The following is a 56,241-nucleotide window of genomic DNA, read 5'->3' on the forward strand; positions in this document are numbered from 1 at the left end:
GGGCGGAGACGGCGCGCGAGCGGCCGACAACGGCCTTGGCATCCGGCTTGACCGAGCCCTCGAGAACGAGACCGAAATCCTTGAAATGATTGGCGTGATCGAGCACCTCGGCCGAGCGCAGCAGCGCCTTTGTGGGTATGCAGCCCCAGTTCAGGCAGATGCCGCCCATATGCTCACGCTCGACGATCGCCGTCTTAAGGCCGAGCTGGCTGGCGCGGATGGCGGCGACATAGCCGCCCGGGCCCGAGCCGATGATGATGACGTCGTAGGATTCAGCCATGTGTGTCCTGCCCTTTGTTACGCTGCGCTGCGGGTCATGAGCACCCACGCGTGGCTCTTGCTGTTTTCGAAGAGCGGCACGGCATCGGCGCGCGCAGCCTCCAGGAATCCGTTTCTTCCATAAAGCGACAGAGCCGCCTCGTTATCACTTGCGGTAATGAGACTGACGGGGCGGCGATCGGCCCTGTCGATCTGATCCTCCAGCAGTCTGCGTCCGATGCCGATGCCGCGCAGGTGGCGATAGACGCCGAGACTGCCGATGAACCAGCTTCCCACAACCGTTTTCTGCAAGGAGAGCATCGGCGCGGTCGCCGGGATCGTCGCCTCGATATTACCTATGCCGTCTTCCAGCGCATGGCCGATCGCCACACCTGCAACCTCGCCATAAGCCTCGGCGATGACGGCATCCCGCCAGCCGCCAACGGCCTCCTCCTCGCCCATCTTCAGCCGCCCCCGCTCCAAGGGCGTGTCACTCACCCCATGCGCGACATCGGCGAACCAGAGCCAGGAGGCAAAACCGTGCGAGGCAATATCCGCCAGGATCGCCAGCTCCGAGGCATCCCGCCGTGAGGCCTGCCGCAGGGCGATGAAGGCGGTCATACTCCTCAAATCCCCAGCATCATCCGCACGATCGATTCCAGCCCGCGCCCGAGCGAGCGCGTATTCTCCGCATCGAGGTGAATGCCGTCGATCGGTGTGGTCCTGGCGACGGAATTGCCGTCGAAGAAACCGCAGCCGAGTTCGTCGGCAAGATCACGATAAAGCGTTGCAAGCTTTGCCGATTCCTCGATGCCGCCCGGAAAGGATGCGGCGAAGGGCACATTGCCGGTCGCGCAGATCGCCGGCGGCGCTACGATCAGGATCTCCGGCCCGTCGAATTCGAAGGGCCAGGCATGGTTGCGGATCAGCCGCACGAGGCGGCTGATGCCCTGGCAGGCGGCAAAGGCCGAACCGGCCACGACCGGCTTCATGTCGTTGGTGCCGAGCAGGAGGATGACGAGATCGAGCGGCGCATGCGTCTGCAGGATCGTCGGCAGGATGCGCGCACCGTTGCGGTCGCAATCGGCGAGATGGTCGTCGAAAGCGGTCGTGCGGCCGTTGAGGCCTTCGGCGATGACACGCGCTTCGCTGCCGAGCGCGGCCTGAAGCACGCTCGGCCAGCGATTCTTGTACTCATGACGACCGATCGTCTCGGCGTCATAACCCCAGGTCAGCGAGTCGCCATAGCAAAGAACGGTCTTGGTCATTTCCGCCTCCGCTTGGCTATCAGACGAGCATGCCCATCGGGTTTTCGATGTAGCCCTTGAAGGCCTGGAGCAGCTCCGCGCCGAGCGCACCGTCGACGCAACGATGGTCGGTCGAGAGCGTGACGCTCATGACCGTGGCGATGGCCATCTCGCCGTTCTTGACGACGACCCGCTGCTCGCCGGCGCCGACCGCGAGGATCGTCGCATGCGGCGGATTGACGACAGCTGCGAAGTTCTTGACGCCCATCATGCCCATGTTCGAGACCGAGCTGGTGCCGCCCTGATATTCCTCGGGCTTCAGCTTGCGGTCCTTGGCCCGCTTGCCGAGATCGCGCATCTCGTTGGAGATGACAGACAGCGTCTTCTGCTCGGCCTTGCGGATGATCGGCGTGATGAGACCGCCGGGGATCGAGACGGCGACGCCGACATCGGCGTGCTTGTGCTTGACCATGTTGCTGTCGGTCCACGACACGTTGGCGTCTGGAACGTCGCGCAGCGCCAGCGCCATGGCCTTGATGACCATGTCGTTGACCGAGAGCTTGTAGGCCGGAGCGTTGTCCTTGCGGGGCGCCGCATCGTTCAGCTGGGCGCGCAGCGCCATCAGAGCATCGAGCTCGCAATCGACGCTGACGTAGAAATGCGGGATCGTCTGCTTGGACTCAACCAGGCGCCGGGCGATCGTCTTGCGCATGCCGTCATGCGGCACGAGCTCGTAGGAGCCCGGCTCGAATAGCTTGAGCACGGCCTCCTCGGAAGCGCCCTTCGGCGCTGCGGCGGCCGGAGCGGCAGCTGCAGCAGCCTGCGGCGCAGCAGCGGCCGGTGCTGGAGCAGCCTTGGCGCCACCGCCGGCAACGGCGGCTTCGACATCGCTCTTGACGACGCGGCCATGCGGGCCGGAGCCTGCGACCGCCGAAAGGTCGATGCCGGCTTCCCTCGCGAGCCTGCGGGCAAGCGGCGACGAGAAGGTGCGGTTGCCGCTTGATGAAACCGCCGCGGGTGCATTGGCAGGCGCCGGTGCGGCAGCCGGAGCGGACGGGGTCGGAGCCGGTGCAGCCTCGGCCTTCTCAGCCGGGGCGGCGTCAGCCTTCGCCGGAGCGGCGGAGCCCGCGCCGCTTGCGGCGGCGGCGACATCCTCGCCATCGGCGGCGAGAACGGCGATCAGCGCGTTGACCTTGACGCCTTCGGTGCCGGCGGCAACGACGAGCTTGGCAACCGTGCCTTCATCGACGGCTTCGACTTCCATCGTCGCCTTGTCGGTCTCGATCTCGGCGATCACATCGCCAGACTTGACCGTATCGCCTTCCTTGACCAGCCATTTGGAAAGATTGCCTTCTTCCATGGTCGGAGAGAGGGCGGGCATCGTGATATTGATCGGCATCGAGATACCCTCCCCTTATTTGTAGCAAACAGCCTTCACCGCATCGACGACTTCGCCGACGTTCGGAAGCGCCAGCTTTTCGAGATTGGCGGCGTAAGGCATCGGCACGTCCTTGCCCGCAATCGTCAGGATCGGCGCATCGAGATAGTCGAAGGCCTGCTGCATGACGCGGGTGGCGATTTCGGTGCCGACTGAGGACTGCGGATAACCTTCCTCGACGGTGACCAGGCGGCCGGTCTTCTTGACCGATGCGATGACCGTCGGAAGATCCATCGGGCGGATGGTGCGAAGATCGATAAGCTCGACGTCGATGCCGATCTTCTCGAGTTCGGCAACCGCCTTCGTCGCATAGGTCATGCCGATGCCGAAGGAGACGACGGTCACGTCCTTGCCCGAACGATGGATGCGGGCCTTGCCGATCGGCAGGACGAAATTATCGAGCTTCGGCACATCGAAATGCTGACCGTAGAGAATTTCGTTCTCCAGGAAGATCACCGGGTTCGGATCGCGGATGGCAGCCTTCAGCAGGCCCTTGGCGTCGGACGCCGTGTAGGGCATGACGACCTTCAGGCCGGGGATCGCGCTATACCAGGCGGCGTAATCCTGGCTGTGCTGGGCACCGACGCGGGCGGCCGCACCGTTCGGGCCGCGGAAGACGATCGGAGCGCCCATCTGGCCGCCGGACATGTAGAGCGTCTTGGCGGCCGAGTTGATGATGTGGTCGATCGCCTGCATGGCGAAGTTGAAGGTCATGAATTCGACGATCGGGCGAAGGCCGGCCATGGCGGCGCCGACGCCGACGCCGGCGAAGCCGTGCTCGGTGATCGGCGTATCGATGACGCGGCGGGGGCCGAATTCCTGCAGCAGGCCCTGGGTGACCTTATACGCGCCCTGATATTCGGCGACTTCCTCGCCCATGACGAAGACGTCGTCGCTGGCGCGCATTTCTTCGGCCATGGCGTCGCGGAGCGCTTCGCGCACGGTCATCGACACCATTTCGGTGCCGGCGGGGATTTCGGGGTCGTTCGGAACGGCAGCCTTGGGCTCTGCGGGAACGGGAGTAGCAACCGAACCGCTGTTGGTCGGCTTTTCTTCCTGAGCAGCGACCGGAGCCGGCTGAGCAGTAGCAGGAGCGGCGGAAATCGCGTCGGCCGATTCGCCATCCTGCAGCAGCACGGCAATCTTGGTGTTGACCTTGACGCCTTCGGTGCCGGCATCGACGAGCAGCTTGCCGATGACGCCTTCGTCGACGGCTTCAACTTCCATCGTCGCCTTGTCGGTTTCGATTTCGGCAATCACGTCGCCTGAGGTGACCTTGTCACCTTCCTGCTTCAGCCATTTGGACAGCGTGCCTTCTTCCATGGTCGGAGAGAGGGCGGGCATGAGGATATCGATAGGCATGGGTTCCCTCCCCCGATTAGAGCAGAATGTCGGTGTAGAGCTCGGATGCATCCGGCTCCGGATCGGCCTGGGCGAAATCGGCGCTGTCGGCGACAATGTCGCGGACATCCTTGTCGATCGCCTTCAGATCGTCTTCGGAGGCCCAGCCCTTTTCGATGAGGCGCGCCTTCACCTGCTCGATCGGGTCCTGCTCGGAGCGCATCTTCTGCACTTCTTCCTTCGAGCGGTATTTCGCCGGATCGGACATGGAGTGGCCGCGATAACGATAGGTCAGCATTTCGAGAATGATCGGGCCCTTGCCGGAGCGGCAATGCTCGAGCGCCTCGTCAGCGGCCGCCTTGACGGCGCGAACGTCCATGCCGTCGACCTGGATGCCGGGAATGCCGAAGCCGGATCCGCGCAGCGAGTAGTTCGACTGTGCGGTGGCGCGGGCGGTCGAAGTGCCCATGGCGTAACGGTTGTTCTCGACGATATAGACGATCGGCAGCTTCCAGAGAGCCGCCATGTTGAAGCTCTCGTAGACTTGGCCCTGGTTGGCAGCACCATCGCCGAAATAGGCGATCGAGACGTTGCCGTTGCCGCGGTAATGGTTGGCAAAGGCCAGACCGGTACCGAGAGAAACCTGGGCGCCGACGATGCCGTGACCGCCGTAGAAATGCTTCTCTTTCGAGAACATGTGCATCGAGCCGCCCTTCCCGTGGGAATAGCCGCTGCGGCACCCGGTCAGTTCCGCCATGACGCCGCGCGCTTCCATGCCGGTTGCCAGCATGTGGCCGTGATCGCGATAGGCGGTGATGACCTGGTCACCTTCCTTCTGCGCCATTTGCATACCGACGACGACAGCTTCCTGACCGATGTAGAGGTGGCAGAAGCCGCCGATGAAGCCCATACCGTAGAGCTGACCGGCCTTCTCCTCGAAGCGGCGGATCAGCAGCATCTCGCGATAGGCCTTGAGCTCCTCGTCGCGATCAAAGTCGGCGACAGGGCCTCCGTTCGATGCTTTCGCTGCAGGTTTTGCTGATGTTTTCCGGCTGGAAACCGTCGCGGTCTTTCGCGGCGCCATTCAACCCTCCCTATGGTTTGTCGGTTCTCGGTGCCGCGTACCATAGGGAAGAAACATGACCACAGCAATGCCATAATTGCATGGCTCGTATTCGGCACTAAACTATTGGAAATACATCGAAAATTCCAATTAACCGAATTCCGGTTAATTGGAATAATGATTGAATATGACGATCTCGTCCGCGCGCGACATATTGAGTTGATAGCGCGCTTTTTCGTCCAGCATATCTTTGTCGAGCGAGCCATCACTCAGCAGCGCGACTTGATTTTCCAGATGTTCGCGCTTCGCCTTCAAGATCGCAAGCTCTTTTTCACGCGCGACACGCTGGTGCTCGAACGTCTCCGTTGCGCGCAGGCCGTAATCGCCGTGAATGCAATGATAGCCGAAATAGGAGAGGAAGGCGACCGTCATGGCCGGAATGACGAAGCGGCCGAATTTTCTCTTCTTATGATGCTTTGTCCACATACACGCATGCTCTTGAACGCATTACCAATTCGTTCAGCATAACGCCCAGAGATTAACCGTTCGTTGACCGTAAAAACGGGCAACAAAAAACCCGCGCCGAGAGGGCGCGGGTCAAATTGTCGAAAGCAGATTCGATCAGCCGCGGATGATCGAGCGGCCGGCATACTGGGCCTGGGGGCCGAGGCCTTCCTCGATGCGGATCAGCTGGTTGTACTTGGCGAGGCGGTCGGAACGCGACAGCGAGCCGGTCTTGATCTGGCCGCAGTTGGTGGCGACCGCGAGGTCGGCGATGGTCGAATCTTCGGTTTCGCCGGAGCGGTGCGACATGACGGCTGTGTAGGCTGCCTTGTGCGCCGTGTTGACGGCGTCGAGCGTTTCCGTCAGCGAACCGATCTGGTTGACCTTGACGAGGATCGAGTTGGCGACGCCCATGCGGATGCCGTCGCGCAGGCGGGCGGAGTTGGTGACGAAGAGATCGTCGCCGACGAGCTGGGTCTTCTTGCCGGTCAGGTCGGTCAGCGTCTTCCAGCCGTCCCAGTCGTCTTCGGCCATGCCGTCCTCGATCGAGATGATCGGGTACTTGGCGGCGAGTTCGGCCAGGTATTCGGCCATGGCGCCCGATTCGAGCGTGCGGCCTTCACCTTCGAGAACGTATTTGCCGTCCTTGAAGAACTCGGTCGAGGCGCAATCGAGGCCGAGGTAGATGTCCTCACCCGGCTTGTAGCCGGCTTTCTCGACCGACTTCATGATGAAGTCGAGGGCTTCCGAAGCGCTCTTCAGGCCCGGTGCGAAACCGCCTTCGTCACCGACATTAGTGTTGTGGCCCTGCGCTGCCAGTTCCTTGCGCAGCGTATGGAAGACTTCCGAACCCATACGCACGGCTTCGGCGATCGTATCGGCGCCGACCGGCAGAATCATGAATTCCTGGAAATCGATCGGATTGTCGGCATGGGCGCCGCCGTTGATGATGTTCATCATCGGCACCGGCAAGAGGCTCGCGGAAGCGCCGCCGACATAACGGTAGAGCGGCAGGCCGGAGGCCTGGGCGGCAGCCTTGGCGACGGCCAGCGACACGCCGAGGATGGCGTTGGCGCCGAGGCGCGACTTGTTCGGCGTGCCGTCCAGCTCGATCATGATGTTGTCGATCTGGATCTGGTTTTCGGCATCGATGCCGCCGATCGCGTCGAAGATCTCGGTATTGGCCGCATCGACCGCCTTTTGCACGCCCTTGCCGAGGTAGCGCTTGCCGCCGTCGCGCAGCTCGACTGCCTCATGCGCGCCGGTCGAGGCACCCGAGGGAACGGCCGCGCGGCCCATGCTGCCGTCTTCGAGATAGACATCGACTTCGACGGTGGGGTTGCCACGGCTATCGAGAATCTCGCGGGCGATGATATCGGTGATTGCAGTCATGGGTTCTTCCTGCTCGGTGGGTGATCAATCGTTCGAAGCCTGTCATAATCGAAGGCGTGCAAATTACAATGGCGCATTGCGGCACCCTCGACCTGCATGTCCGATCGTCGCTATAGCACGAACATGTCAGGCTTTTGACTGTCAGCCCTTGGCGACGGCGTCGAAGGCCAGCAGCTTTTCCAGAAGCCGCGGCATGTCCTTGAGATAGACCATGTTCGGGCCGTCGGACGGTGCGTTGTCGGGGTCCTGGTGGGTTTCGACGAAAACGCCGGCAATACCGGTCGCCACCGCTGCGCGCGCCAACGTTTCCACGAATTCCCGCTGACCGCCGGAAGAATCGCCCTGCCCGCCCGGCTGGGCCACGGAATGGGTGGCATCGAAGACGACGGGGGCGCCCATCGACGCCATGATCGGCAGCGAGCGCATGTCGGAAACCAGAGTGTTGTAACCGAAGGAGGCGCCGCGTTCGCAGAGCAGCACGTTCGGGTTGCCGCTGGCGTTGAGCTTCTTCAGCACATTCTTCATGTCCCAAGGGGCAAGAAACTGGCCCTTCTTGACATTGACCGCGCGGCCGGTCTCGGCGGCGGCGATCAGAAGGTCGGTCTGGCGGCAGAGGAAGGCCGGGATCTGCAGGACATCGACCACCTTTGCCACTTCGGCGCATTGCTCCGCGGTGTGAACGTCGGTCAGGACGGGAAAGCCGAACTCCTTCTTGAGATCGGCAAAGACCTGCATGCCCTTTTCAAGGCCGATGCCGCGCTCGGCCGAAAGCGAGGTCCGGTTCGCCTTATCGAAGGAACTCTTGTAGACGAGGCCGATGCCGAGCTTTGCACAGAGCTCCTTCAGCGTGCCGGCAACCATGAAGGCATGGTCGCGGCTCTCCATCTGGCAAGGGCCGGCAATCAGCGACAGGCGGCCGGTATTGGAAAAGGTGACCTGGCCTGCGCCCTCGCCGATCCTGACTTCCGAATTCGTATCAGTGCTCATCATCTTTCCTCGAAGGCGAAAAGCGTGCCCTGCCCGGGTGCCGGCTTCACCAGAATGCGATTGTTCTTGCGCGTGTATGTCACTCCGTTAGCAGCCAAATGCGCTTCTGTCACGGCAAGATCGGCAACAGCGAAGAGGATAGCCCGGCCGCGCAGGCCGCGATCGGCGGAGGAGACGGCAACCTCGAAATAGGCCTCCAGCCCTTCCGGCGTCATCAGGGTGATTTTCGCATTCGGCGCCGCGATATTGACGCCGAAACCGGTTTTCTCGACGGCCGATTGCGCCATGGCAAGGCTGACGAAGCCGGCAAAGGCGGCGGCATCAGGCGCGCAGAGCGCGATCTCGGCGATGCCGGTGACGCCATTGGCATGCGTCTCCAGCGCGCCGCGGTCGGCCGGCAATGGATTGATGCGCTGGCAGGTGAAGAGAAGGAAATCGGGTGCCCGCAGATCACCCGCAAAGGCCAGTTTGAAGCTGCCGACGCTCTTAGAGCCGTCCGGCATTTTCATCGCCCGGCTGAACTCCAGCATGTCGCCGGCGTTCAATCCGCCTGCAATGAAGCTTTGATGGTCGAGGCCGGCATCTTCAGTGCCGAAAACCACCGCCGAAAGCCCTTCCTCGCCGCAACGGAAGCGGAAGGCCCGGTTGCGGGCGGTGAAGACATTGCCTTGCCGCGCTGATGCCTCGGTCTCCTCGACGCTCGCGATACCGAGCGGCTCCAGATAGGTCTTGTCGGCAAAGAAGACGCAGGCATTCTCCGTTCCGAAGGGATGGCGGGCATCGGCGGCAACGGTGAAGCCGAGCTTGCCGAGCCTTTCGCGCGCCAGATCGATATTGACGACGGGCAGCACGACATGATCCAGCGGGTGCGGCTTGGCGGAATGCGTGTTCATGATATCCCCTCCTGCAATCGCGAAGAGATGTGCGACGGCGCCATCCTCAATGCAAGACATGTGTGCCAATCCGGCGAATGAAAATAAAAATCTCAACGAGTTGGCGCCAAGTTTTACGGAAATTTAGCTACTTGCGGAACACATATGGAACATATAGTGTCTGTTCTGGATTTGTTTCAATCAGGGGTCACACGTCGATGCTCACGCGCAAACAACAGGAGCTTCTCCTTTTCATTCACGAGCGCATGAAAGAATCCGGCATTCCGCCCTCTTTCGACGAGATGAAGGATGCCCTGGATCTGGCCTCGAAATCCGGCATTCACCGGCTGATCACAGCACTCGAGGAACGCGGTTTCATTCGCCGCCTACCGAACCGCGCCCGGGCGCTCGAGGTCATCAAGCTTCCCGAGGCCTACAGCCCCAGCATCCAGCCCCGGCGCGGCTTTTCGCCGAGCGTCATCGAGGGCAGCCTCGGCAAGCCCCAGCCTGTCGCCGCCCCCGCGCCTGTCAAACCCGTCGCCGACAACGGCAACTCGGTCTCGGTGCCAGTCATGGGCCGAATCGCTGCCGGTGTTCCGATCTCGGCGATCCAGAACAACACGCACGACATCGTCGTTCCCTCAGACATGCTCGGCTCCGGTGAACATTACGCGCTGGAGGTGAAAGGCGATTCGATGATCGACGCCGGCATTTTCGACGGCGACACGGTGATCATCCGCAACGGCAGCACCGCAAGTCCCGGCGACATCGTCGTCGCCCTGGTCGACGACGAGGAAGCGACGCTGAAGCGCTTCCGGCGCAAGGGCGCCTCGATCGCGCTTGAAGCGGCCAACCCGGCTTACGAGACCCGGATCTTCGGACCGGACCGCGTCAAGGTGCAGGGCAAGCTCGTCGGCCTCATTCGCCGCTATCACTGACGCTGGACGGGCCGGTTTCGGCAAAACTGTTGCTGCGCCAGTCATAGGCACGTTGGCGCATCCACGGCCGCGACAGGCTCTCGAATGCGGTTGCGGCTTCCAGGCCGGCAGCCGCGAAGCGCAATTCGACGGAACCGGTCCTGCGCAATGTCTCACCGGTGAAGAGCGTCGCGCCTGAGCGGCAGCTGTTGAAACGCAGGCGGACAGCCGTCACGACAATATCGGCCGCATCGCAGGCCGGACCGAGATAGGCGGCATTGTCGATGACCGTTACCACGCGGCCATTGCCAAGCCTTGATGTGCACCAGGCCTTCTTGACGCAGGAAAAGCGGTTTGCTTCGCCGCCCGCGGCCGCCGCCCGCATCGCCGTCCTCGCTTCGTTCTGTTGATCGCCGGAAAGCCTGACGCGGCGGTCTTCTCCCTCCGGCGGGATAGCGGGGCCGTCCAGCATCTTCGGCGGGTGATGGGTCGGCAGGACCAGCGCTCTCTGCCACTGGTCGAAGATGAAATCCGGCGGGTTTTCACGGTTGGAAGCCATTGCCGCCCCTGCAACGAGCGCGACCAGGCTGCCATCCTCCGAAATCACCAGATCCGGCGGCCGGGGGACCGGCAGAACCAGCAGGATGAGCGTCGAGACGGCGAGGATCAATGTACCGACATGGCGCAGCCGGGTGCGCAGCAGCGTCAGCAGCAGGAAGCCTGCCACGGCCACGGCGAAATACCAAGCGGGCAAACGGCCGACGCCGATATCGCCGCCCCAGCCGGACACCGTCTTGGCGACAGCGATCACCAGGTCGAGGCCGAAGCCGACCACCTCCCAGAGTGGAGCGTCCAGACCGAACGGCATCAGCAACATCGCCAGCAGCCCGGCCGGCATGACGATGAAGGAGATGATCGGCATCGTCGCGAGGTTTGCCGGCAGGCCGTAAGCGGTCAGCCGATGAAAATGCTCGATCGAAAACAGCGCCGTGGAAAAACCGCCGATCAGCGAGGTCAGTAGGACACCGCCGAAGAAACCGGCGACGGCCACGACCGGCCGGAAGATCGGCAGCTTGAGCAAGGCGTTTTCGCGGATGCGCCGGTCCTTCCACAGCTGATAGCCCGATACCAGTGCCAATGTGGCGGCAAAGGACATCTGGAAGCTCGGCCCCAAGACTTCGGAGGGTGAAATGACGATGATGACCAGCGCCGAAAGAACGACATTGCGCAGGCTGATCGACGGCCGATCGAAGAAGACGGCAATCAGCATGATGGCCATCATGATGAAGGCGCGTTCGGCCGAGACACCGAAGCCGGAGATCAGGAAGTAGGCGGTGACGGCAATGAGCGCGCCTGATGCGGCGATCTTCTTCGTCGGATAGGCCTGAGCGACAACAGGAAAGAGGCTGAGCAGCATGCGGAAGCCGACGAAGAAAATGCCGGCCGACAGCGCCATGTTGAGACCCGAGATCGCGACGATATGGGCTAGGCCCGACTGGCGCAGCGCCTCCGTCGTCGCATTCGAAATGGCGCGCCGCTCGTCGGTCACCAGCGCGGCGGCGAAGGCGCCGGTGTCGCCGGGCAGGATCGACCGTATGCGGTCGCCGATGCTGCTGCGCAGCCGGTAAAGCCATTCGAGCAGCGCTTCCGACGTCGATCTTGCCGCTTGCGGACCCGCCTCCAAATCCTTCTCCGGAGCGCCATAGAAGAAGCCGTTGGCGCCGATGCCGTCGAAATAGGCGCCGAAGGAGAAGTCGTTGAGTTCGGGAAGTGCGGGGCCTGAGGGCGGCGTCAGCCGTGCCCTGCCGGTGACAATGTCGCCGATCTCGAAAGGCGTGTCGGCGCCGCGGACAATCGCGGTTATGCGCCCCGGCGACCGCTTCAACTCCGGCGCTTCAGTGCCGGTGACGGCAAGAATGTAGCGCCAGCGCCCACGGCCGTCGCCTTCGCGCCGTTCAACACGGCCGGTCACCGTCGTCGTCACCGAGGAATCGAGGATAACGGTCGAAGCCCGCCAGTTCTCGAACTGTGCGCAGAGCATGCCGCAGACCACAAGTGCCAGCGCCAGCAGCGTTGCCCGCAATGCCCTCCGGCTGCGGCCGGTCATCAGAACAGCGATCGTCAGCACCGACAGCGAGAGCAGCGATGCAAAAAGCGGAAAATCGGATGCCGCGAGAAACCAGAAGGCTGCGCCGGCGCCAAGGAAGACCGGTGAAAGCAGCAGCAGGCGGCCGTGATCTGCCTCCTCACCCAGCATGTGCTTGCAGGCCCGCAGCGAATGCCGGGCAGCAGCCGGCAGCCGGTGGCGCCAGGGTGTCGCCGACTGCGTCCTTGCCGGTCGCGCCACCACGGCAGGCGGAGAAAAACCGGAGGAGCCGGCTGAGCCGGCGCCAGCTTCCGGCCGCAATTCGACTGTCGTCAGTTCCTGCATACGCCGCCCAAGGTCACCCGCGAAGGCGGTCAGAATGCAACCTCCAATCAAATCCGGCAAGAATAATCGATTGAAATATGAGGGAAAATCGCGAGCGCCAAAAGGCCAGTCGAATCATTGGTTTCCGATATGCGCGCTGCTCATCGCTGCAGTGCCTAAAAGGTGATACCGCAATGCACAAAATGCCGTCACGGTAACTTGGCATTAGCTTCGCGATCATATAGCTATCGGTGAGGACGCTTAACCCCTATGGCGCTTTTATGGCGCCACCGCCATTTCGGAGGATCAGCATGACGGATCAAAGCGCTACAATAAAAATCGGTGACAAATCTGTCGACCTAGCCGTCAAGAGCGGCACGATCGGCCCGAGCGTCATCGATATCGGTGCTCTCTACAAGAACACCGCTTCCTTCACCTACGATCCGGGTTTCACCTCGACCGCATCCTGTGAATCTAAGATCACCTACATCGACGGCGACGAAGGGGTGCTGCTGCACCGCGGCTATCCGATCGAGCAGCTGGCCGAGCATGGCGACTTCCTCGAAGTCTGCTATCTGCTTCTCTACGGCGAACTGCCGACCACCGCGCAGAAGAAGGATTTCGATTACCGCGTCACGCACCACACCATGGTGCACGAGCAGATGAGCCGCTTCTTCACCGGCTTCCGCCGCGATGCGCATCCGATGGCCGTCATGTGCGGCTGCGTCGGCGCGCTGTCGGCTTTCTATCACGACTCCACTGATATCACCGATCCGCACCAGCGCATGGTCGCCAGCCTGCGCATGATCGCCAAGATGCCGACGCTTGCCGCCATGGCCTACAAGTATCATATCGGCCAGCCCTTCGTTTACCCGAAGAACGATCTCGACTACGCATCGAACTTCCTGCGCATGTGCTTTGCCGTGCCTTGCGAGGAATATGTGGTCAATCCGGTGCTTGCCCGCGCCATGGACCGCATCTTCATCCTGCATGCCGATCACGAGCAGAACGCCTCGACCTCGACCGTCCGTCTTGCCGGTTCGTCGGGTGCCAACCCGTTCGCCTGCATCGCGGCCGGCATCGCCTGCCTCTGGGGCCCTGCCCATGGCGGCGCCAACGAAGCAGCGCTCAACATGCTGAATGAAATCGGCTCGGTCGACCACATTCCAGAATATATTGCCCGCGCCAAGGACAAGAACGATCCGTTCCGCCTGATGGGCTTCGGTCACCGCGTCTACAAGAACTATGATCCGCGCGCCAAGATCATGCAGAAGACGACGCATGAGGTGCTCGGCGAGCTCGGCATCAAGGACGATCCGTTGCTCGAAGTGGCGATGGAGCTGGAGCGTATCGCGCTCACTGATGAATATTTCATCGAAAAGAAGCTCTATCCCAACATCGACTTCTATTCCGGCATCACGCTGAAGGCGCTGGGCTTCCCCACGACCATGTTCACCGTGCTCTTCGCGCTGGCCCGCACCGTCGGCTGGATCGCGCAGTGGAACGAGATGATCGAGGATCCGGAACAGCGCATCGGCCGCCCGCGCCAGCTCTATGTCGGCGAACCGAAGCGCGACTACATCCCGGTTTCGAAGCGCTGACCGCTTCGGCCAATCGGCTCAAAAGAAAACCCGGTCAGAACTGACCGGGTTTTTTCTTTTTCAGCACGTCGAGAAGGATTTCGGCGGCATGTTCGCCCGGTGGTTTTTCGGTCTGCATGCGCTGCCAGATGAGATCATAGCCTTCCTTCATCGCCTTGAGCTGGTAGGTGTCGGCCGACAGCCTCTCCATCCAGCGAGCGAGACTGGCGCCGCGAACGATATCGTTCAGATATTCCGGCACGACCGCGTAATCGGCAATCAGGTTTGGCAGCGCGCCGGTCCAGGTCTTGATGGCCGACGTCAGCAGCCGCATGATCCAGTCGACCTTGTAGGCGGAGACGACGGGAACATCGGCCAACGCCAGTTCGAGAATGACGGTTCCGGATGCCGCCATAGCGGCGTCGGCTTCCGCGAAGGCCTGCCATTTTGCTTCAGCGCCGACAACGATCTCCGGCTTGACCGCCCAGTTCGCCGTCAATTGGCGGACCAACGCTTGCCTGTGCGTCACCGTCGGCAGAATAAATCGCATCGGTCCGTTGCGGGCGACAAGTTCGCTGGCCGCCACCTCGAAATGCGGCAGGAGATTCTGGATTTCGGAGGAGCGTGAGCCGGGCAGAAGCAGGATCGTGCAATTGCCGGGCTGCCTGCCGGCGCGAAGGCGCCGGGTCTCCAGCAGCGATGGGTCGGCCGTCAGGCGATGGCCGACATAGGTGGTTGCCGGCCCGCCGAGGCGCTGCATCGTCGCCGGCTCGAACGGCAGGACGGCGAGCACATGATCGACATAGGCAAGCATGCGCGTGGCGCGATATTCCTTCCAGGCCCAGACGCTCGGACAGACATAATTGACGACGGGCAGATCGGGCAGCGCCGTGCGGACGCGTTTTGCGACGCGATGGGTGAAATCCGGGCTGTCGATAATGAGGAGAATGTCGGGCCTTGCAGCGATGATGGCGGCGGTCGTGCGACGGATCAGCGTATAGAGCTTCGGCAGCCGGCTCAGCACCTGGGTGATGCCCATGATCGACAGCTCGGAGAAATCGAACAGGGATTGCAAGCCCTCCGCCTGCAGTCCTTCGCCACCGACGCCGACAAGTTCCACCGGTCCCGAATGAATCCGCTTCAGGGCGGCGATGAGATCGGCGCCGAGCAGATCACCCGACACCTCGCCGGCAATGACGGCAATCTTCAGCGGCGCCCCGTTCATGCGAGCCCCCATGCCGGCAGCCCGCGATCGATGCCGCAGACAAATAGCCCCGCCTCATCGGCGGCCTGGATGACGGCGGCGCGATCGAGCACCAGCGAGCGGCCTGCCTCCACCGCGATGCCGCCGAGACCGGCTTTTTTTGCGTTCAGAACAGTGGAAATGCCGATCGCCGGCAGGTCGGCGCGGATATCCTGTTGCGGCTTGCAGAGTTTGACAAGCGCGCCGCGGCGCCGCGGCGAGATGCGCCCGGCGGCTCTGAGACCTGCGACACGGTCCAGCATCTCATCCGTGCCCTCGACACCCTCGAGCGCCACGACACGCCCGCCGATGCTGACAGCGCCCTGCCCGACATCGAGCCGGCCGAGCATGTCCGCGGCTTCGGCGGCGCGGCGGATATCGCGCCGGTCTTCGTCACCCGGCGTTGCTGCACCAAGCGGACCGACGGAGGCAAGCAGATCGGGGGCGATTTCATGGGCGCCGACAACGCGGCGGCCGTTTCCCTCGATCAGCCGGATGACCATCTGCAGAACGGTGTCGTCGCCACCGGAGAGCAGCGTGCGGATGGCGGCCGGGACCTTCATCAATATGCGCAGCGTCGGGCGCACCTCGCGCCATTCCGGCCGGCGGGCCACGCTGCCCGACATCACGACACGGCCGACGCCATAACGGTTGAATAGCCCATCGAGAGCGGCGAAATCGCCGATGCCGATGACGGCGTGGTCATAGCCTTCCCAGCGCCGGTCGCTCTCGTCCTTCAGGGCGACGATGACGGGATTTTCACCCGCCGCACGCGCAGCTTCGGCGACATAGGAAGGCAGGAGACCACCGCCGGCAATGATCGCCAGCCGGCCCGCAGCGGTGTCGCCCGATAAAGTCACGGATCAGCCCTTCTGCCCCCGGGTCGGCGAGGACAGAGCGCGGTCGCTTTCGGCCGCGATGAAATCGAGGATCTGGACCACCGGCTCGCAATCGGCATATTCGTCGCGGATGGCGGCGGCGTTTTCGCGGACGGAACCCGTTCCTTCGAAGATCGACTTATAGGCGCGGCGCACCCGGTGGATGACGGCGCGGTCAACGCCGGCGCGCGTCATGCCGACGACATTGAGGCCGCTCAGCAGCCCGGGATTGCCGTTCAGCATGCCGTAGGGAATGACGTCGTAACTCACCGCCGAAAGCCCGCCGACGAAGGCCTGACGGCCGACGCGGGTGAACTGGTGAACGGCCGAGCCACCGCCCAGGATGACGCGATCCTCGATGACAACATGCCCGGCCAGCATGACGTTGTTCGACATGATCACGTGATTGCCGACCTTGCAGTCATGCGCGACGTGGGAATTGGCCAGGAAAAGGTTGTTGTCGCCAACGATCGTCCGGCCGCCGAAATCGGCCGTGCCGGTGTTCATTGTCACGCCTTCGCGCATCGTGCAGTTGGCGCCGACCGAAAGCGTCGTCTCCTCGCCGCCGTGATGCACGCTCTGCGGATCGCCGCCGATGACGGCCATCGGAAAGATGCGTGTGCCCTTGCCGATCACGGTGCGGCCGGTGACGACCGCATGCGACAGGAGCTCGACATTTTCATGCAGGACGACGTGCGGCCCGACATGGCAGAAGGGACCGATCTTGACGCCCTCACCGATCACAGCCCCGTCTTCGACGACAGCCATCGGATGAATGCGGGCGCTTTCGGCGATAGTGCTCATGCCTGTTCCTTACGAACGATCATTGCGCCGATATCGGCTTCGGCGACAAGCGCGCCGTCAACCTTGGCGTCGCAATGGAATTTCCAGATATTGCCGCGCTGCTTGTGCTTGCTGACATGGAATTCGACGCGATCGCCGGGAACGACAGGCTTGCGGAAGCGTGCGTTCTCGATGGTCATGAAGTAGACGAGGTTGCCGGGCTGGCCTTCCTTCTTGGCACAAATCGCACCCGCGGTCTGCGCCATGCCCTCAATCAGGAGAACGCCCGGCATGATCGGAGCATCCGGAAAATGGCCGGTGAAATGCGGTTCGTTCACCGTGACATTCTTGATCCCGATCGCGCTGTTGTCACCGTCGATCTCGATGATCTTGTCGACCATGAGGAAGGGGTAACGATGCGGCAGCAGCTTCATGATCTCGATGATGTCAGCCGAAGAAAGCGTTGTCGTGGCTTCCTCAGTCATTTTCCTTGCCTCCAGGGTTCCGGCCGCGCAACTTGGACTTCGACACTTGTTGTGCGGCCTCTCTCAGATAGTCTTTTAGCGGACGAGCAGGTACACCGCCATATTGTCCGCCGGCGGCAAGATCGGTCATGATACCGCTTTTAGCAGCGATCTGCACGCCGTCACCGATCGTCACATGTCCCTTGATGCCGACCTGGCCGCCGATCTGCACGCCGTTGCCGATCTTCGTGCTGCCGGCGATGCCGACCTGCGCGACAATGGCGCAATGGCGGCCCATCTGGACGTTGTGGCCGATCTGCACCTGGTTGTCGATCTTGGTGCCCTCGCCGATCACCGTATCGTCCATGGCGCCGCGGTCGATCGTGGTATTGGCGCCAATCTCGACGTTGTCCTGGATGATCACCCGGCCGATCTGAACGATCTTGATCATGCCGCGCGGACCGGGCGCATAGCCGAAACCATCCTGACCGACGCGGACGCCGTTGTGGATGATGACGCCGTTGCCGATCAGCGCGCAGAGAATGCTGGCACCGGCTGCGATCGAACAATCGCGGCCGATCTTGACATTCGGACCGATGACACTGTGGGCGCCAATGCGCGTGCCTTCGCCGATTTCGGCATGCGCGCCGATAACCGCCAGCGGCTCGACGATCACGCCCTTTTCAAGCTTGGCGGTCGGATCTATCACCGCGCTCGGCGCGATCTCGCCTTCACCCGGCGAAATGACGACGGGACGCAATGCGGCAGGATAAAACAGGCCGCCCGCCATCGCGAAGGCCGCATGCGGATTGGACGACAGGATGACCGGGATATGCGAGGGTACGAGATCGACGAGCGCCTTGTCGCAGATCACCGCCGAGGCTTCGCATGTCGCCAGTTCATCGCGGCTGCGGCGCGACAGGATATAACAGACATCACCCGCCCGAGCCCTGTGAATCGGGGCAACTGACCTGACGATAACATCTGAGTGGTCGGAATTGGCAAGTTCCGCCCCAAGAAACTCTGCCAGCTCAGCAAGCTTCAGACCTTCATGGGGCAGAAAAAAGACGTTTTGCTCCATCGGCAATGCTCCAGAACGGAATTGAGTCTTACAGTTCCGGACTGCCGATATCAGAATTGGTTGTTGATGCCAAACTTGAAGTTCTGCGTCTTGTCGAAGTCTTCCTTGAGAACCGGGATCGCGTAATCCAGGCGCAATGAACCGAAGGGAGACTGCCAGACGACACCCACACCGACGGAAGCGCGCAGCGAGGCGTCTTCGCCCTCAATGCCGTCGCCCCTCAGGTCAACGTCGTTACCGAACAGCGTGCCTGCATCGGCAAAAACCGCGCCGCGCAGGTTGAAGTCACGCGGGAAGCCCGGCATCGGGAAGGTTGCTTCGGCCGATGCCGTGAAATAGGTCGTGCCACCCAGCGGATCGTCGTTGGTGCCGGCAACGCGCGGGCCGATGCCCTTGTTTTCAAAGCCGCGAATGTCGCCGTTGGTCAGCGTAAACTGGTCGAAGACGTTCAGATGCTCACCGAAACCGACGACATAACCAGCCGAGGCCGAAACCGAGCCGATGATATCGGCATCGTCAGCGAGCAGACGGTAGTAACGGGCCTTGCCGTAGATCTTGTAGAACTGCGAGTCGCCGCCGAGACCGGCGATTTCCTGCGTCGCCGTCGCGTAGATGCCTTCGCGCGGCAGGACGGTGTCATCGAGCGTGTTGTAGGTCAGCGTCTGCGAGATGGAAGACCGCGTCCACGGGCTGTCCTCTACGAGATGCTGATACGGCGCCGACAGATCGGAAAGATCGTTATTGTCAGCGTCATACTTCATCTGCTTGTAGTTATAGCGGAAGGTCGTCGCCAGATCCTCGGTGATCGGCGCGGTGACGCGCAGGACGACGCTGGTTTCCTCGTAATCGTAATTGTCGTTGCTCGACGTCTCGCTGTGGTTGACGTCGAAGCCCGCCGCCAGGCGGTAACCAAGGAAGTAGGGCTCGGTGAAGCTGACGCCGTAGGCGCGCGAGCCTTCCTGACCGCCGCCGGCCGAGATGCGGATATACTGACCGCGGCCGAGGAAGTTCTTTTCCTCGATGGAGGCTTCAAGCAGCAGGCCGTCGCCGCCGGCGGCGTAACCTGCGCCGACACCGAACGAACCTGTCGACTGATCCTGCACGTCGACGACCACCACGACACGATCCGGCGAACTGCCCGGCTGGGTGGAGATGTTGACGGACGAGAAGTAACCGAGCGCTTCGAGGCGGCGCTTGGCCTTGGTGATCATCTGCTGGTTGAAAGCGTCGCCTTCGCTCATATCGAATTCGCGGCGAATGACGTAATCGCGTGTGCGGCTGTTGCCACGGATCTCGATGCGCTCGACATAGGCGCGCTCGCCCTGGTCGACCAGATATTCGACGCCGATCGTATTGTTGTTGAGGTCGCGGTTGCCGCGCGGCGTAACGCGCGCAAAGGGATAACCGGCAGACGCGACCTGATCGGAGATAGCCTCGATCGACTTCTGCACTTCCTTGGCGTTGTAGACATGACCTTCGTGAGTGCGCACCAGCGGCTGCAACTGCTCGGAACCGACGCCCTCGACGGTCGACTGTACGGTCACCGGGCCGAAGTCGTAACGCTGACCTTCCTCGATATTGAAGGTAAGCGTGTATTTGTTGGTCGCGTCGTCGAAGGTCGCATCGGAAGAGACGATGCGCATGTCGGCGTAGCCGCGATTGTAATAAAACTGGCGCAGCGCTTCCTCGTCGGCATGGAGCTTGTCGTCGTTATAGACGTCCTTGCGGGTCAGGAACGACAGGAAGTTCGAACGCTTGGTCGCGATGACGGCAGCCAGGCGGCCGGCGCTGTAGGCATTGTTGCCGACGAAATTGATCGAGTCGATTTTGGTGCGGTCGCCTTCGTTGATCACAAAAGCGAGGTTGACGCGGCCTTCGCCGAGCGGCACGACCTGCGTCGTCACTTCGACTTCGCTGCGGCCGGTCGCGGCATAGGCTTCCTTGATCGCCTGAATGTCGGCCTGGATCTGGGTGTCGCTATAGGGGCCTGCGGCATGCGTCTGGACGATGGTGGCGAGCTTGTCGTCCTTGATCTTGCGATTGCCGTTGAAGACGACCTGATTGACGAGCTGGGCTTCCTGGACATTGACGACAAGCGTGCTTCCGGAGACCGAAATCTTGACGTCGGAGAAGTAACCTGTCCCGTAGAGCTGCTTGACCGAGTCATCGATATCGGTGTTCGAAAAACTCTTTCCGGGAGCGATGGTGAGGTTCGACCGGACAGCTTCCGCGCCGACGCGGCTGGCGCCGCGCACATCGATGCGCTGGATGACCGCGGCCTCGGCGGCCGTAGCAGAAACGAACGTCAAAGCACCTGCGCCCGAAGCAACAACACTAGCAGACAGCGCAACCGCCGATACTGCGTTCAAAAACTTTGAACCAGCCTTCATTTCACCTATTACCTTTTTTTCCCTCGTCCCCGGCTCCGGGAGAACCCGATTCCGGTCACGTGTGTCGTTTTACCCGCTTTTGACATACAAGCAAGGGAGGGCGTTAATTTCTGTTTACTTCATTTCGAAGCGTGACCCATTCGCCACTACAGCCTTGAAACATCGTAAATAAATAGTAATTCCCCTGCCTTGCGCGTTTACCCTTAGCTCAGGCTAATGTCGTTCCAGGTCGTGAAAACCATCAATGTAAGTATCATGGCCAAGCCGATGCGAAATGCGATTTCCTGAGCCTTGGCGCCCAGCGGTTTCCCTCTCAGCGCTTCCACCGCATAGAACATCAGGTGGCCGCCATCAAGTACCGGAACCGGCATCAGGTTAAGCAATCCTATCGAAACCGAAAGCATGGCGGCAAGCTGCAACACTGCCCCTACACCAAGCTTCGCCATCTGGCCCGAAGCCTGTGCCACGCGGATAGGCCCACCCAGTTGATCGGCCCGCATCGTTCCGGCGAAGATATTGCCGATATATTTGAAGGTGCCGGTGACGATATCCCGGGTTTCGATCACACTTTCCCGCAGCGCCTGGAGCGGCGTATAGGTCTGCAGGCGGAAATTGCCGACTTCCTTGCTGGTGACGATGCCGATCTGGCCGACCTCGATCTTGTTGCCGAACTGGTCGGTCATGTCGACGCGTTGCGGAACCATCGGCAAGTCGAGCTTCTGGCCGGCCCGCTCGATGGTGACGACGATCTGCTGGCTCGGGCGCATGCCGACATAACGGCGCACGTCGTCGAAGGTCTCGACCTTGCCGCCGTCGATGGCGACCAGGAGATCGCCGGGAAGGACGCCGGCAGCCGCCGCCACACCATCCGGCTTGACCTCGGAAACGACGGGATCGGCAACCGAACGGCCATAGACCGAGAACAGGATGGTGAAGATAGCGATCGCCAGCAGGAAATTGGCGATCGGGCCGGCCGCGACTGTCGCGGCGCGTTTCCACAGCTTTGCGCCGGCAAAGGAACGCGCCCTGTCTTCTTCGGACATGGCGGCGAGCTTGTCGCTGTCGGGCTTGCTGGAGGCGTCTTCGTCGCCAAAGAAGCGGACGTAGCCGCCAAGCGGGATCACCGAGATTTTCCAGCGCGTTCCATGGCGGTCGGTGAAGCCGAATATCTCCGGACCGAAACCGACCGAGAAGGCAAGGATGCGGATGCCGCTCCAGCGCCCGACGAGGTAGTGGCCCATCTCATGCACGAAGACGAGCAGCGAGAGCACGAGGATGAAGGTGACGATATTCCCCATCAGGAATGCGTATATATCGGCCATCACTTCTATCAGTTCCTTCCGTCAGGCTGCCGCGTCATCAAAGGCCGAACAAAGCCGCGCCGAGCGACGTCATCGCAGTCCCCTTTATCAGGGAAAAAGTTCCAGCAAGCAAGAACGCCGAAAAACAGGCGAAAATCAGTCCGTCGACACGGTCCATGACACCGCCATGACCTGGAATGAGACGGCTTGAATCCTTGACGCCGAATTTCCGCTTGATGAACGATTCAAACAGATCTCCCGACTGGCTGCAAACCGACAGAACGAGTGCTGCAACGGCGGCAATGAGTTCAGCGCCCGGAAGGAGAAAGTGGACGAGAACGACGCCGGCTGCGACCGCCGAAACGGCGCCGCCGATTGCGCCCGACCACGTCTTTCCCGGCGAGATCGAAGGGGCAAGCTTCGGCCCGCCAAGCGCCCTGCCGACGAAGTAAGCAAGGATGTCGGTTGCCCAGACGACGGCAAAGACGAAGAGCATGGCGTAAAGGCCGGGCTGGTCATCGCTTCTGATGGCGGCGAGCGCCAGGCCGGTGGCACCGGCATAAAACAGACCCACCGGCAACCAGCGGCTGGTGCCGTGCAGGATGATCAGCGCTATGCCGACGGCGGTGACGCCGGCCAGCATGCCGGCGGCGAATTCGAAATTGCCGACAAGCACGAGGAAGGCAACCGCCGCCTGGCCGATCCAGCCGACCGCATTGGCGACCCAATCACGCGCGATGCCTGTTATTGTCGACCATTCGTAATAGATCAGCAGGCCGATCACGGCCGCCAGGACGCGGAAGACAAACCCGCCATACCAGGTGGCGGCAAGAACGATCGCCGCAAGAATCAGTCCTGAAACGATGCGGAGCTTCAATTCCTGCTGCATCAGGTGCCGACCGCGGCTGCCTGCGACGACAGGCCGCCGAAGCGACGGTCGCGGGAGGCGAACTTCTTGAGCGCCGAGCGGAAGATCTCAGGGCTGAAATCCGGCCAATATTCCGGAACGAAGATGAATTCCGAATAGGCGGCCTGCCAGAGAAGAAAATTGGAAAGCCGCTCCTCGCCGCTGGTGCGGATGATGAGATCCGGATCGGGAATCCCGGCCGTATCGAGACGGGCATTGATCAGCGAGGGCGTGATATCCTGCGCCCGCAGACGGCCGGCCTCGACGTCCCTCGCCAGGCTGACCACAGCCCGGGAGATCTCGTCGCGCGAGCCGTAGTTGAAGGCGATGACCAGCGTCAGCGCCGTGTTGTCCTTGGTGGTTTCCTCCGCCTCAAGCAGCAGGCCGAGAATGTCGCTGCGCAGGCTATGGCGATCACCGATCACCTTGATCCGCACGTTCTGGCGATGAAGCTCGGCGAGGTCACGCCGGATGAACGCCTTGAGCAGACCGAGCAGATCGGAGACCTCGGCCTCCGGCCGGCGCCAGTTCTCCGAGGAGAAGGCAAAGAGGGTCAGATATTTTATGCCGGCCGCGCCGGCGGCGCGCACTGTCTCGCGGACCGCCTCGACCCCCTTGCGATGGCCCATCGTGCGCGGCAGGCCGCGCTGCTTGGCCCAACGGCCATTGCCGTCCATGATAATGGCAACATGCTCTGGCACAGTCACAAATACAGATTCCGACATTTCCCGTCCGGTCTTTCCAGGCAAAGGCACAGATCCACTAGACCTGCATGATTTCCTTTTCCTTCTCGCCAAGCAAGCGGTCGATTTCGGAAATCGTCTCGTCCGTCATCTTCTGTACGCGTTCCGACTGCGCCCTGCCCTCGTCCTGGCCGATTACGCTATCCTTTTCGGCCTTCTTGAGGCCGTCCATGCCGTCGCGGCGAACATGGCGAATCGCGACCTTGCTCTTTTCGGCATAATCATGAGCCACCTTGACGAGCGACTTGCGGCGCTCCTCGTTCAATTCCGGCAGCGGAATACGCAGGCTCTGGCCGTCGACGATCGGGTTGAGGCCGAGATTGGATTCGCGGATACCGCGCTCGACGGCGCTGACCATCGACTTATCCCAGACGGAAACCGACAGCATGCGCGCCTCGGGCACGGTGATGTTGGCGACCTGGTTCAGCGGCATGCGCGAACCGTAAGCCTCGATCGTGACCGGATCGAGGATGTTGGCCGAAGCACGGCCGGTGCGCAGCGATGCGATGTCGCTCTTGAATGCGGAAACCGCGCCGTCCATGCGGCGCTTCAGTTCCTTGATGTCGATACCTTCACTCATGTCGGTGCTCCCGTATAAAGCGCGTCACGATGGCTGCGCCAGATAAAGCGCCGCAGCCTATATCAGTTGTCGGAGACGATGGTCTTAAGGCCACCGCCCGTCAGGATTTCAGTAAAACCGCCTTTCTCGTGAATCGAGAAGACGATGATCGGAATGGAATTCTCCCTGGCGAGCGCCACGGCGGCAACGTCCATCACCGCAAGCCCCCTGTCCAGCACTTCCTGATGCGTCAGGCGGTCGAGGCGGGTCGCATCGGGGTATTTCTTCGGGTCGGCGGTGTAGATGCCGTCCACCTGCGTGCCCTTGAATATCGCTTCGGCGCCCATTTCGGCGGCGCGGAGTGCCGCGGCCGAATCGGTGGTGAAGAAAGGGTTGCCGGTGCCGCCGGCAAAGATCACCACACGCCCCATCGACAAGTGATAGAGGGTCGCGCGCTGCGAAAAGCTCTCGCAGATCTCAGGCATGGAGATGGCCGAAAGCACCACCGTATCGATGTTCAGCTTGCGCAGCGAGGTCGCCAGCGCCAGCGCATTGATGATGGTGCCGAGCATCCCCATGTGGTCACCGGTAACCCGGTCGCCGCCCTTGGACGCCACCGCGACACCGCGGAAGATATTGCCGCCACCCACGACGACGCCGACTTCCACGCCCATATGCCTTGCCGCGGCGATATCGGATGCAATGCGGTCCGCCACCGCAACATCGATCCCGAAACCCTGGCTACCCATGAGCGCTTCGCCGGAAGCCTTGAGTAGAACGCGTTTATAGACAGGCTCTAAAGACATCTTGGCTCCTCGTAAATTGCCGTGAATGCCCGATACACGAAGGGCACCGCGTTGTCACGCGATGCCCTTCGTGTTTTCAGAATTATGGCTGGAAGATCAACCCTTGACGGCAGCCGCGACTTCGGCTGCGAAATCGGTCTCTTCCTTCTCGACGCCTTCGCCGAGCAGAAGGCGAGCCATGCCGGCGACTTCGATCGGGGCGCCGACGGCCTTTTCAGCTTCCTTGACGGCGGCTGCGACGGTCAGATCCGGATTGATGACGAAAGCCTGCGAGAGAAGAGCGACTTCCTCGAAGAACTTGCGCATGCGGCCGTCGACCATCTTCTCGATGATGTTGTCAGGCTTGCCGGAAGCGCGCGACTGCTCGATGAAGACGTTGCGCTCGCGCTCGGCGACGGCGGCATCGACTTCCTCAGGGCGGATCGCCAGCGGTGCAGTCGCGGCGATATGCATGGCGACCTGGCGGCCGATCGCGTTCAGGGCTTCCTTATCGCCCGTCGACTTCAGCGCGACGAGAACGCCGAGCTTGCCGAGGCCGTCGGAAACAGCATTGTGGATATAGGTGGCGACGACGCCGTCCTCGACGGAGAGCGCGACCGAGCGGCGCAGGTTCATGTTCTCGCCGATCGTTGCGATCGCGTCCTTGATCGTGTCGGAAACGGACTTGCCGGATGCCGGGTAGGTCGCAGCCGCAACGGCGTCGACGGTGCCGTTTGTGGAGACGGCGACCTTGGCGATGCCGCGGACGAGATCCTGGAAGGCATCGTTACGGGCGACGAAGTCGGTTTCGGAATTGACTTCGACGACAACGGCCTTGGTGCCCTGGCTCGAAACGCCGATGAGGCCTTCGGCGGCAGTGCGGCCCGACTTCTTGTCAGCCTTGGCGATGCCCTTGGCGCGCAGCCAGTCGATCGCTGCTTCCATGTCGCCGCCGGTCTCAGCAAGAGCCTTCTTGCAGTCCATCATGCCTGCGCCGGTCTTTTCGCGCAGTTCCTTCACCATTGCAGCCGTAATCTCGCTCATTAGCTTCCTCTTGTCGGTTCATACGGTGGGCCGCAAAGCGCGGCGCGGCACCGGATTGAGGCACGAAATGTACCTGTATGTATGACAGCGTGATGAAGACGCGCCATAACGAAACTTATCTGGCAAAGAGCCTGGTGCCCTCGCCCTGAAACAGGCAAGGCCGCCGAACTTCGATGAGTCGCGAGCGGCCTTTCCAGTCATGCAAGCTTTGGCGGAGGTTCGCTCCGCCTGCTTTCATCAGCCTTCGGCTGCTTCCTCGAGAGCCGGCTCGACCGGAAGCTCGGAGGACGCGCCGAGATCGCGGCCGGAAGAGCCCTGCTGACGAGCGATGCCGTCGATGGCAGCGCGGGAGATCAACTCGCAGTACAGAGCGATGGCGCGCGATGCGTCGTCGTTGCCCGGGATCGGATAGTCGATCAGGTCCGGATCGCAGTTCGAATCGATGATGGCGACGACCGGGATGCCGAGGCGCTTGGCTTCGTCGATCGCGATCTTTTCCTTGTTGGTGTCGATGATGAACATCAGATCCGGCGTGCCGCCCATATCGCGGATACCGCCGAGAGCCTTGTCAAGCTTTTCGCGCTCGCGCTCGAGGTTCAGGCGTTCCTTCTTGGTGAAGCCCTGGGCTTCGCCGTTGAGAATCTCATCGAGCTTGCGCAGGCGCTGGATCGAGTTGGAGATCGTCTTCCAGTTCGTCATCATGCCGCCGAGCCAGCGCGAGTTGACGTAGTACTGGGCCGAACGCTTGGCGCTGTCGGCGATGATCTCGGACGCCTGGCGCTTGGTGCCGACGAAGAGAACGCGGCCGCCGCGAGCAACGGTGTCGCTGACGACCTGCAAGGCGCGCGACAGCATCGGAACGGTCTGAGCCAGGTCGATGATGTGGATGTTGTTACGATCGCCGAAGATATACGGCTTCATCTTCGGGTTCCAGCGGTGCGTCTGGTGGCCGAAGTGGACGCCTGCTTCGAGAAGCTGGCGCATAGAAAAATCGGGCAATGCCATGCCTGTGTATCCTTTTCCGGTTGAACCTCCGCAAGGCGAACAGCATCCTCTTCGAAGATGCCACCGGGCGGAACGATCCGGATTTCTCCCGGACAATCCCATGCCTTACGTGTGGAATGCGGTGCCCATACATTCGATTTGGCGCAAAAGCAAGGCTTACGCTGAAAAATCCGGGAATTCGCCTGGCAGCCCATGATATGGGATAACGAAGAGCTGAATGGTTGGCTGGCGAATGCCGCGCCCAGTCATCGAAGCGCGGGTCGCAGCTTTCCTACTTGCAGGCCTCGGCCTTGCGGTCGAGCAACTCGAGCTTGGCGAGCTTTCCGGTCAGAACGAAATCGCCGTAATCCATCGTCAGGTCGCGGGTGATGCCGTTCTCATAGAGCTTGAAGGACATGCGGTAGACCGGCAAGGCATCTGATTTTGCATTCTCGTTGAAATAGGCGATCGTCACCGGCCAGAAGGCCGTCTTGGAGAAAGCGCCGGCATTGCCGGCATCGGCCTCCTCGGCAACCGGCGTCTCCTGCTTGCCGACGATCGTCGTCGTCACCAGCGACTTGTCGCCGTCGTCGGAGCCGTCGAAGACGCGGGCCTCGAAGAAGCGCTTGCCGTCCTTGGCGTGCTGGATCACGTCGAGCATATGCTCGGTCGGGAACCGGCTTTCGGCAAGCTGCAGTTCACGGCTCGACGGCTGCTTGAGCGCGACCTTGACGCCATCCGGCTGATCCTGAGCCGCACCGTTGACCTCCTTGTCGAGCTGTTCGTCGGTGAAGGATTTGGTGTCGAAGGTGAACTTGCCGTCCTTGAGATTCTCGAAAGTCTTCGTCTGCTGGTCGCTGACGCGCACACTGTCGCCGGTGTCGATCTGCGTCACGAAGCGGAAGTTGGTGGTGAAGCCCTGGCAATAGCTGCCGTCGAACTCATAGACCATGCGGCCGTACATGCCGGAGATGCCGGAGCGGTCCGAAGCATCCTTCAGTTCCAGATCGTAGACCGCGCGATGTGCGACGAGGCCGGTCGCGATCGCAGCGCTTACCGCGGGCGCAGCCGCCCATGCATTGGCGGAAACGCTAACGAGAAGCAGAGCGACAAGACCTGATCGGAACATTCATTAACTCCTGTTGGACTCGGTCGCGATGTTATAAGAACGCTTTCGGCCAAATCGAGGCTCGAACCTGTCATATTAAAGATTCTAGTCTTGATGCATAATTTTTGAAGCATTGACAACAAAAGCGGAGACGAAAATGTCCGATGAAATTGCAAAGCGCCTGACTGAGATGGGGATAACCCTGCCCGAAGCCGCAGCCCCTGCTGCAAATTACGTTCCCTACGTCATTAGCGGCAATCTTCTCTACATCTCCGGCCAGCTGCCGCTCGAAGGCGGCAAGATCGCCGTCTCCGGCCATCTCGGCAAGACCGTCGACGTTGCCGCCGGCCAGCGCGGCGCCGAACTCTGCGCCATCAACATTCTTGCGCAGGCGAAGGCGGCACTTGGCGGCGATCTCGGCCGTATCCGGCGCGTCATCAAGCTGAACGGATTCGTCGCCTCGGCGCCCGACTTCGTCGAGCAGCATCTCGTCATCAACGGCGCTTCGAACCTGATTGCCGGCGTGCTCGGCGAGGCCGGCAAACATGCGCGTGCCGCTGTCGGCATCGCTGCCCTGCCGCTGAACGCCGCCGTCGAGATCGATGCTATCATGGAAATCGCAGAATGACCAATGCGGCCTGGATCCGGGACGTGCCGGTCGCCCATCGCGGCTATCACGATCTCAATAAACTCGTCTGGGAAAATACGCTTTCGGCCTTCTCGCGCGCCGTCGAAGCGGGCTTTGCGATCGAATGCGATCTGCATTACGCCTCCGACGGCGTGCCGGTCGTCTTTCACGACGAAGACCTGCAGCGGCTCTGCAATCTCACCGGCGACGTCCGCGAGCGCACCTCGCGCGAGCTCGGGCTGATCGCCGTCGGCGGCACTGGAGACAAGGTGCCGACGCTCCGCCAGCTCCTCGATCTCGTGCAGGGCAAGGTGCCGCTGGTGCTGGAGCTCAAGGGCCGAGAGGCCGATGACGAGGGTTTCGCCGAAGCCGTGCTCGAGGTGCTTGAGGGCTATGAGGGCAAGGTGGCGCTGATGAGCTTCGACCACTGGCTGCTGCGCGATCTGAAGGCGCTTGGCGCACCCTACCCGCTCGGGCTGACCGCCAACGGCAACACGCCGGAGGAATTCGCGACGCATGCCAAGGCGATGGAGATCGGTCTCGATTTCATCTCCTATTATTATGACGACCTGCCGAACGCCTTCATCTCAGGCGAACGCGAAAAGAGAATCCCCGTCATCACCTGGACGGTGCGCGACGAAGAGGCGCGCCGGCGGACCTTCGCCAACGCGGACCAGATGACCTTCGAAGGCTTCGACCCGCGTGTGGCGGTTTGACGCTCGCTTTTTGGCCAAGATCATGCGCAGATTGAGGAAAAGCCGAAACCGCCCGCCCACAGGCTTCGCATTTGCCCCATGACCGATGACCTCACCATTCGCGTCGAACGCTCCTTCACAGCGATTTCCCCGGAAAGCTGGTCCAGGCTTTCCGGGGCATCGAAGAACGGCACGACGCTTGCCTACAACCCATTCGTTTCACACGCCTTTTTATCGTCGCTGGAGGAATCCGGTTCTGCCGATGCCGAGACCGGCTGGCTCGGCCACCACCTGCTGCTCGAAACCGATCGCGGCGAACTGATCGGCGCCCTGCCCGGCTATCTCAAAAACCACAGCCGGGGCGAATATGTCTTCGATCATGGCTGGGCCGACGCCTTCGAGCGGGCCGGCGGGCGTTATTACCCCAAACTTCAGTGTTCCATTCCGTTCACGCCGGCGACAGGCCCGCGCCTTCTCGTTGCCGAGGGGCTACAGCGGCTGCCTGTCCAAAGCGCGATTGCCGAAAGCCTGAAGGAGGTCGTGCGCCGGCTCGGCGTCTCCTCGGCCCATATCACCTTTGTGCCGGATGAGGAGATCGGCGTCTTCGAGATGGACGGCTATCTTCACCGCACCGACCAGCAGTTCCATTTCATCAATGACGGCTATGCCAATCACGAGGAATTTCTCGAAACGCTTGCCTCGCGCAAACGCAAGGCGTTGCGCAAGGAGCGCCGTGCCGCCCTCGAAAACGGCATCAGCATCGACTGGCTGACCGGCCGCGACCTGACGGAGCGCATCTGGGATCAGTTCTTCAACTTCTACATGGATACCGGTGGCCGCAAATGGGGTCGGCCCTACCTCACCCGCCAATTCTATTCGCTGATCGGCGAGCGCATGGCCGACGACATCCTGCTGGTCATGGCCAAGCGCGACGGGCGCTATGTCGCCGGCGCGATCAACTTCATCGGCGGCGATACGCTCTATGGCCGTCACTGGGGCTGCATCGAGGATCATCCCTTCCTGCATTTCGAGGTCTGCTATCACCAGGCGATCGACTTCGCCCTTTCGAAAGGGTTGAAGCGGGTCGAGGCCGGCGCCCAGGGCGAACACAAGCTGGCGCGCGGCTACCTGCCGGTGACGACGCATTCGGCCCATTATGTCGCCCATGCCGGCCTTCGCCGCGCAATCGGCGACTATCTCGCCCGCGAGCGCGCCGATGTCGAACAGATGAGCGAGCTGCTCGCCGAGCACAGCCCGTTCCGCAAGGGCGAGCGTCAGCAGGAGGATTGACGCCGCCCCGCCGGCCGCGTTACCCGATCAACGACTGCAGAAAGAGGAGATTTCGCGATGACCAACCCGGCCGCTTATGACGACAACAATATCTTCGCCAAGATCCTGCGCGGCGAAATTCCCTCGCACCGTATCTATGAAGACCAGCATACCGTCGCCTTCATGGATGTGATGCCGCAGGCGCCAGGCCATGTGCTGGTCGTTCCGAAGGCAGCATCGCGCAATATCTTCGATGCCGATCCCGTCACCCTCACCCATGCCATTACAGTCGTCCAGAAGGTCGCCAATGCGCTCAAGGACGTCTTCGACGCCGACGGCGTGTTCATCGCCCAGTTCAACGAACCGGCTGCCGGGCAAACGGTCTTTCATCTGCATTTCCACGTCATCCCGCGCCATGAGGGCGCCGCACTCAAGCCGCACTCCGGCAAGATGGAGGATGGCGCCGTGCTTGCGGCCCATGCCGAAAAGATCAGGGCGGCCCTGGCCTGACATCGATCCCGAAGCGAGGCAGAGGCTACCGAAAGAGCAGAAACCGAAAAAGGCCGCGGATGACGCGGCCTTTTTCAATTCCATGACGAAAGCTCACTTCTTGCGCGGGACCTTCGGAACCGTGGTGCCCTTTTTCGGGGCGTCACGGACCTCGGGCTCGGCCTGCGGGACCGTCTTGGCGCGGGTCTTGGGCGCCGCCTTGGTCTTCAGCTCGCCATCGCTTTCGCCGTCGGCATCGGGATGGACGACTTCGGCTTCCGGCTTCGGCTTGATCGGCGCCGTATCCGGGATGGCTTCCAGCACGATGCCAGGCTTGCCGTCTTCCTTCGGACCGACCGTGACGTTGACGACGCCGCCCTTCTTCAGCTTGCCGAAGAGGATTTCGTTGGCAAGCGGCTTCTTGATCGTATCCTGGATCACGCGGGCAAGCGGGCGGGCGCCCATCTTCTCGTCGTAACCCTTTTCCGAAAGCCAGGCGATCGCATCCTCATGCAGGTCGAAGGTGACGTTCCTTTCGGAAAGCTGGGCCTCCAGCTGCATGATGAACTTCTGCACGACCTTGTGGATGACGGCCGTCGGCAGTGCCGCGAAGGGAATGATCGCGTCGAGGCGGTTGCGGAATTCCGGCGTGAACAGGCGGGTCAGCGCCTCCTCGTCCTCGCCGGTGCGCTTGGACGAGCCGAAGCCAATCGCCGCCTTGGCCATTTCGGACGCGCCCGCATTCGTCGTCATGATCAGGATGACGTTGCGGAAGTCGATCTTCTTGCCGTTGTGGTCGGTCAGCGTGCCGTGGTCCATGACCTGCAGCAGGATATTGTAGATGTCGGGATGCGCCTTCTCGATTTCGTCGAGCAGGACCACACAATGCGGGTGCTGGTCGACGCCATCGGTCAAGAGACCGCCCTGGTCGAAGCCGACATAGCCGGGAGGTGCACCGAGCAGGCGCGACACCGTATGCCGCTCCATGTATTCCGACATGTCGAAGCGCAGCAGCTCGACGCCGAGTGACGATGCCAGTTGCTTTGCCACCTCGGTCTTACCGACGCCGGTCGGACCGGAGAAGACATAGGCGCCAATCGGCTTGTTCGGCTCGCGAAGGCCGGCGCGCGCGAGCTTGATCGAGGTCGACAGGGCTTCGATGGCAATATCCTGGCCGTAGACGACCGAACGCAGTTCCTGCTCGAGATTGGCAAGCACCGCTTCGTCATCCTTGGAGACGGTCTTCGGCGGAATGCGCGCCATCGTGGCAACCGTCGCCTCGATCTCCTTTTCGGTGATCAGCTTGCGGCGCTTCGACGGCGGCAGCAGCATCTGGGCAGCACCCGTCTCGTCGATCACATCGATTGCCTTGTCCGGCAGCTTGCGGTCGGAGATGTAACGGGCCGACAGTTCGACGGCCGACTTGATGGCGTCGTTGGAATAACGCAGGTGATGATATTCTTCGAAATAGGGCTTCAGGCCCTTCATGATCTCGATCGCATCGTCGATCGACGGCTCGCTGACGTCGATCTTCTGGAACCTGCGGACCAGCGCCCGGTCCTTTTCGAAGAACTGGCGATATTCCTTGTAGGTGGTCGAGCCGATGCAGCGGATCGCGCCCGACGACAGGGCCGGCTTCAAGAGGTTCGATGCATCCATCGCGCCGCCCGAGGTGGCGCCGGCGCCGATCACCGTGTGTATCTCGTCGATGAACAGCACCGCGCCCGGATATTCTTCCAGTTCCTTGACGACCTGCTTCAGGCGCTCCTCGAAATCGCCGCGGTAACGCGTGCCGGCGAGCAACGTGCCCATGTCGAGCGAGAAGATCGTCGCATCGGCCAGCGCTTCGGGAACCTTGCCTTCGACGATGCGCTTGGCAAGGCCTTCGGCGATCGCCGTCTTGCCGACGCCGGGATCACCGACATAGAGCGGATTGTTCTTCGAGCGGCGGCACAGGATCTGGATGGTGCGGCTCACCTCGGCGTGACGGCCGATCAGCGGGTCGATCTTGCCGCCCTTGGCCTTCTCGTTGAGATTGACGCAATAGGCCTTGAGCGCATCCTGCTGCTTCTTGGGGCCGCCCTCTTCCTCGCCGCCGCGCGCCGTCGGCTTGCTGCTTTCGGCTTCCTCCTCGGCGCCGCGCGGGGGGCGCGCTTCCGAAGCGCCCGGGCGCTTGCCGATGCCGTGGGAGATATAGTTGACGGCGTCGTAGCGGGTCATCTCCTGCTCCTGCAGGAAATAAGCGGCATGGCTTTCGCGCTCGGCGAAGATCGCGACGAGCACGTTGGCGCCGGTCACCTCTTCGCGGCCGGACGATTGCACATGGATGACGGCACGCTGGATCACACGCTGGAAGCCGGAGGTCGGCTTCGAATCCTCGTCATATCCGGTAATCAAATTGGAGAGTTCGTTATCGACATATTCGACGAGCGTCTTGCGCAGCGCGTCGAGATCGACGTTGCAGGCGCCCATAACCGCGGCCGCATCGGCATCGTCGATCAGGGCGAGCAGCAGATGCTCGAGCGTCGCATATTCATGATGCCGCTCGTTGGCAAAGGTCAGTGCCTGATGGAGCGCCTTCTCTAAACTAGGCGAAAATGTTGGCACGTTCAGATCCTCACTTCTTTTCCATGACGCATTGTAGCGGATGCTGGTGCTGCCGGGCGAAGTCCATCACCTGGCTGACCTTCGTTTCCGCCACCTCGTATGTGAATATTCCGCATTCGCCGACGCCGTGGTTATGGACATGGAGCATGATGCGGGTGGCACTTTCACGATCCTTTTGAAAAAAACGCTCCAGAATATGGATGACGAATTCCATGGGCGTGTAGTCGTCATTCAAAAGCAGCACGCGGTAGAGATTGGGCTTCTTGGTCTTCGGCTTGGTGCGTGTGATGACCGAGGTTCGATTTCCGTTCTCCCCGTTCCTATCGCTGTCGTTCTGCATCCGGATCGGCTTTGCGATCATTGTCATTCATTCCTCAAGCAATCCGGCGGAGCATGGGAGGGTGCTTTTCCCGCCGAATATCTGAAACACTAACTTAGTTCATAATAGGCCGATTTTAAGCCCCCTGTCAGTCACTGCAATCAAGAAATGGCCGGCATGCACGGGAAAGACCAAAAAAGTCCCCGGCGATCCCATTGGAGGTGTTGCAGCGAAAGTAGAAACAAAAAGACCGGCCACAGATGCGTAGCCGGTCCTTAAATTTCAATATGTAGCGCAGGTTGCGCCGTCGCAATCAATTCATGCAGCGGCTGGTGTGGAAGGCTGGGCCTGCCTGGGGGTCTTGGCAACGGCAGCGGCGATCGGCGCTTCATAGGGCTTGTAGGCGGATTTGGCGAGATCGGCATACATCTCGCCGAGCTTCGTCGTCTCGGAGACGAAGCCTTCGAAATAGGACTTGACGTAATTGGTCTGAAGTTCGAAAGCGGCCTCGAAGCTCTTGACGCCGGCCAGGGTTTCGAAATGCGTCACCGCGTCCTGAAAGGATTTCTTCGAATAGTCAGCGGCTTCGGCGGCGATCGCCTGAAAGCCCTTGGTCGTATCGGAATAGGTTCTCAGCGCCGTGTCGACGGCTTCCTTGCTCTTCCTGTTTGCATCGTCAAAGTTGAACATGACCGTCCTCCGTTGGGCTGTGGGATGGCGGCAGGGTAGCTGCAACGCACAAATAGTCAAGTAGTCTTGTGCGATGCAAAACATCCATGGGTTGTGCTGCGATTATAAAACAAAGGATGCGCGCCGGGGCACGTACGTCTTTAACTGATTTTGCTAATATATATCAGATCAGCGCAACCGGAGGCTTTAAATAAATTTTCGGGCCGAGCCCAGAAAACAAAAAAAACCGAACGGATCGCGCCGTTCGGTCCTTTGAAAGCGTTCGAGCGCGATCAGAGATCGACGTCGAGGATTGCCATCGAAAAGTTGTAGGAGCGGTCGCCGTCCTCGTCATCGATATAGACGACGCCCAGAAATTCTTCGCCGAGATAGACTTCCGCAGAATCATTCTTGCGCGGACGCGCCTTGACGACGATCTGCGGGTTGAGCATGCGTTTGAAATAGGCGTCGAGCTTCTTGATTTCTTCAGGCTTCACTCTGTCATCTCCGTAAACGGTCTTGATTGGCCGCTTCTTGCACAGGAAAAGCAGCGGTGTAAAGGCAAGGTTGCCACTTGGCAATTTCCGTCCCCACTTGGTGCCTGCCGACTTTTCCCAATCCTTTTCCGGCAGCCGATCAGATATCGGCGCCGATCACCTGGTCCATGTTGCGCGACGGCTCGGAACACCCGGCCTCACCGACGACCTTGGCCGGCACGCCGGCAACGGTCTTCTTCGGCGGCACCGCCTTCAAGACGACGGAGCCGGCAGCGATGCGTGAGCAGTAGCCGATCTCGATATTGCCGAGGATCTTCGCGCCGGCGCCGATCATGACGCCGCTGCCGATCTTCGGATGGCGGTCGGCCCCCTCTTTGCCGGTTCCGCCGAGCGTCACGTTATGCAGGATCGAGACATTGTCGCCGATCACAGCCGTCTCGCCGACGACGAGGCCGGTGGCGTGATCGAGGAAGATGCCCTTGCCGATACGGGCGGCCGGATTGATATCGGTCTGGAAGACGCTGGAGGAGCGGCTTTGCAGATAGAGCGCGAAATCTCGCCGGCCGCGGTTCAGCAGCCAATGGGCGAGACGATGCGTCTGCAGCGCATGGAAGCCCTTGAAATAGAGCACGGCTTCCATGAACCGCAGGCAGGCGGGATCGCGGTCGTAGATGGCTTGGATATCGACGCGCAGAATGGAGCTCCATTCCGGCCAATCGGAGAGCATTTCCTCGAAGGTCTGGCGAAGCAGGTTCGCCTGCATGTCGGGGTGATCGAGACGTTCGCAGATGCGATGGATGACGCATTCCTCGAGCGAATGGTAGTTGATCACCGTCGAGTAGAGGAAGGCGGCGAGAACCGGATCCCGTTCGGCGGCGAGCCGGGCTTCCTCGCGCAGGCTGTCCCAGATGGGATCCATCACCTTCAGCGGATGGCCTGTCTCAAAAGCACGAATGTCAGTCTTGGCGACCATCGCCGCTCTCCTCGTTGCCAATGGGAATGCCGTTTTCGGAATGCCAATATATAGTGGAAAACGCCAATAACATAAATGGGTGCCGTCGCCATGGTTTTTTAGCATGGGGTTTCGGCATCACGATGATGTCACCACCGATGTCACCCACTGGCGACTTTCGCGTAGAAGGCCAGCACCGCCTGCTTGAAAACCCTGTCGCCGACGGCGAGCATATGATCGCGGCCCGGAATATCGAGCGCCTCGGCATCGGGCATCAGCGCCGCCAGTTCCTGCGGCGAGCCGGCGATATCATCCTTGGTGCCGACGCCGATCAGCGCCGGCATGTCGAGCTTTCCCATATCCGAACGAGCGACGAGATCGCGCGAGCCGCGGATGCACTCGGCAAGGGCGACGCGGTCGCTCTTGGTCTGCTCGGCGAAGGCCCGGAACATCCGGCCACGCTCATGAGCGACGTCCTCAAGTGAAGGAGCAAGCAGGGCATCGGCGATCGGATCCCAGTCGCCGACGCCGTCTGTCATGCCGATACCGAGGCCGCCGAGCACCAGCGAACGGACGCGATGCGGATTGGCAAGGGCGGCAAAGACGGAAATGCGCGCACCCATCGAATAGCCCATGACATTGGCTTCCGGAATGCCGAGATGGTCCAGAAGAGCGATCGCATCGCCGGCCATCACCCATGGACGATAGGCCTCAGTGTCGTGCGGCTTGTCGCTTGCGCCGTGGCCGCGATTGTCGATGGCGATCACCCGGTAGCCGGCATCCCCCAGCGTCTTCAGCCAGCCCGGATGCACCCAGTTGACGTTTGCTGTCGAGGCAAAACCGTGGATCAACAGGACGGGCACGCCGGCCGGATCGCCCTCATCGAAGAAGGCGAGCTGCAATCCGTCATGGGTGAAGCTTGAAAATGCAGGCGTGTTCAGGTTCATCGGGTCTTCCTTTTGGCGCGACCATAGTCGAGCGGCCTGTCAGCGTGAAGCCAAAACTGCGGCTAAAAACAGTACCCACCGCGGCGCTTTGGCTCTACACATTTGCGGCAAAGGCTTATAAGGTCCGCGCAGATTTCAAGCATTCGGAGAGCGACATGGCCGGCCACAATATTCCCCACTTCCAGAACGATGGCGGTCACCGGGTTATCGAAGTCGGCGTCAAGGAATTCATGTGCACCGGCGCTTCGGCCCCTTTCGATCATCCGCACATCTTCATCGACATGGGCGACGACAACGAGAAGGTCTGTTCCTACTGCTCGACGCTCTATCGCTTCAATTCGGCGCTGAAGCCCAGCCAGACCAACCCGGCCGGCTGCGTTTTCCACGTGAAGGCGGCTTAACCCGCCGAGATCCGGATCGGACTGATAATGCCGGTCGCACATGCCGCCATCATCGGCGCCGGGATATCGGGGCTGACCGCTGCGCTTTCGCTTTCGCGCCGGGGCATCAGTTCCGACATCTTCGAGCAGGCGGGCGAACTCACCGACATCGGCGCCGGCTTGCAGGTTTCGCCCAACGCCTCCCGCATCCTTGCCGAACTCGGCATCCTTGAAGGACTGTCAAAGGTCTGGCTCGAACCGGAGACGATCCGGCTGATCTCGGGCAGTTCGCTGCGCCAGCTGGCGGCGGTACCGGCAGGCACATTCGCGCGGCAGCGCTGGGGCGCTCCCTATGGCGTCCTGCATCGCACGACGTTGCAGAAAGCGCTTCTGGCGGCGGTCGCGGCCGATCCGCTCTGCCGGCTTCGCCTTGGTATCAGGATGGAATCGGCGCTGCCGGATTTCGAGCGAGCGCCCGATGTCGTCATCGGCGCCGACGGCGTCTGGTCGAAGCTCCGGCAATTGGTTCCGGGCGGCCCCTCGCCCCGCTTTTCCGGCAATATCGCCTACCGCTTCACCATTGCCGCGGACGAAGCGCCTGGTTTCCTCGATCGCACAAGCGTTTGTGCTTTCCTCGGCGGGGCGGCGCATCTCGTCTGCTATCCTTTGAGGGAGACCGGCAGCTTCAACATGGTGGCGATCACCGCCGGCAATATCGCGCCGCAGGCCTGGCAAAGCGAACCGACGGCCGAGCAGCGCGCAGAGCTCAGGAAACGCTTTTCCGGCTGGAACGCGGCGATCGTCTCACTCTTCGAAGGACACCGGAAGCTGACATTCTGGCCGCTGTTCGAAACCACATCAGGCGCGTGGCAGGACGGCCGCAAGACGGTTCTGATCGGCGACGCCGCGCATGCGATGATGCCGTTTGCCGCCCAGGGCGCGGCGATGGCGATCGAAGACGCCTACGAACTTGCCGCCTTTCTTTCCAATCGTCCGGTGGCGGACGCCCTGGCACTGTTCGAAAGACATCGTGCGCCGCGCATTGCGAAACTTCGCCAGCGCGGCGCCTTCAACCGGTTCGCCTATCATGCAAAAGGGCCGATCCGGATCGGCCGTGATCTGGTGCTCGGCCTCAAGCCGCCGCAAAGCCTGGCGGCGGATCTCGACTGGGTTTACGGCTATCAGTCCGTGCGCCTGCCATAGAGCGCAGGGTCAGACGGCGCTTGCGGCCGCAAAACCCCGTTCGATATCGGCCTTGAGGTCAACCACATCCTCAATGCCGATCTGCAGGCGGATGACCGCACCATCGGTCGGGGCTTTGGCGACCTTGCGATCGGCGAGATAGGCGTGCAAGGCGAGGCTTTCAAAGCCGCCCCAGGAATAGCCGAGACCGAAAATCCTCAACGCGTCGAGGAAAGCATGCGCCTTTGCTCTGGACTTCTCGGGACCATCGGCGGCAAGCACGAAGGAAAAGATGCCGCTGGCGCCCTTGAAATCGCGCTTCCACAGATGGTGAGAGGGGAAACTCGGCAGGGCCGGATGCAGCACACGGGCGACATCCTCCCTGCCCTCCAGCCATTCCGCGATATCAAGCGCGCTTTCATAATGCCGCTCGAGGCGCAGGCCCATGGTGCGCAAGCCGCGCAGGATCTGATAGGCGTCATCGGGCGCGCCGCAGATGCCGAGCACGCCGTTCGCCTCCTTCAGCCGCTCCCAATGCTCGGCATTGGCCGACACCGTTCCGAGCAGGATATCCGAATGGCCGGACGGATATTTCGTCGAGGCATGGATGGAGATGTCGACGCCGTGATCGAGCGGCTTAAAATAGAGCGGCGTCGCCCAGGTATTGTCCATCATGACGACGGCGCCATGGCGGTGCGCCACTGCTGAGATCGCCGGGATATCCTGCATTTCGAAAGTATTGGAGCCGGGAGCCTCGGTGTGGACGAGCTTGGTATTGGGCCGGAACAGCGCCTCGATGCCGGCGCCGATCGATGGGTCATAATATTCGACCTCGACACCAAGACGCTTCAACATCGTGTCGCAGAAATGGCGCGTCGGGCCATAAACCGAATCGACGACGAGCGCATGATCGCCGGCAGCGACGAAACCCAGGAAGGGAATGGTGACGGCCGCAAGGCCGGAAGGCACCAGGATCGTGCCGGCCGAGCCTTCAAGTGCGTCGATCGCCTCGCAGAGCGCATCCGTCGTCGGCGTACCGCGCGTTCCGTAGGTGTATTTCTGCGCCCGCGTCTCCATCGTCCGCGCATTCGGAAACAACACCGTCGAGGCGTGCACGACCGGCGGATTGATAAAGCCGTGATAGTCGAAAGGATCATTGCCGATATGGGTCAGGCGGGTGTTGATGCCGGCATTCTTCAGCAAGCTGTCTTTGTCTTTCATGTCGGAAATAGCCTTTGGCAAAGGGGCACGAAAACCAGACTTTTGGACGCCCTGCCGTTTCCGGTCAACCCCTCGAAGAGCGGTTGCCGGCAACGCTGGAGAATGATGGAATTTCCGAATTTCGCGTTATTTTTCCGCAATCGGACGCCTATTTCCTAGCCAACCGCCCTCGAATGCGGCGCAATCTGCCAAAATTCTGAATTTTGCCGCAATTATTGATGGCGACACTTGACCATGGTGACATTTGCGACTGTGATAGGGCACTCGCGCCGGGAGGGTGTCGAGACAATGGGGGCGGCAGGTTTTTCCGCCGGAACTCCCCACAAGAAAATATAAGACAACGGAAAAGGTTGGGAAAAAATGAAGAACAAGCTTCTGTCCGCCGCTCTCGGCGCAGCAGTTTTCGCTCTTGGCACCTCGGCTGCCTCGGCCACGACACTCACGGACGTCAAGGCCAAGGGTTTCGTTCAGTGCGGCGTCAATACCGGACTTACCGGCTTTGCCGCACCTGACGCTTCCGGCAATTGGGCTGGCTTCGACGTCGACTTCTGCAAGGCCGTCGCTTCTGCCGTCTTCGGCGACCCCACCAAGGTCAAGTACACGCCGACAAACGCGAAGGAGCGCTTTACTGCTCTGCAGTCCGGCGAAATCGACGTTCTCTCGCGCAACACGACCTGGACGATCAATCGTGACACAGCGCTTGGCTTCAACTTCCGTCCTGTCACCTATTACGACGGTCAGGGCTTCATGGTACGAAAGAGCCTGAACGTGAAGTCGGCTCTCGAACTCTCCGGCGCCGCAATCTGCGTACAGTCGGGCACCACCACCGAACTGAACCTCGCCGATTACTTCAAGACGAACAATCTGCAGTACAATCCGGTCGTCTTCGAAAATCTTCCTGAGGTCAACGCGGCCTACGACGCCGGTCGTTGCGACGTTTACACGACCGACCAGTCCGGTCTCTATTCACTGCGTCTGACGCTCAAGAATCCCGACGAACACGTCATCCTTCCCGAGATCATCTCGAAGGAACCGCTTGGCCCGGCCGTCCGTCAGGGCGACGATCAGTGGTTCGACATCGTCTCCTGGACAGCTTATGCGCTCATCAATGCCGAAGAGTTCGGCATCACCCAGGCCAATGTCGACGAGATGAAGAACTCGCCGAACCCGGACATCAAGCGCTTCCTCGGCAGCGAGGCCGACACCAAGATCGGCACCGATCTCGGCCTGACCAATGATTGGGCCTACAACGTCGTCAAGGGCGTCGGCAATTATGGCGAAGTCTTCGAACGCAACATCGGTCAGGGTAGCCCGCTCAAGATCGCACGCGGCTTGAATGCTCTCTGGAACAAGGGCGGCATCCAGTACGCACCGCCGGTTCGCTAATCGAGCACTGGCATGAAATGCCGGGAAGGCGGCCAGCCGCCTTCCCACTTCCAAAAAGTTAAAAAGAAAGCCCGAAAACGGGCACAAGGGGATTGGCGCGGCATGACGCATGGGGCTGTGGATAGGACACCTTTGCATGACACCGGCTGGACTTTCCGGTCGGCAATGTACGACCCGAAATACCGGAGCATATTTTTCCAGGTTTTGACAATTATTGCCCTCGTGGCGTTTGTGTGGTGGGTGGCCCACAACACGGCGGTGAACCTTGCCCGCAGCAATACGGCATCGGGTTTCGGCTTTCTTCGCGGTCGCGCCGGTTTCGAAATCGGCCAGTCGTTGATCGGCTATTCAAGCGACTCGACTTATGCACGCGCACTTTTCGTCGGTATTCTGAATACTTTGCTGGTGGCGGTGACGGGTATCGTCACGGCGACCATCATCGGTTTCATTATCGGCATCGGCCGGCTGTCGCGGAACTGGCTGATTGCCAAGCTCTGCACGGTCTACGTCGAAATTTTCCGCAACATTCCGCCGCTGCTCGTCATCTTCTTTTGGTATCTCGGCGTTCTCTCCGTCCTGCCGCAGCCGCGCGAATCGGTAGGGCTGCCGTTCAGCATGTACCTCAACAACAGAGGACTAGCCTTCCCGAAGCCGATCTTCGAGACAGGCATGATCGCGGTCGGCATTGCCCTGGTGATTGCGATTGTCGCCACCATCATCATGGCGCGCTGGGCCCATAAACGGCAGGCTGCAACCGGACGGCCATTCCATACGGTATGGGCGTCGATCGCGCTGATTGTCGGCCTACCGATGCTGGTCTTCGTTGCCTCGGGCTTTCCGCTCACCTTCGACGTTCCCGTCGCCGGAAAGTTCAATCTGACGGGCGGCTCGGTTGTCGGCCCAGAATTCATATCGCTGTTTCTCGCCCTGTCCTTCTATACCGCCTCCTTCATCGCCGAGATCGTTCGCGGCGGCATTCGCGGGGTTCCAAAGGGACAATCCGAGGCAGCCGGCGCGCTGGGGCTGCATCCGTCGAGCGTGACGAGACTTGTCGTGGTGCCGCAGGCGTTGCGCATCATCATCCCGCCGCTGACGAGCCAATACCTGAACCTGACCAAGAATTCCTCCCTCGCCATCGCGATCGGTTTCTCGGATCTCGTTGCCGTCGGCGGCACAATCCTCAATCAGAGCGGTCAAGCGATCGAAATCGTGTGCATCTGGGGTATCGTCTATCTCAGCCTGAGCATTCTCACGTCGCTGTTCATGAATTGGTTCAATGCCAAGATGGCACTGGTGGAGAGATAAGATGTCGGTCGCCGATAAACCCTTCGTCAGAACGTCAATCCTTGCGGCCGAACCGCCCCCGCCCGGGGAAAGGGGAGCCGTTGCCTGGATACGCCGCAATCTCCTCGCCACCCCGAAAGACGTGATCCTGACCATCCTGGCTCTTGCGCTGATCGCATGGGCCGTACCGCATCTCGTCAACTGGCTGTTCATCCAGGCCGTATGGTCCGGGCCAGACCGCACATTCTGCGCGACGACGATCCAGGGCGGCATCCAGCCCGAGGGCTGGAGTGGCGCATGCTGGGCCTTCGTCAGTGCCAAGTACGATCAGTTTATCTTCGGCCGCTATCCGCTCGACGAGCGCTGGAGGCCGGCGATCGTCGGGATCCTGTTCATTGTGCTGCTGGTTCCGATGCTGATCCCTTCGGCGCCGCGCAAGGGCCTGAACGCCATTCTTCTGTTCGCCGTCCTGCCGATCATCGCCTTCTGGCTTCTTCACGGCGGCTTCGGCCTCGAAGTGGTGGAGACACCGCTCTGGGGCGGGTTGATGGTGACGCTCGTCCTGTCCTTTGTCGGTATTGCCGTTTCCTTGCCTTGCGGCATTCTGCTTGCACTGGGACGCCGCTCGAAGATGCCGGTCATCCGCATGCTCTGCGTTACCTTCATCGAGGTCATTCGAGGCGTTCCGCTGATCACCGTTCTGTTCATGGCAAGCGTGATGCTGCCGCTCTTCCTTCCCACAGGCTGGAACGTGGACAAACTCCTGCGCGCGCTGATCGGCGTTTCAATTTTCACGTCGGCCTATATGGCGGAAGTGATCCGCGGTGGCCTTCAGGCGATCCCGAAGGGACAGTTCGAGGGTGCCGATTCGCTCGGTCTCGGCTATTGGCAGAAGACCCGGCTGATCATCATGCCGCAGGCCATCAAGCTGGTGATCCCGAGCATCGTCAACACCTTCATCGGAACGTTCAAGGACACATCGCTGGTCACGATTATCGGCATGTTCGATCTGCTCGGTATCGTCAAGCTGAACTTCTCCGATGCCAACTGGGCAAGCGCCGTCACACCGATCACAGGTCTGATCTTCGCCGGGTTCATCTTCTGGCTGTTCTGCTTCGGCATGTCGCGCTATTCAGGCTTCATGGAACGCCATCTCGACACCGGCCACAAACGATAAGAATGAGGGAAAACAATCATGGCTGAAGCTCCAGCTAAAAAGCTCACCGTTTCCGCAACGGAAGTGGCAATCGAAATCATCAACATGAACAAGTGGTACGGCGATTTCCACGTGCTGCGCGACATCAATCTTAAGGTCATGCGCGGCGAGCGCATCGTCATTGCGGGGCCGTCTGGTTCCGGCAAGTCGACGATGATCCGCTGCATCAACCGCCTCGAAGAGCACCAGAAGGGCAACATCATCGTCGACGGCACCGAGCTCACCAACGATCTGAAGAAGATCGACGAGGTGCGCCGCGAGGTCGGCATGGTGTTCCAGCACTTCAACCTCTTCCCGCATCTGACGATCCTCGAAAACTGCACGCTGGCGCCGATCTGGGTGCGCAAGATGCCGAAGAAGCAGGCGGAAGAAATCGCCATGCACTTTCTGAAGCGCGTCAAGATCCCGGAGCAGGCCAACAAATATCCGGGGCAGCTTTCCGGCGGCCAGCAGCAGCGCGTGGCGATCGCCCGCTCGCTGTGCATGAACCCGAAGATCATGCTGTTTGACGAGCCGACCTCGGCGCTCGATCCCGAGATGATCAAGGAAGTGCTCGACACCATGGTGGGTCTTGCCGAGGAAGGCATGACCATGCTCTGCGTCACCCATGAAATGGGCTTTGCCCGCCAGGTCGCCAACCGCGTCATCTTCATGGACCAGGGCCAGATCGTCGAGCAGAATTCGCCGGCCGAGTTCTTCGACAATCCGCAGCACGAACGCACCAAGCTGTTCCTCAGCCAGATCCTGCATTAGGCTTGGGAGCTGAAGCTATTTAAAAGACCCGCCGCGCCTTCCGGCTCGGCGGGTCTTTTACGTTCAGCGCGAGGCTGACGCCTGCAGCAGGCTGCAGAGGCCGGCCAGACCGGAATCGGAGCCGCCTGAGGCCGAACCATCCGGGGAGGAGATATCAGCGCAACGGACAAGCATCTTGCGCTGCTCATTGACCGGCCTCGACCGGAAGTCGTCCAGGATGCGGGCCTGCGACGCGCTGAGGTTATTCTCAGCCGTGGATTCGCTGCTGCCGCCTGCCCTGCCGATGGCGAGATCGGCATCGACGCCGCTGCCGCGTCTGACCGAGACCGTGGCGTCGGTATCAAGCCCATCGGAGCCGCCGGTGCGTGCATTGGCATTGAGATCGGCATTGACGCTGCGCCCGCTGCCGAGCCTGGCACCGGCATTCGCGTCGAGACCATTGCCGCCACCGACCCCGGCATTGAGATCGGCATCGATGCCCTGCCCGCCGCCGGCATTGGCGGTCGCGTCGGCATTGACGCCGCTCGAACCGCCGACGGACGCATCGGCGCTGGCGCCGCTGCCGCCGCCAAATGATGCCCCGACGTCGGCGCTGGCGGCATTGCCTGCATTCACCGATATGCCGACGTCGATAGCGTGTGCATCGCTTGCCGGCGTGGCAAGCAGGGCGCAGGTGGATGCAAGCACCGCCAGCGATAGCCTATTATGGTTATGGGTCATGTTTTCCTCCGTTTCCATTCGCCGAGCGATCGGCAATCGAAAATCGAGGAACGCGCGTGCCTTCGATCGTCTGGACGCCTGCAACCTGCAGGACGCCCATGGCAAGGCAACGTGAAGGGATGACGAATGTTTCACGAGATGGCACGGCAAGTCGCCTCGACGGCGGGCAATGATCTTTCACGGTTATTGAAATACGAACTGCCAACCGCACTGTGCCGAAAGCGAACATGTCTTGCCTTGACTGGAGCGCCTGCCGAGTATTTCCCTCCCGGCCGCACCAGGAATCTTCTGTGCCGGCAAGCTGGACTCCTCACCATTGATTGAGACGACGAAAAAGAACTCGCTTCCGTCTGGATATATCAGCCAGGAAGCCCATGTTTCAGCATGTTCTTATCTAATGGAGCCGGAGGTTCAAGAATGGGCATTTTCGACAAGATCAAACATGCAATCTTCGGAGAAGCGAAAGCAGCCGAACCCGTTGCATCAGGCGCGCCGAAGACGCAGCCCGCCCAGGCTCCCGTCTCGCCGTCGGCAGCGCCCAGTCCCAGCCCTGCGGCCTCTCCCGCTCAGAGCAAGCCGGCCGCGGCCCCGTCCGCAGCCAACGTCGATATCGTCCCGATCCTCGACGCGGCCGTGAAAAAGAGCGGCCAGAAACTCGATTGGCGCCACTCGATCGTGGATTTGATGAAGGCCGTCGGGATGGATGCGAGCATGGCCGAGCGCAAGGAACTTGCCGCTGAACTCGGCTATACCGGCGACAGCGGTGATTCCGCCAAAATGAATATGTGGCTGCACAAGGCGCTGATGAAACGGCTTTCGGAAAATGGCGGCAAAGTACCGGCAGACCTCTTGGATTGATCGATGAGCGAGATCTGCCGGCGCTTCGCGATAGAGGCTCATCTGTCGCGGAAGCGTCGGCAATCCAGGGCACACGCCGATCGGATCCGAGGCCATCAGCCCCCTTGCCCGCAGGCATTGAAACCAATAACCTTCCGTTCGATTACTTCGTTAATCGATCACGGGAGAATGAAATCCAATGAGATTGATGGCAGTCGTTGGCGTTGCACTTAGCTTGGGCTGTATTTCGGCCGCGGAATCTCCTTCAAATTATCGATCCTACAGCGGCATCCGGGTCGATACCGATCCGGTCCTCCTGGCTCGATACGACAAGGCGCTCCGGTGGTGCGTGCCGGAGGCAGGCTCCTTGCGACGCGGCTCGCCGGATGCGCACAGCCTGCATTACAACGCGGCGCTTAGGAGCTGCCTCTACAGACGCGGCTTCGTCGATCGAGGCGTCTACGCCTACCCGATCCCCGAGGTCCACTTCGAGCATTTCCTGGATCGCTGAAAAAGAGCTGAAGCTCGCCACAGCGGGGGCGGATGTCATGGTGACCATTCCAAAATCCGGCTGTAGCGGCTGCGATTCATCCAGAATTTGAAGCAAGAGCGTTTCCACTCTCCGGCGAGATCCTTAGAATTTCGCGCGTGGTCTTTCGCGCGTCACACGAATCGAAATAGATATCAGAGGTTGATCATTGGGTAGCTAAGGGAACAAGATAATAATGCGCGCTCGTATTGTAACAGTAATGATTGCCATGGGACTACTGACCGCCTGCGTGCCAACGCGTCAGGATTATGATACGTACGTGACTTTGCTGCAGGGCAGCTCAAGAGCAAGAAATGAAGTAATTAAAGATTGTGCAACGGGATTTGATGCAAATGGCCGCCGCGGCGCGGGTCTCGTGACAAACGTTTCGGACAAGGACGCTCCGAGGGTTGCATGCGAGCGATTTGTTGCAGCGCTGGTTTCTGGCCGCATTACCTATGACGATGTCGTCAACGTCAGACAACGCCGCTTTACTCCGAAGATCATCAAGATTTTCCAAGGCCGTTAAAACAGGATCGCTCGTCGGCTTGCGGTCTCGTACTTGCAAGTCGTCGGCGACCCGTTCGGCACGCGGTTGTCATTCATCCCTTGGGTTCGCTTCGCTACCGTTGTAGGTCGTAGCAACCACAGTCCCGGCAAAGCCGATGCTCTCGAAGACGGCTGCCATTGCATTCTTGTCGGATAGTATGGTCGTTGCAATCGACCAGTAGGCGGATCTGGTTCACCCCCGCTCGAGTGAGCGGTAGGCGCGGTTCTTTGCGGCATGCCTGCAGCAGCGTTCCGAGTTCCTGGATCGCTGGATCGCTGGATCGGGCTTAGAAAACGAGAGCATTGCCCTGTCGCCGATCGGTTTGATCGGGGCTCATTTGTGAAGTTCGAGGTGCAGGTGATTCGACGATCTTGCCCCCTTATCATCTCGATCAGTGCCAATTTTTAGGGCGAATCTGCCCAAAAATTGCTGAATTCAGAAAAAAATGTCGATTCCGCCTTTGGCAATAGCAATCCAGTCACGCCACCAGGTTTTCCTAATGTTTTCAATAGATGCATTTCGCTATAGTTGCAGAAAGAATAATTCGCGAAATGCGAGACATTAATACTGCCCCAATTTAGGCGACTCGAAATTCTACAAATATTTCAAAACGTAACATCGAAGTGATTGGGATATTGTGGCAGCAATATGGCTATTATTCTCAAGTACTTACCGTCGCGTTGCTGTTGCGCCCTCCGGAATGTCGCCCTATAACCCCCCGCCGTAAGACATGATTAACCTAAAATATTAACGGGCAGGGGTTGAGGAACAAGACCATGACAACATACTACGTAGCGACAACTGGCAGCGACAGCGGAAACGGCAGTGCCTCCTCTCCTTTCCGCACGATCAGCGACGCGATGGCATCGAACCTTAAGCCCGGCGACGAGGTCGTGGTGAAGGCGGGGACCTACAACGAGAGCATTAACATCGACAAGGGCGGCTCGGCGGCGGGCGACATCACGCTGCGCTCGGAAGTGCCCGGCGCAGCACTGATCCGGCCGCCCGCGGGCTCGTGGAACGCGATCAGCGTCAACGCCAACCACGTGGTCATCGACGGCTTTGACATCGGCGGCGCCACAGGCGACGGCATCGAAGCGAACAGTGTCCACCACATCCAGATCCTCAACAACACGGTCCACGGCAGCGGGGAGTCGGGCATTCAGTTCAACCAATCGGACTTCATCCGCATCGAAGGGAACGAGACCTATAATAACGCGTCGTCGGGCTGGTTCTCGGGCATCTCGATCTACCAGAACCGGAACATCACCGGCGATACCTCGACAGACGGTTACCGAACGATCGTGCGCAACAACGTCTCGCACGACAACGTCACGAAGTCGGGTGCGCACACCGATGGCAACGGCATCATCATCGACGATTTCCAGAGCACGCAAACGAGCGGTTATCCGAACTACACGTATAAGACCCTGGTCGATAACAACCTCGTGTACGGGAACGGCGGCAAGGGCGTCCAGGTGACCTGGAGCGACTCCGTCACGGTGTCGAACAATACCGCATACCACAACAATCAGGACCCGCAGAACACCGGCACCTGGCGCGGCGAGCTCAGCAACTCGGCGTCGAGCAACAACACCTGGGTCAACAACATCGCTGTAGCGGACCCATCGCTGAACAAGAACAATACTGCGATCGATAACACGTCGACCGACAGCTACTCCAACAAAAACGTCGTCTGGGCCAATAACGTTACCTACAACGGCACGGCCGGCCAGGCCTCGGTCAAGACCGACGGCGGCAACGCGATGCCGAGCGCGGCGGACGGTAACAAGCTCGGTGTTGACCCGAAATTCGCGGGGGCAGCGAGCGACAACTTCCACCTCGGCTCCGGCTCGTCGGCGATCGACGGCGGAACCAGCAAGTACGGCGTCGGCTCCATCGATCTGGACGGCCACGCCCGCGTCGTTGGAACTGTCGATATAGGCGCCTACGAATCGGGCTCCAGCTCAACGCCAACCACGCCGACACAGCCGACAACACCAACCACGCCGACGCAACCGACAACACCAACCACGCCCACGCAACCGACAACGCCAACCGCGCCGACGAAGGAAATCGTCGGCACCAGCGGCAACGACATCCTGCCACACACCGGTCAGCCCAATGGCGGCAACGAAACCTTCAAGGGTCTCGGCGGCAGTGACGTGTTGAAGGGCGGGGCCGGCGCAGACGTGCTCGACGGCGGTGATGGCAACGACACGGCCAGCTATGCGGGCTCCGGCGCGGTCAACGTCAACTTGGCGACTAAGGCCGCATCGGGCGGCCAGGCCACCGGTGACAAGATCGTCGGCATCGAAAACCTGACTGGCTCCAGCTACAACGACGTGCTAACCGGCGGCAATAACGGCAGCAACGTTCTCCATGGCGGGGCTGGCGCGGACAAGCTGGACGGCGGCGCCGGCGCGGACAGGCTCGACGGCGGTAGTGACAGCGACACGGCCACCTATGGGGTCTCCTCCGGGGCGGTCAACGTCAACCTGGCAACTGGGGTCGCATCGGGCGGGTATGCCACCGGTGACAAGTTCATCAGCATCGAAAACTTGATTGGCTCCAGCTACAACGACGTGCTGACCGGCAATAGCGGCAGCAATATTCTCCAAGGCGGGGCCGGAAAGGACATCATGACCGGTGGCGCCAGCTCGGATACGTTTGCCTTCAAGTCACCGGCAGAAATGGGGTCTGGCTCGAACCGCGACGTCATCACCGACTTCCAGAAAGGCGTCGATAAGATGGACTTCTCGGCGATAGATGCGAATGGCTCTGCGCAGGGTGATGGAGCATTCCATTTCCTGGCGCAGGAGAACGCCTCTTTCGACCACAAGGCTGGCGCGCTCACCTGGCACTATGAAGACAAGGCTGGATCAGCGAGCGATGCTACCGTTATCCAGGGCGACCTGAACGGCGACGGCGTTCAGGACTTCCAGGTTCAGCTGAAGGGCCTGGTCCACCTGGGGGCAGGCGATTTTCTCCTGTAATCATACCTGTTGCGGCGATCGTCCGATCGCCGCAACAACCGTGCTGACAAAATCCGAGCGCCGGTCAGGCGCTCGGATTCTGTGCATTTGTAGAACGGAAGAGTGCTGGTGACCGAGGTGGACCTCGCTCTTCGTGTTGCGAGATCAGTTCGGACAACAATTCCGCACCGGTCTAATGCATGTCGCCCGGAAGTGTGCAGCGCTTCCGGGATAACGACATGCGCAAGAACAAAGAGCTAAAGCGCGTCGCATCAATCAAGTTTGATGCGGCGCGCTTTAGCGATCTGTCCTCGATTTCGAGAAGCAGTTGGCCGGACGCACGCCCGACAATGCGAGCCATGATGCGGCTGTCAAAGATGCAAGATATCGGGATATTGAATGGTCGGAGTGGAGAGATTCGAACTCCCGACCCTCTGGTCCCAAACCAGATGCGCTACCAGACTGCGCTACACTCCGTGCCGTGGGCGGGGAGATACACGGTTCACTTCGCCGTCGCAACCCATAATCCAGCTCCGGCCGAAGAATCCCGCCTGATATGTCGATGCATATAGAAAAATCGGGATGGCGCGCCTCTGCGCTGCCTGATGCAACTGGGCGTCAGGAGAGGGCTGCCTCAGCCGCGTTCGAGCAGGCCGATATATTGGGCGTAGCTAATGGCAACGTAGAAGAAAGCCGTGATGCCGGCCCCGATCACAATGGCATTGAACTCCGCCGAACGTCTCATCATGCGTGCAAATCCACTGAAATTGACTGAGCCGTAAATAGTCCCGAGGGCTGGCCGCGGCAATCAGGTTGTGATCACAACATGAGACGATCGGTAATATTGCGCAACCGGCCTGTCTGCCGCGGTCTTGTTTCCGCAGCCTCATACGCCGCGTTTTTTCTTGAAAAGGGGGGGAATCGCGGATAAGCAAAATTCATCTCTTCGCGCTATCTCTGGCGATGAAGAAAGAGCCCCGGCAATGGGGTGAGACCATCACAGGCGGGCGCTGCCCGCAAAGTCGGAGACGCGCAGTCATGTCTGCCAAGATCTATCGTCCAGCCAAGACCGCCATGCAGTCCGGCAAGGCCAAGACCCATCTCTGGGTGCTTGAATTCGATCAGGAGTCGCCGCGCAAGATCGATCCGATGATGGGTTATACCTCCTCCGGCGATACGCGCCAGCAGGTGAAGCTCACCTTCGAAACGCAGGAACTGGCCGAAGCCTATGCCCAGCGCAACGGCATCGAATACAGGGTCATTGCGCCCAAGGATCCGGTCCGCCAAGTTGTCGCCTATCCGGATAATTTCCGCTATACCCGCACACAGCCCTGGACGCATTGAGATTTCTCGTCCAGAACTGCCGCATCGGTCGCGCTCCCTGAACGCGGCCGCCGGACGGCCCCTTAGCTCAGCTGGATAGAGCACCTGCCTTCTAAGCAGGTTGTCGCAGGTTCGATTCCTGCAGGGGTCGCCACACATTCAATGACTTGAAACCGCCCTGTGACCAGCCCGAAGGGGCCTGCTCTCTAAGTTCGTCGACGATCAGCAGCTTGCGGCCCGTCACTTCGCCTTCTTCGTCGTCGTAGCGCTGACGATCCTGTCGCCCGGCTTGATTCCCAATTTGCTGACGATGCCGGCATTGAGTTCGACGACGTATTTCACCTTGCCCATCGAATCGATGATATCGCGCGAATAAGGCACCGCCTTTTCCTTGATGTGGCGGATGATGCCGGTGTCGTCGGCAAACAGCATGTCGAGCGGCAGGATGGTGTTTTCCATCCACATGGTGACGCGCCGCGGTTCGTCGAAATCGAAGATCATGCCGGCGTCATCGGCCATCGCCTTGCGAAACATCAGCCCGTAGGCGCGCTGATCGGGGGTCGAGGCGATCTCGACAGTGAAATGCAGCACCTTGCCCGCGGCCGTCTGGATGAGCAGCGGCTCCTTGTCGAAGCGGATCGGCTCCTGGCCGAAAGCCGGCAGGGCGGCCATGAAAAAAAGCGCCAGGATGGCGCTTTTGATCGCATGAAGAAGAACCAGCTCACGCATATCAATGCGACCGGCTGGCCGGGCTCGGAATGTCGGGATGGATTTCCGCTGCCATCAGGCCCTTCTCGCCGTCGCCGAAGCGGACGAGCACCACCTGGCCGGGGCGCAGTTCCGTCAGGCCGAAACGGCGGAGCGTTTCCATGTGTACGAAGATGTCTTCCGTGCCCTCGCCGCGCGTCAGGAAGCCGAAGCCCTTGGTGCGGTTGAACCACTTGACGAGCGCACGCTCGAGGCCGCTCGTCGCGGTGACCTGCACATGTGTGCGCACAGGCGGGAGCTGCGAGGGATGAACCGCAGTCGACTGATCCATCGAAAGAATCTTGAAAGCCTGGTAGCCACGTTCGCGGCGCTGAATGAGGGCGACGATGCGCGTTCCCTCGAGGATCGTCTGGTAACCGTCGCGGCGCAGGCAGGTCACGTGCAGGAGAACATCCTGCATGCCGTTGTCGGGCACGATGAAGCCGAAACCCTTGGCAACGTCGAACCACTTGACGACGCCAGTGATTTCAACAAGATCGACCGCCTCTGCCGATAGCTCGTCAAGGTCGGAGTATTCGTTCGATGAAATCCTGTCAGCCATTTGTCGCCAGCCCCTCGAATACGCGTCACACTGTTACGGTTAACTGATTCTTGAAATCAAGATTAACATCTTGGTAACGGATAAGCGCAAGTCCTAGTTTTCGGTTATTCCCAACTGCACATTTTATATCGATGACTTGCCCGAGGCTGACCTCAGCTCGCCGAAAAAGCCAGACCCAATAAAGGAGTAGATAGAATGCGTTATCTCCATACAATGGTTCGGGTCAAAGACCTGGACGCTTCACTCGCCTTTTACACCACGCTGTTCGGGCTGGAGGAGATTCGCCGCCACGAAAACGAGAAGGGCCGCTTCACCCTGGTTTTCCTGGCCGCTCGCGACGATCTCGACCGTGCGCGCAGCGAAAAGGCTCCCTGCCTCGAACTTACCTATAACTGGGACACGGAAGATTATAGCGGAGGACGCAATTTCGGCCACCTCGCCTATGAGGTCGACGATATTTACGCGACCTGCCAGAATCTGATGGACAACGGCATCACCATCAACCGGCCGCCGCGCGACGGCAACATGGCCTTCGTGCGCTCGCCCGACGGCATCTCGATCGAAATTCTGCAGAAAGGCAGCCCGCTTGCCGCCGCCGAACCCTGGGCCTCGATGGGCAATACCGGCGCCTGGTAAGGCTTTTCGCCGCAAGGCTTTTGCGAGGCTTGCGGCTTTTGCGATTTCGGGTTCGGCTGGCGCCTTGACACTTGCGGCGATCCGACCCCGCAGGCAATCTCCTGACGACTCGAAGCGGAGATGGCGGTTTTCGGCCATTTCCGCATCAATTGGAGACTTTGCTTGCGTAACATTGAGATGCGGATGTCGCTTACGGGCGCTTTGCTGATCGCCACTTCGGTGCTGGCGCTGTCTGGCTGCGCGTCGAACAAGAAGGCGCTCGATTCCGCCGCAGCGGTTCCGGCACCGCAGGCAGCTGCACCTGCGCTTGCCGCGGCAGCGCCCGCAAGCCCTACCCCACGTTCGGTCTACACCGATCCCCGGCTCGTCAATGTCTCCGGCGCTCAAGCCGCGCCGCAGGCCGTTGCAGCGGATCCGAATGCCCCCGTCCCGCCGGCCGATCCGGCTGCAGCGGCGCCGGCCAATATCGGCGGGCTCGTGCTGCAGTCGACCCGGATCAACGCGCAGGCGATGAGTATCTTTTCCGACCATCAGCCGGCACCGCAGAACAACAGTACGTCGACTGTCATTCAGCCTCAGGCCTATGCGCCGGTTGGGGGTGCAGCACCTGCGAGAAGCAGCGTCTACAGCCAGCAACCCGTATCAGGACAGCCGGCGGAGCCGGTACTGCCGCAGCAATCTTCGCAGAATGGCAGCACGCAGATTGCGCCCGTTCAAACGGCGTCGCTGGCGACGGACAGCGGTGCGGCCCCGACGATGAACGCGCTCTACAGCGCGCCGAAGCAGAACCTGCTCGGCAGCCTCTCCGGCCTTTTGCAAAAAGCGTCCCTGCCCGGCATGACGCGTATCGCGCCGAACGGGCTTCATGTACAGAACGACAAGGTCGAGGTCGGCTGCTTCAAGCCCGAGCTGTTGAACGTGATCAAGACGGTCGAAAACCATTTCGGCCGGCCCGTTATCGTCACGTCAGGCTATCGCGACGAAGAGCATAACCGCCTCGTCGGCGGCGCTGACGAATCGATGCACAAAAGCTGCGAGGCGGCCGACATCCAGATCGACGGTGTAACAAAATGGGATATCGCCGCCTATATCCGCTCGCTGCCGAACCGCGGCGGTGTCGGCACCTATTGCCACACGGATTCGGTTCATCTCGATACCGGCAAAAGCCGCGACTGGAATTGGGGCTGCGGCGGCAAACGCGCGCCGATGGCGACCGCAAGAGCGATCTGATCTCGCGAAAGCAGATCGCCATTACGCAACGGCAGCTCCGGCCCACACACTTTCGCCAAATCCTGCAAACTATTGATTCGTCAATCGTAATCTTGGGTTTCGCGACCGCAAAAATATCTGTCATTTTTTTGAAAAAAACCGAAATTGCCGCTTGCGGGATTCCAAACGCCTGACTATAAGGGCGCCACCACGAAGGAAGCGCCCTTCGTCTATCGGTTAGGACACCAGATTTTCATTCTGGGAAGAGGGGTTCGACTCCCCTAGGGCGTGCCACTTTCTCTCCATTTAGAAGCCATCGCATCTGCTTGCAGAAGTCTGCGCGCGCGCCTATTTTAACGGGGCCGGCCTGCGCCCTTCGTCTATCGGTTAGGACGACAGATTCTCATTCTGTAAAGAGGGGTTCGACTCCCCTAGGGCGTACCAATTTTACCCAAATCAACGACCGGCACGGCACCGGATCAATAGTCTGTCCGACAGACGCAACAGTACACGCCCGCCCCGTCGTTTACGCACCTGCACAGCCCGCAATGCGGATCACCAACTGCAACAGACTTGGCAATGGTCTCCTGCACGATGTTCTGAAGGCACGTATCTCTGCGGCCGCGACAATTGGCTTATCGGCCCCGGCGCCACGTTTTCCACAGCAACAAAAAAATCGGCGAAAACGATGATTTTTTCGCGCCTTGGCGCTTGCAGCTTTTGAAGGTGCTGACTATAAGGGCGCCACCACGAAGGAAGCGCCCTTCGTCTATCGGTTAGGACACCAGATTTTCATTCTGGGAAGAGGGGTTCGACTCCCCTAGGGCGTGCCACTTCTTCCTCCAAATTCTTCATCATCAGTCTTTTTGCGCGGCGTCTTATTTTGCCGGCGCAGCATCGCAGACGCGAAGCTGGATGCGGCGCGCGCCCTGGTAATGCTCGGCACTGAACGAACCCGCGACATGCAAGCTCGCGCCGCGTGAATTGATGAGGAGATTGCCGAGGGCCGTATCGGCGGCACGGAAGGCGATGCCGTCGAGCCGCGATCCGTCCATTGCCTCCATCGTCACCTTCACATGTTTTTCGCCGACCAGGCGTGCGTCGCGCACACGATGCGCCGGCACGGCAAAGAGCGGCTGGGCGTGGCCGGAGCCATAGGGACCGGCGGCCTCCAGGCGGTCGATGAGTTCGAGCGTGGCGCCGCTGGCGCCGATCGCGCCGTCGATCTTCAGCGTCTCATTGGCGACGAGGCTCGCCACCGTTCTCGCCGACTTCTCGGTGAAGAAGGTCCTCAGTCTGCCGAGATCGGCGCGCTCGACCGTCAGCCCCGCAGCCATGGCGTGACCGCCGCCCTTGACCAGCAGCCCTTCGTCGACCGCG

At 60.7% G+C, this 56,241-nt stretch carries 55 protein-coding genes and 5 tRNA genes (1 of these 60 only partly in view); 23 read left to right on the forward strand and 37 right to left on the reverse strand.

The annotated features are described in order from the left end of the window. The 10 genes from AF337_RS31210 to AF337_RS31255 all read right to left on the reverse strand — a co-directional run. Positions 1 to 280: FAD-dependent oxidoreductase (locus AF337_RS31210; RefSeq protein ID WP_152971260.1), on the reverse strand; the 280-nt coding region annotated here is incomplete at its 3' end. 17 nt (positions 281 to 297) lie between these two features. Continuing rightward, a complete protein-coding gene (locus AF337_RS31215) occupies positions 298 to 879 on the reverse strand; it encodes a GNAT family N-acetyltransferase (RefSeq protein ID WP_049735199.1) in 582 nt (193 codons plus the stop codon). A gap of 5 nt (positions 880 to 884) precedes the next feature. Next, entirely contained in the window at positions 885 to 1,526 is a 642-nt protein-coding gene (locus AF337_RS31220; RefSeq protein WP_049735200.1) for an SGNH/GDSL hydrolase family protein, read from the reverse strand. Positions 1,527 to 1,545: 19 nt separating this feature from the next. After that, positions 1,546 to 2,904, reverse strand: coding sequence for a pyruvate dehydrogenase complex dihydrolipoamide acetyltransferase (locus tag AF337_RS31225; protein WP_049735201.1), 1,359 nt, complete (start codon positions 2,902 to 2,904; stop codon positions 1,546 to 1,548). 15 nt (positions 2,905 to 2,919) lie between these two features. Further along, positions 2,920 to 4,305 (reverse strand): pyruvate dehydrogenase complex E1 component subunit beta, encoded by a 1,386-nt coding sequence (locus AF337_RS31230; protein ID WP_049735202.1) that lies wholly within the window; start codon positions 4,303 to 4,305, stop codon positions 2,920 to 2,922. 16 nt (positions 4,306 to 4,321) lie between these two features. Further along, entirely contained in the window at positions 4,322 to 5,368 is a 1,047-nt protein-coding gene (gene pdhA / locus AF337_RS31235; RefSeq protein WP_049735203.1) for a pyruvate dehydrogenase (acetyl-transferring) E1 component subunit alpha, read from the reverse strand. Positions 5,369 to 5,512: 144 nt separating this feature from the next. Continuing rightward, positions 5,513 to 5,833: an FtsB family cell division protein gene (locus tag AF337_RS31240; protein WP_049735204.1), complete on the reverse strand. Its 321-nt coding sequence runs from the start codon at positions 5,831 to 5,833 to the stop codon at positions 5,513 to 5,515. Positions 5,834 to 5,968: 135 nt separating this feature from the next. Continuing rightward, complete coding sequence (gene eno / locus AF337_RS31245) at positions 5,969 to 7,243, reverse strand: phosphopyruvate hydratase (RefSeq protein WP_003573349.1); 1,275 nt, start codon at positions 7,241 to 7,243, stop codon at positions 5,969 to 5,971. Positions 7,244 to 7,384: 141 nt separating this feature from the next. Beyond that, positions 7,385 to 8,230, reverse strand: coding sequence for a 3-deoxy-8-phosphooctulonate synthase (gene kdsA, locus AF337_RS31250; protein WP_003579065.1), 846 nt, complete (start codon positions 8,228 to 8,230; stop codon positions 7,385 to 7,387). Then, positions 8,230 to 9,123, reverse strand: coding sequence for a VOC family protein (locus AF337_RS31255; protein ID WP_049735242.1), 894 nt, complete (start codon positions 9,121 to 9,123; stop codon positions 8,230 to 8,232). Before AF337_RS31255 ends, kdsA begins: the two co-directional genes overlap by 1 nt. Positions 9,124 to 9,320: 197 nt before the next feature. Between AF337_RS31255 and lexA the strand changes: the two genes are divergently transcribed. Next, positions 9,321 to 10,040, forward strand: a complete 720-nt coding sequence (gene lexA, locus AF337_RS31260) for a transcriptional repressor LexA (RefSeq protein WP_049735205.1) — start codon at positions 9,321 to 9,323, stop codon at positions 10,038 to 10,040. Here the strand turns inward: lexA and AF337_RS31265 are convergent. Next, a complete protein-coding gene (locus AF337_RS31265; RefSeq protein ID WP_049735206.1) occupies positions 10,021 to 12,450 on the reverse strand; it encodes a ComEC/Rec2 family competence protein in 2,430 nt (809 codons plus the stop codon). The two genes, lexA and AF337_RS31265, sit on opposite strands and share 20 nt — an antisense overlap. A 290-nt stretch (positions 12,451 to 12,740) precedes the next feature. On the opposite strand from AF337_RS31265, the gene gltA reads away from it, so the two are divergent. Continuing rightward, entirely contained in the window at positions 12,741 to 14,030 is a 1,290-nt protein-coding gene (gene gltA, locus AF337_RS31270; protein WP_049735207.1) for a citrate synthase, read from the forward strand. A 34-nt stretch (positions 14,031 to 14,064) separates the two neighbouring features. Here the strand turns inward: gltA and lpxB are convergent, their stop codons facing one another. The 14 genes from lpxB to AF337_RS31340 all read right to left on the reverse strand — a co-directional run bounded on the left by lpxB (position 14,065) and on the right by AF337_RS31340 (position 28,300). Continuing rightward, on the reverse strand, positions 14,065 to 15,234 hold the full coding sequence (gene lpxB / locus AF337_RS31275) for a lipid-A-disaccharide synthase (protein WP_049735208.1): 1,170 nt from the start codon (positions 15,232 to 15,234) through the stop codon (positions 14,065 to 14,067). After that, on the reverse strand, positions 15,231 to 16,112 hold the full coding sequence (locus tag AF337_RS31280; RefSeq protein ID WP_049735209.1) for an LpxI family protein: 882 nt from the start codon (positions 16,110 to 16,112) through the stop codon (positions 15,231 to 15,233). Before AF337_RS31280 ends, lpxB begins: the two co-directional genes overlap by 4 nt. A 3-nt stretch (positions 16,113 to 16,115) precedes the next feature. Further along, the gene (gene lpxA / locus AF337_RS31285; protein ID WP_049735210.1) at positions 16,116 to 16,934 is read right to left on the reverse strand and encodes an acyl-ACP--UDP-N-acetylglucosamine O-acyltransferase; all 819 of its coding nucleotides are present in this window, start codon (positions 16,932 to 16,934) and stop codon (positions 16,116 to 16,118) included. Next, on the reverse strand, positions 16,931 to 17,398 hold the full coding sequence (fabZ, locus tag AF337_RS31290) for a 3-hydroxyacyl-ACP dehydratase FabZ (RefSeq protein WP_049735211.1): 468 nt from the start codon (positions 17,396 to 17,398) through the stop codon (positions 16,931 to 16,933). Before fabZ ends, lpxA begins: the two co-directional genes overlap by 4 nt. Then, the gene (lpxD, locus tag AF337_RS31295; RefSeq protein WP_049735212.1) at positions 17,391 to 18,458 is read right to left on the reverse strand and encodes a UDP-3-O-(3-hydroxymyristoyl)glucosamine N-acyltransferase; all 1,068 of its coding nucleotides are present in this window, start codon (positions 18,456 to 18,458) and stop codon (positions 17,391 to 17,393) included. Before lpxD ends, fabZ begins: the two co-directional genes overlap by 8 nt. A 50-nt stretch (positions 18,459 to 18,508) precedes the next feature. Continuing rightward, positions 18,509 to 20,848: an outer membrane protein assembly factor BamA gene (gene bamA / locus AF337_RS31300; RefSeq protein ID WP_049735213.1), complete on the reverse strand. Its 2,340-nt coding sequence runs from the start codon at positions 20,846 to 20,848 to the stop codon at positions 18,509 to 18,511. 203 nt (positions 20,849 to 21,051) lie between these two features. After that, a complete protein-coding gene (gene rseP / locus AF337_RS31305) occupies positions 21,052 to 22,170 on the reverse strand; it encodes an RIP metalloprotease RseP (RefSeq protein ID WP_049735214.1) in 1,119 nt (372 codons plus the stop codon). Positions 22,171 to 22,207: 37 nt separating this feature from the next. Further along, positions 22,208 to 23,038: a phosphatidate cytidylyltransferase gene (locus AF337_RS31310; protein WP_049735215.1), complete on the reverse strand. Its 831-nt coding sequence runs from the start codon at positions 23,036 to 23,038 to the stop codon at positions 22,208 to 22,210. Continuing rightward, complete coding sequence (locus AF337_RS31315) at positions 23,038 to 23,781, reverse strand: isoprenyl transferase (protein WP_049735216.1); 744 nt, start codon at positions 23,779 to 23,781, stop codon at positions 23,038 to 23,040. Before AF337_RS31315 ends, AF337_RS31310 begins: the two co-directional genes overlap by 1 nt. Before the next feature lie 37 nt (positions 23,782 to 23,818). Further along, complete coding sequence (frr, locus tag AF337_RS31320) at positions 23,819 to 24,379, reverse strand: ribosome recycling factor (protein WP_049735217.1); 561 nt, start codon at positions 24,377 to 24,379, stop codon at positions 23,819 to 23,821. A gap of 62 nt (positions 24,380 to 24,441) precedes the next feature. Beyond that, entirely contained in the window at positions 24,442 to 25,164 is a 723-nt protein-coding gene (pyrH, locus tag AF337_RS31325) for a UMP kinase (RefSeq protein ID WP_049735218.1), read from the reverse strand. 96 nt (positions 25,165 to 25,260) lie between these two features. Further along, a complete protein-coding gene (gene tsf, locus AF337_RS31330; RefSeq protein ID WP_003586678.1) occupies positions 25,261 to 26,187 on the reverse strand; it encodes a translation elongation factor Ts in 927 nt (308 codons plus the stop codon). 237 nt (positions 26,188 to 26,424) lie between these two features. Then, positions 26,425 to 27,192 (reverse strand): 30S ribosomal protein S2, encoded by a 768-nt coding sequence (gene rpsB, locus AF337_RS31335; protein WP_003559062.1) that lies wholly within the window; start codon positions 27,190 to 27,192, stop codon positions 26,425 to 26,427. Positions 27,193 to 27,463: 271 nt separating this feature from the next. Next, on the reverse strand, positions 27,464 to 28,300 hold the full coding sequence (locus AF337_RS31340; RefSeq protein ID WP_049735219.1) for a cell envelope integrity EipB family protein: 837 nt from the start codon (positions 28,298 to 28,300) through the stop codon (positions 27,464 to 27,466). 136 nt (positions 28,301 to 28,436) lie between these two features. Between AF337_RS31340 and AF337_RS31345 the strand changes: the two genes are divergently transcribed. From AF337_RS31345 to AF337_RS31360, 4 genes are all read left to right on the forward strand, one after another. Beyond that, positions 28,437 to 28,907 (forward strand): RidA family protein, encoded by a 471-nt coding sequence (locus tag AF337_RS31345; protein ID WP_049735220.1) that lies wholly within the window; start codon positions 28,437 to 28,439, stop codon positions 28,905 to 28,907. Then, positions 28,904 to 29,623, forward strand: a complete 720-nt coding sequence (locus tag AF337_RS31350; protein WP_049735221.1) for a glycerophosphodiester phosphodiesterase — start codon at positions 28,904 to 28,906, stop codon at positions 29,621 to 29,623. The genes AF337_RS31345 and AF337_RS31350 overlap by 4 nt, the downstream gene beginning before the upstream one ends. 78 nt (positions 29,624 to 29,701) lie before the next feature. Further along, positions 29,702 to 30,892 carry a GNAT family N-acetyltransferase gene (locus AF337_RS31355; protein ID WP_049735222.1) on the forward strand — a complete coding sequence of 397 codons (1,191 nt, stop codon included), beginning with the start codon at positions 29,702 to 29,704 and terminating at the stop codon, positions 30,890 to 30,892. 57 nt (positions 30,893 to 30,949) lie between these two features. Next, positions 30,950 to 31,381: an HIT family protein gene (locus AF337_RS31360; RefSeq protein WP_049735223.1), complete on the forward strand. Its 432-nt coding sequence runs from the start codon at positions 30,950 to 30,952 to the stop codon at positions 31,379 to 31,381. 93 nt (positions 31,382 to 31,474) lie between these two features. On the opposite strand, the gene clpA is transcribed toward AF337_RS31360, so the two are convergent. The 6 genes from clpA to AF337_RS31390 all read right to left on the reverse strand — a co-directional run bounded on the left by clpA (position 31,475) and on the right by AF337_RS31390 (position 37,351). Then, positions 31,475 to 33,967, reverse strand: a complete 2,493-nt coding sequence (gene clpA / locus AF337_RS31365) for an ATP-dependent Clp protease ATP-binding subunit ClpA (RefSeq protein WP_049735224.1) — start codon at positions 33,965 to 33,967, stop codon at positions 31,475 to 31,477. Between the two features lie 10 nt (positions 33,968 to 33,977). Continuing rightward, positions 33,978 to 34,328, reverse strand: coding sequence for an ATP-dependent Clp protease adapter ClpS (clpS, locus tag AF337_RS31370; protein ID WP_003586692.1), 351 nt, complete (start codon positions 34,326 to 34,328; stop codon positions 33,978 to 33,980). A 276-nt stretch (positions 34,329 to 34,604) separates the two neighbouring features. Continuing rightward, complete coding sequence (locus tag AF337_RS31375; protein WP_049735225.1) at positions 34,605 to 34,976, reverse strand: phasin family protein; 372 nt, start codon at positions 34,974 to 34,976, stop codon at positions 34,605 to 34,607. Positions 34,977 to 35,248: 272 nt separating this feature from the next. Next, positions 35,249 to 35,452 carry a DUF3126 family protein gene (locus AF337_RS31380; protein WP_037094675.1) on the reverse strand — a complete coding sequence of 68 codons (204 nt, stop codon included), beginning with the start codon at positions 35,450 to 35,452 and terminating at the stop codon, positions 35,249 to 35,251. Positions 35,453 to 35,591: 139 nt separating this feature from the next. Next, positions 35,592 to 36,425, reverse strand: a complete 834-nt coding sequence (gene cysE / locus AF337_RS31385; protein WP_012557537.1) for a serine O-acetyltransferase — start codon at positions 36,423 to 36,425, stop codon at positions 35,592 to 35,594. Between the two features lie 140 nt (positions 36,426 to 36,565). Next, on the reverse strand, positions 36,566 to 37,351 hold the full coding sequence (locus AF337_RS31390) for an alpha/beta fold hydrolase (RefSeq protein ID WP_049735226.1): 786 nt from the start codon (positions 37,349 to 37,351) through the stop codon (positions 36,566 to 36,568). A gap of 155 nt (positions 37,352 to 37,506) precedes the next feature. Between AF337_RS31390 and AF337_RS31395 the strand changes: the two genes are divergently transcribed. Continuing rightward, entirely contained in the window at positions 37,507 to 37,752 is a 246-nt protein-coding gene (locus tag AF337_RS31395; protein ID WP_003539274.1) for a zinc-finger domain-containing protein, read from the forward strand. Positions 37,753 to 37,779: 27 nt separating this feature from the next. Beyond that, positions 37,780 to 38,934: an FAD-dependent monooxygenase gene (locus AF337_RS31400; protein WP_049735227.1), complete on the forward strand. Its 1,155-nt coding sequence runs from the start codon at positions 37,780 to 37,782 to the stop codon at positions 38,932 to 38,934. Positions 38,935 to 38,943: 9 nt separating this feature from the next. Here the strand turns inward: AF337_RS31400 and AF337_RS31405 are convergent, their stop codons facing one another. Further along, the gene (locus tag AF337_RS31405; protein WP_049735228.1) at positions 38,944 to 40,134 is read right to left on the reverse strand and encodes a cystathionine beta-lyase; all 1,191 of its coding nucleotides are present in this window, start codon (positions 40,132 to 40,134) and stop codon (positions 38,944 to 38,946) included. A 360-nt stretch (positions 40,135 to 40,494) separates the two neighbouring features. On the opposite strand from AF337_RS31405, the gene AF337_RS31410 reads away from it, so the two are divergent. The 4 genes from AF337_RS31410 (at position 40,495) to AF337_RS31425 (ending at position 44,773) form a co-directional block, all read left to right on the forward strand. Further along, positions 40,495 to 41,520 (forward strand): amino acid ABC transporter substrate-binding protein, encoded by a 1,026-nt coding sequence (locus AF337_RS31410; RefSeq protein ID WP_049735229.1) that lies wholly within the window; start codon positions 40,495 to 40,497, stop codon positions 41,518 to 41,520. Between the two features lie 102 nt (positions 41,521 to 41,622). Then, the gene (locus tag AF337_RS31415; RefSeq protein WP_049735230.1) at positions 41,623 to 42,825 is read left to right on the forward strand and encodes an amino acid ABC transporter permease; all 1,203 of its coding nucleotides are present in this window, start codon (positions 41,623 to 41,625) and stop codon (positions 42,823 to 42,825) included. Position 42,826: 1 nt separating this feature from the next. Then, complete coding sequence (locus AF337_RS31420; RefSeq protein WP_049735231.1) at positions 42,827 to 43,981, forward strand: amino acid ABC transporter permease; 1,155 nt, start codon at positions 42,827 to 42,829, stop codon at positions 43,979 to 43,981. 18 nt (positions 43,982 to 43,999) lie between these two features. Continuing rightward, on the forward strand, positions 44,000 to 44,773 hold the full coding sequence (locus AF337_RS31425) for an amino acid ABC transporter ATP-binding protein (protein ID WP_049735232.1): 774 nt from the start codon (positions 44,000 to 44,002) through the stop codon (positions 44,771 to 44,773). Between the two features lie 63 nt (positions 44,774 to 44,836). On the opposite strand, the gene AF337_RS31430 is transcribed toward AF337_RS31425, so the two are convergent. Then, the gene (locus tag AF337_RS31430; protein WP_049735233.1) at positions 44,837 to 45,493 is read right to left on the reverse strand and encodes a hypothetical protein; all 657 of its coding nucleotides are present in this window, start codon (positions 45,491 to 45,493) and stop codon (positions 44,837 to 44,839) included. Between the two features lie 417 nt (positions 45,494 to 45,910). Here AF337_RS31430 and AF337_RS31435 point away from each other — a divergent pair, with 417 nt between their 5' ends. The 4 genes from AF337_RS31435 to AF337_RS31450 all read left to right on the forward strand — a co-directional run bounded on the left by AF337_RS31435 (position 45,911) and on the right by AF337_RS31450 (position 50,405). Then, entirely contained in the window at positions 45,911 to 46,351 is a 441-nt protein-coding gene (locus AF337_RS31435) for a DUF3597 domain-containing protein (RefSeq protein ID WP_049735234.1), read from the forward strand. 178 nt (positions 46,352 to 46,529) lie between these two features. Then, positions 46,530 to 46,841, forward strand: coding sequence for a hypothetical protein (locus AF337_RS41105; protein WP_082336893.1), 312 nt, complete (start codon positions 46,530 to 46,532; stop codon positions 46,839 to 46,841). 214 nt (positions 46,842 to 47,055) lie between these two features. After that, positions 47,056 to 47,388: a hypothetical protein gene (locus AF337_RS31445; RefSeq protein WP_049735236.1), complete on the forward strand. Its 333-nt coding sequence runs from the start codon at positions 47,056 to 47,058 to the stop codon at positions 47,386 to 47,388. 797 nt (positions 47,389 to 48,185) lie between these two features. Next, positions 48,186 to 50,405 (forward strand): choice-of-anchor Q domain-containing protein, encoded by a 2,220-nt coding sequence (locus AF337_RS31450; RefSeq protein WP_049735237.1) that lies wholly within the window; start codon positions 48,186 to 48,188, stop codon positions 50,403 to 50,405. Positions 50,406 to 50,784: 379 nt separating this feature from the next. Here AF337_RS31450 and AF337_RS31455 read toward each other — a convergent pair. After that, positions 50,785 to 50,861, reverse strand: a tRNA-Pro gene (locus tag AF337_RS31455). A 561-nt stretch (positions 50,862 to 51,422) separates the two neighbouring features. Between AF337_RS31455 and AF337_RS31460 the strand changes: the two genes are divergently transcribed. Beyond that, positions 51,423 to 51,728, forward strand: coding sequence for an ETC complex I subunit (locus AF337_RS31460; RefSeq protein WP_003573430.1), 306 nt, complete (start codon positions 51,423 to 51,425; stop codon positions 51,726 to 51,728). A 56-nt stretch (positions 51,729 to 51,784) separates the two neighbouring features. Beyond that, a tRNA-Arg gene (locus tag AF337_RS31465) sits at positions 51,785 to 51,861 on the forward strand. 86 nt (positions 51,862 to 51,947) lie between these two features. Here the strand turns inward: AF337_RS31465 and AF337_RS31470 are convergent. Together AF337_RS31470 and AF337_RS31475 are read right to left on the reverse strand one after the other, a co-directional pair. Further along, on the reverse strand, positions 51,948 to 52,436 hold the full coding sequence (locus AF337_RS31470) for a DUF192 domain-containing protein (protein WP_049735238.1): 489 nt from the start codon (positions 52,434 to 52,436) through the stop codon (positions 51,948 to 51,950). Between the two features lies 1 nt (position 52,437). Further along, the gene (locus tag AF337_RS31475) at positions 52,438 to 53,016 is read right to left on the reverse strand and encodes a cold-shock protein (protein ID WP_003573434.1); all 579 of its coding nucleotides are present in this window, start codon (positions 53,014 to 53,016) and stop codon (positions 52,438 to 52,440) included. A 195-nt stretch (positions 53,017 to 53,211) separates the two neighbouring features. On the opposite strand from AF337_RS31475, the gene gloA reads away from it, so the two are divergent. From gloA to AF337_RS31500, 5 genes are all read left to right on the forward strand, one after another. Further along, on the forward strand, positions 53,212 to 53,652 hold the full coding sequence (gloA, locus tag AF337_RS31480; RefSeq protein ID WP_003573436.1) for a lactoylglutathione lyase: 441 nt from the start codon (positions 53,212 to 53,214) through the stop codon (positions 53,650 to 53,652). A gap of 162 nt (positions 53,653 to 53,814) precedes the next feature. Further along, positions 53,815 to 54,882: a YcbK family protein gene (locus AF337_RS31485; protein ID WP_049735243.1), complete on the forward strand. Its 1,068-nt coding sequence runs from the start codon at positions 53,815 to 53,817 to the stop codon at positions 54,880 to 54,882. 198 nt (positions 54,883 to 55,080) lie between these two features. After that, positions 55,081 to 55,155: transfer RNA gene (locus AF337_RS31490), tRNA-Glu, on the forward strand. A 75-nt stretch (positions 55,156 to 55,230) separates the two neighbouring features. Beyond that, a tRNA-Glu gene (locus AF337_RS31495) sits at positions 55,231 to 55,305 on the forward strand. Positions 55,306 to 55,619: 314 nt separating this feature from the next. Further along, positions 55,620 to 55,694: transfer RNA gene (locus AF337_RS31500), tRNA-Glu, on the forward strand. A gap of 45 nt (positions 55,695 to 55,739) precedes the next feature. Here AF337_RS31500 and recJ read toward each other — a convergent pair. Then, a protein-coding gene (gene recJ / locus AF337_RS31505) for a single-stranded-DNA-specific exonuclease RecJ (RefSeq protein ID WP_049735239.1) crosses the window boundary here: on the reverse strand, positions 55,740 to 56,241 show its final stretch. The gene runs 1,301 nt beyond the window's last position; only the last 502 of its 1,803 coding nucleotides appear in the window; its start codon lies beyond the right edge, outside the window — the gene reads right to left on this strand; the stop codon is at positions 55,740 to 55,742.

The sequence above is a fragment of the Rhizobium ecuadorense genome (genome assembly GCF_001187535.1).
Lineage (GTDB): Bacteria > Pseudomonadota > Alphaproteobacteria > Rhizobiales > Rhizobiaceae > Rhizobium > Rhizobium ecuadorense.

Bases quoted from the DNA above. Each gene is read 5' to 3' on its own strand.
- AF337_RS31215 (WP_049735199.1), bottom strand. From the start codon at position 879: ATGACCGCCTTCATCGCCCTGCGGCAGGCCTCACGGCGGGATGCCTCG.
- AF337_RS31220 (WP_049735200.1), bottom strand. From the start codon at position 1,526: ATGACCAAGACCGTTCTTTGCTATGGCGACTCGCTGACCTGGGGTTAT.
- AF337_RS31225 (WP_049735201.1), bottom strand. From the start codon at position 2,904: ATGCCGATCAATATCACGATGCCCGCCCTCTCTCCGACCATGGAAGAA.
- AF337_RS31230 (WP_049735202.1), bottom strand. From the start codon at position 4,305: ATGCCTATCGATATCCTCATGCCCGCCCTCTCTCCGACCATGGAAGAA.
- pdhA (WP_049735203.1), bottom strand. From the start codon at position 5,368: ATGGCGCCGCGAAAGACCGCGACGGTTTCCAGCCGGAAAACATCAGCA.
- AF337_RS31240 (WP_049735204.1), bottom strand. From the start codon at position 5,833: ATGTGGACAAAGCATCATAAGAAGAGAAAATTCGGCCGCTTCGTCATT.
- eno (WP_003573349.1), bottom strand. From the start codon at position 7,243: ATGACTGCAATCACCGATATCATCGCCCGCGAGATTCTCGATAGCCGT.
- kdsA (WP_003579065.1), bottom strand. From the start codon at position 8,230: ATGAGCACTGATACGAATTCGGAAGTCAGGATCGGCGAGGGCGCAGGC.
- AF337_RS31255 (WP_049735242.1), bottom strand. From the start codon at position 9,123: ATGAACACGCATTCCGCCAAGCCGCACCCGCTGGATCATGTCGTGCTG.
- lexA (WP_049735205.1), top strand. From the start codon at position 9,321: ATGCTCACGCGCAAACAACAGGAGCTTCTCCTTTTCATTCACGAGCGC.
- AF337_RS31265 (WP_049735206.1), bottom strand. From the start codon at position 12,450: ATGCAGGAACTGACGACAGTCGAATTGCGGCCGGAAGCTGGCGCCGGC.
- gltA (WP_049735207.1), top strand. From the start codon at position 12,741: ATGACGGATCAAAGCGCTACAATAAAAATCGGTGACAAATCTGTCGAC.
- lpxB (WP_049735208.1), bottom strand. From the start codon at position 15,234: ATGAACGGGGCGCCGCTGAAGATTGCCGTCATTGCCGGCGAGGTGTCG.
- lpxA (WP_049735210.1), bottom strand. From the start codon at position 16,934: ATGAGCACTATCGCCGAAAGCGCCCGCATTCATCCGATGGCTGTCGTC.
- fabZ (WP_049735211.1), bottom strand. From the start codon at position 17,398: ATGACTGAGGAAGCCACGACAACGCTTTCTTCGGCTGACATCATCGAG.
- lpxD (WP_049735212.1), bottom strand. From the start codon at position 18,458: ATGGAGCAAAACGTCTTTTTTCTGCCCCATGAAGGTCTGAAGCTTGCT.
- bamA (WP_049735213.1), bottom strand. From the start codon at position 20,848: ATGAAGGCTGGTTCAAAGTTTTTGAACGCAGTATCGGCGGTTGCGCTG.
- rseP (WP_049735214.1), bottom strand. From the start codon at position 22,170: ATGGCCGATATATACGCATTCCTGATGGGGAATATCGTCACCTTCATC.
- AF337_RS31310 (WP_049735215.1), bottom strand. From the start codon at position 23,038: ATGCAGCAGGAATTGAAGCTCCGCATCGTTTCAGGACTGATTCTTGCG.
- AF337_RS31315 (WP_049735216.1), bottom strand. From the start codon at position 23,781: ATGTCGGAATCTGTATTTGTGACTGTGCCAGAGCATGTTGCCATTATC.
- frr (WP_049735217.1), bottom strand. From the start codon at position 24,379: ATGAGTGAAGGTATCGACATCAAGGAACTGAAGCGCCGCATGGACGGC.
- pyrH (WP_049735218.1), bottom strand. From the start codon at position 25,164: ATGTCTTTAGAGCCTGTCTATAAACGCGTTCTACTCAAGGCTTCCGGC.
- tsf (WP_003586678.1), bottom strand. From the start codon at position 26,187: ATGAGCGAGATTACGGCTGCAATGGTGAAGGAACTGCGCGAAAAGACC.
- rpsB (WP_003559062.1), bottom strand. From the start codon at position 27,192: ATGGCATTGCCCGATTTTTCTATGCGCCAGCTTCTCGAAGCAGGCGTC.
- AF337_RS31340 (WP_049735219.1), bottom strand. From the start codon at position 28,300: ATGTTCCGATCAGGTCTTGTCGCTCTGCTTCTCGTTAGCGTTTCCGCC.
- AF337_RS31345 (WP_049735220.1), top strand. From the start codon at position 28,437: ATGTCCGATGAAATTGCAAAGCGCCTGACTGAGATGGGGATAACCCTG.
- AF337_RS31350 (WP_049735221.1), top strand. From the start codon at position 28,904: ATGACCAATGCGGCCTGGATCCGGGACGTGCCGGTCGCCCATCGCGGC.
- AF337_RS31355 (WP_049735222.1), top strand. From the start codon at position 29,702: ATGACCGATGACCTCACCATTCGCGTCGAACGCTCCTTCACAGCGATT.
- AF337_RS31360 (WP_049735223.1), top strand. From the start codon at position 30,950: ATGACCAACCCGGCCGCTTATGACGACAACAATATCTTCGCCAAGATC.
- clpS (WP_003586692.1), bottom strand. From the start codon at position 34,328: ATGATCGCAAAGCCGATCCGGATGCAGAACGACAGCGATAGGAACGGG.
- AF337_RS31375 (WP_049735225.1), bottom strand. From the start codon at position 34,976: ATGTTCAACTTTGACGATGCAAACAGGAAGAGCAAGGAAGCCGTCGAC.
- cysE (WP_012557537.1), bottom strand. From the start codon at position 36,425: ATGGTCGCCAAGACTGACATTCGTGCTTTTGAGACAGGCCATCCGCTG.
- AF337_RS31390 (WP_049735226.1), bottom strand. From the start codon at position 37,351: ATGAACCTGAACACGCCTGCATTTTCAAGCTTCACCCATGACGGATTG.
- AF337_RS31395 (WP_003539274.1), top strand. From the start codon at position 37,507: ATGGCCGGCCACAATATTCCCCACTTCCAGAACGATGGCGGTCACCGG.
- AF337_RS31400 (WP_049735227.1), top strand. From the start codon at position 37,780: ATGCCGGTCGCACATGCCGCCATCATCGGCGCCGGGATATCGGGGCTG.
- AF337_RS31405 (WP_049735228.1), bottom strand. From the start codon at position 40,134: ATGAAAGACAAAGACAGCTTGCTGAAGAATGCCGGCATCAACACCCGC.
- AF337_RS31410 (WP_049735229.1), top strand. From the start codon at position 40,495: ATGAAGAACAAGCTTCTGTCCGCCGCTCTCGGCGCAGCAGTTTTCGCT.
- AF337_RS31415 (WP_049735230.1), top strand. From the start codon at position 41,623: ATGACGCATGGGGCTGTGGATAGGACACCTTTGCATGACACCGGCTGG.
- AF337_RS31420 (WP_049735231.1), top strand. From the start codon at position 42,827: ATGTCGGTCGCCGATAAACCCTTCGTCAGAACGTCAATCCTTGCGGCC.
- AF337_RS31425 (WP_049735232.1), top strand. From the start codon at position 44,000: ATGGCTGAAGCTCCAGCTAAAAAGCTCACCGTTTCCGCAACGGAAGTG.
- AF337_RS31430 (WP_049735233.1), bottom strand. From the start codon at position 45,493: ATGACCCATAACCATAATAGGCTATCGCTGGCGGTGCTTGCATCCACC.
- AF337_RS31435 (WP_049735234.1), top strand. From the start codon at position 45,911: ATGGGCATTTTCGACAAGATCAAACATGCAATCTTCGGAGAAGCGAAA.
- AF337_RS41105 (WP_082336893.1), top strand. From the start codon at position 46,530: ATGAGATTGATGGCAGTCGTTGGCGTTGCACTTAGCTTGGGCTGTATT.
- AF337_RS31445 (WP_049735236.1), top strand. From the start codon at position 47,056: ATGCGCGCTCGTATTGTAACAGTAATGATTGCCATGGGACTACTGACC.
- AF337_RS31450 (WP_049735237.1), top strand. From the start codon at position 48,186: ATGACAACATACTACGTAGCGACAACTGGCAGCGACAGCGGAAACGGC.
- AF337_RS31460 (WP_003573430.1), top strand. From the start codon at position 51,423: ATGTCTGCCAAGATCTATCGTCCAGCCAAGACCGCCATGCAGTCCGGC.
- AF337_RS31470 (WP_049735238.1), bottom strand. From the start codon at position 52,436: ATGCGTGAGCTGGTTCTTCTTCATGCGATCAAAAGCGCCATCCTGGCG.
- AF337_RS31475 (WP_003573434.1), bottom strand. From the start codon at position 53,016: ATGGCTGACAGGATTTCATCGAACGAATACTCCGACCTTGACGAGCTA.
- gloA (WP_003573436.1), top strand. From the start codon at position 53,212: ATGCGTTATCTCCATACAATGGTTCGGGTCAAAGACCTGGACGCTTCA.